The sequence below is a fragment of the Streptomyces sp. NPDC006384 genome (assembly GCF_042870695.1).
Taxonomy (GTDB): Bacteria; Actinomycetota; Actinomycetes; order Streptomycetales; family Streptomycetaceae; genus Streptomyces.
Genome location: NZ_JBIAHR010000014.1, coordinates 165,988 through 212,774, shown reverse-complemented (window position 1 = coordinate 212,774; position 46,787 = coordinate 165,988). Strand labels below are relative to the sequence as shown.

The 46,787-nt window shown below is 73.1% G+C and carries 38 protein-coding genes (1 of these 38 running past the window's edge); 13 read left to right on the top strand and 25 right to left on the bottom strand.

What is annotated here, in order from left to right; genetic code table 11:
* Positions 1-223 precede the first annotated feature (223 nt).
* The 3 genes from ACFYOJ_RS21195 to ACFYOJ_RS21185 all read right to left on the bottom strand — a co-directional run bounded on the left by ACFYOJ_RS21195 (position 224) and on the right by ACFYOJ_RS21185 (position 2,664).
* A complete protein-coding gene (locus ACFYOJ_RS21195) occupies positions 224-442 on the bottom strand; it encodes a transposase domain-containing protein (RefSeq protein ID WP_356552590.1) in 219 nt (72 codons plus the stop codon).
* Between the two features lie 213 nt (positions 443-655).
* Positions 656-1,375, bottom strand: a complete 720-nt coding sequence (locus tag ACFYOJ_RS21190; protein WP_356552592.1) for a response regulator transcription factor — start codon at positions 1,373-1,375, stop codon at positions 656-658.
* Complete coding sequence (locus tag ACFYOJ_RS21185) at positions 1,372-2,664, bottom strand: PspC domain-containing protein (RefSeq protein ID WP_356552594.1); 1,293 nt, start codon at positions 2,662-2,664, stop codon at positions 1,372-1,374. The genes ACFYOJ_RS21190 and ACFYOJ_RS21185 overlap by 4 nt, the downstream gene beginning before the upstream one ends.
* A 180-nt stretch (positions 2,665-2,844) precedes the next feature.
* On the opposite strand from ACFYOJ_RS21185, the gene ACFYOJ_RS21180 reads away from it, so the two are divergent.
* Together ACFYOJ_RS21180 and ACFYOJ_RS21175 are read left to right on the top strand one after the other, a co-directional pair.
* Complete coding sequence (locus ACFYOJ_RS21180; protein ID WP_356552596.1) at positions 2,845-4,290, top strand: PspC domain-containing protein; 1,446 nt, start codon at positions 2,845-2,847, stop codon at positions 4,288-4,290.
* On the top strand, positions 4,277-4,552 hold the full coding sequence (locus ACFYOJ_RS21175; protein WP_356552598.1) for a hypothetical protein: 276 nt from the start codon (positions 4,277-4,279) through the stop codon (positions 4,550-4,552). The genes ACFYOJ_RS21180 and ACFYOJ_RS21175 overlap by 14 nt, the downstream gene beginning before the upstream one ends.
* Before the next feature lie 153 nt (positions 4,553-4,705).
* On the opposite strand, the gene ACFYOJ_RS21170 is transcribed toward ACFYOJ_RS21175, so the two are convergent.
* The gene (locus ACFYOJ_RS21170; protein ID WP_356552599.1) at positions 4,706-6,013 is read right to left on the bottom strand and encodes a hypothetical protein; all 1,308 of its coding nucleotides are present in this window, start codon (positions 6,011-6,013) and stop codon (positions 4,706-4,708) included.
* Between the two features lie 241 nt (positions 6,014-6,254).
* Here ACFYOJ_RS21170 and ACFYOJ_RS21165 point away from each other — a divergent pair, with 241 nt between their 5' ends.
* Positions 6,255-6,746 carry a pyridoxamine 5'-phosphate oxidase family protein gene (locus tag ACFYOJ_RS21165; RefSeq protein ID WP_356552601.1) on the top strand — a complete coding sequence of 164 codons (492 nt, stop codon included), beginning with the start codon at positions 6,255-6,257 and terminating at the stop codon, positions 6,744-6,746.
* Between the two features lie 9 nt (positions 6,747-6,755).
* Here ACFYOJ_RS21165 and guaA read toward each other — a convergent pair whose 3' ends face one another.
* Positions 6,756-8,336 carry a glutamine-hydrolyzing GMP synthase gene (gene guaA / locus ACFYOJ_RS21160; RefSeq protein WP_356552603.1) on the bottom strand — a complete coding sequence of 527 codons (1,581 nt, stop codon included), beginning with the start codon at positions 8,334-8,336 and terminating at the stop codon, positions 6,756-6,758.
* A 506-nt stretch (positions 8,337-8,842) separates the two neighbouring features.
* Here guaA and ACFYOJ_RS21155 point away from each other — a divergent pair.
* A complete protein-coding gene (locus tag ACFYOJ_RS21155; RefSeq protein WP_356552605.1) occupies positions 8,843-9,130 on the top strand; it encodes a chorismate mutase in 288 nt (95 codons plus the stop codon).
* Between the two features lie 632 nt (positions 9,131-9,762).
* Entirely contained in the window at positions 9,763-10,800 is a 1,038-nt protein-coding gene (locus tag ACFYOJ_RS21150) for an LAETG motif-containing sortase-dependent surface protein (protein ID WP_356552607.1), read from the top strand.
* Positions 10,801-10,884: 84 nt separating this feature from the next.
* Here the strand turns inward: ACFYOJ_RS21150 and ACFYOJ_RS21145 are convergent, their stop codons facing one another.
* The 8 genes from ACFYOJ_RS21145 to ACFYOJ_RS21110 form a co-directional block, all read right to left on the bottom strand.
* The gene (locus tag ACFYOJ_RS21145) at positions 10,885-12,747 is read right to left on the bottom strand and encodes a GMC oxidoreductase (RefSeq protein WP_388597493.1); all 1,863 of its coding nucleotides are present in this window, start codon (positions 12,745-12,747) and stop codon (positions 10,885-10,887) included.
* A gap of 49 nt (positions 12,748-12,796) precedes the next feature.
* Positions 12,797-14,410, bottom strand: coding sequence for a succinic semialdehyde dehydrogenase (locus tag ACFYOJ_RS21140; protein ID WP_356552608.1), 1,614 nt, complete (start codon positions 14,408-14,410; stop codon positions 12,797-12,799).
* A gap of 151 nt (positions 14,411-14,561) precedes the next feature.
* Positions 14,562-16,337 (bottom strand): serine/threonine-protein kinase, encoded by a 1,776-nt coding sequence (locus ACFYOJ_RS21135; RefSeq protein WP_356552610.1) that lies wholly within the window; start codon positions 16,335-16,337, stop codon positions 14,562-14,564.
* 97 nt (positions 16,338-16,434) lie between these two features.
* Entirely contained in the window at positions 16,435-17,598 is a 1,164-nt protein-coding gene (locus tag ACFYOJ_RS21130) for a serine/threonine-protein kinase (protein WP_356552611.1), read from the bottom strand.
* 116 nt (positions 17,599-17,714) lie between these two features.
* A complete protein-coding gene (locus ACFYOJ_RS21125; protein WP_356552613.1) occupies positions 17,715-19,412 on the bottom strand; it encodes a serine/threonine-protein kinase in 1,698 nt (565 codons plus the stop codon).
* 192 nt (positions 19,413-19,604) lie between these two features.
* Positions 19,605-22,247 (bottom strand): protein kinase, encoded by a 2,643-nt coding sequence (locus ACFYOJ_RS21120; RefSeq protein ID WP_356552614.1) that lies wholly within the window; start codon positions 22,245-22,247, stop codon positions 19,605-19,607.
* Between the two features lie 165 nt (positions 22,248-22,412).
* Positions 22,413-24,380, bottom strand: a complete 1,968-nt coding sequence (locus ACFYOJ_RS21115) for a serine/threonine-protein kinase (protein WP_356552616.1) — start codon at positions 24,378-24,380, stop codon at positions 22,413-22,415.
* Between the two features lie 287 nt (positions 24,381-24,667).
* Entirely contained in the window at positions 24,668-26,374 is a 1,707-nt protein-coding gene (locus ACFYOJ_RS21110; RefSeq protein WP_356552618.1) for a glycerol-3-phosphate dehydrogenase/oxidase, read from the bottom strand.
* A gap of 285 nt (positions 26,375-26,659) precedes the next feature.
* Between ACFYOJ_RS21110 and ACFYOJ_RS21105 the strand changes: the two genes are divergently transcribed.
* Positions 26,660-27,868: a nucleotide sugar dehydrogenase gene (locus ACFYOJ_RS21105; RefSeq protein WP_356552619.1), complete on the top strand. Its 1,209-nt coding sequence runs from the start codon at positions 26,660-26,662 to the stop codon at positions 27,866-27,868.
* Positions 27,869-27,956: 88 nt separating this feature from the next.
* On the opposite strand, the gene ACFYOJ_RS21100 is transcribed toward ACFYOJ_RS21105, so the two are convergent.
* From ACFYOJ_RS21100 to ACFYOJ_RS21085, 4 genes are all read right to left on the bottom strand, one after another.
* The gene (locus ACFYOJ_RS21100) at positions 27,957-29,081 is read right to left on the bottom strand and encodes a GuaB3 family IMP dehydrogenase-related protein (protein WP_356552621.1); all 1,125 of its coding nucleotides are present in this window, start codon (positions 29,079-29,081) and stop codon (positions 27,957-27,959) included.
* Between the two features lie 115 nt (positions 29,082-29,196).
* Positions 29,197-30,699 (bottom strand): IMP dehydrogenase, encoded by a 1,503-nt coding sequence (guaB, locus tag ACFYOJ_RS21095; protein ID WP_356552622.1) that lies wholly within the window; start codon positions 30,697-30,699, stop codon positions 29,197-29,199.
* Positions 30,700-30,850: 151 nt separating this feature from the next.
* Positions 30,851-31,438, bottom strand: a complete 588-nt coding sequence (locus tag ACFYOJ_RS21090) for a sigma-70 family RNA polymerase sigma factor (protein ID WP_356552624.1) — start codon at positions 31,436-31,438, stop codon at positions 30,851-30,853.
* Positions 31,439-31,717: 279 nt separating this feature from the next.
* Positions 31,718-32,329, bottom strand: coding sequence for a response regulator transcription factor (locus ACFYOJ_RS21085; RefSeq protein WP_003948568.1), 612 nt, complete (start codon positions 32,327-32,329; stop codon positions 31,718-31,720).
* A gap of 378 nt (positions 32,330-32,707) precedes the next feature.
* Here ACFYOJ_RS21085 and ACFYOJ_RS21080 point away from each other — a divergent pair, with 378 nt between their 5' ends.
* Positions 32,708-33,055: a WhiB family transcriptional regulator gene (locus tag ACFYOJ_RS21080; protein ID WP_356552626.1), complete on the top strand. Its 348-nt coding sequence runs from the start codon at positions 32,708-32,710 to the stop codon at positions 33,053-33,055.
* Positions 33,056-33,148: 93 nt separating this feature from the next.
* On the opposite strand, the gene ACFYOJ_RS21075 is transcribed toward ACFYOJ_RS21080, so the two are convergent.
* Complete coding sequence (locus ACFYOJ_RS21075; protein ID WP_356552628.1) at positions 33,149-34,069, bottom strand: LysR family transcriptional regulator; 921 nt, start codon at positions 34,067-34,069, stop codon at positions 33,149-33,151.
* An 82-nt stretch (positions 34,070-34,151) separates the two neighbouring features.
* Between ACFYOJ_RS21075 and ACFYOJ_RS21070 the strand changes: the two genes are divergently transcribed.
* The 4 genes from ACFYOJ_RS21070 (at position 34,152) to ACFYOJ_RS21055 (ending at position 38,042) form a co-directional block, all read left to right on the top strand.
* Positions 34,152-34,820: an MOSC domain-containing protein gene (locus ACFYOJ_RS21070; protein ID WP_356552629.1), complete on the top strand. Its 669-nt coding sequence runs from the start codon at positions 34,152-34,154 to the stop codon at positions 34,818-34,820.
* A 96-nt stretch (positions 34,821-34,916) separates the two neighbouring features.
* On the top strand, positions 34,917-35,690 hold the full coding sequence (locus ACFYOJ_RS21065; RefSeq protein WP_356552631.1) for an SDR family oxidoreductase: 774 nt from the start codon (positions 34,917-34,919) through the stop codon (positions 35,688-35,690).
* A 110-nt stretch (positions 35,691-35,800) separates the two neighbouring features.
* The gene (locus ACFYOJ_RS21060) at positions 35,801-36,448 is read left to right on the top strand and encodes a GNAT family N-acetyltransferase (RefSeq protein WP_356552632.1); all 648 of its coding nucleotides are present in this window, start codon (positions 35,801-35,803) and stop codon (positions 36,446-36,448) included.
* A 226-nt stretch (positions 36,449-36,674) separates the two neighbouring features.
* A complete protein-coding gene (locus ACFYOJ_RS21055) occupies positions 36,675-38,042 on the top strand; it encodes a hypothetical protein (protein WP_356552633.1) in 1,368 nt (455 codons plus the stop codon).
* A gap of 169 nt (positions 38,043-38,211) precedes the next feature.
* Here ACFYOJ_RS21055 and groL read toward each other — a convergent pair whose 3' ends face one another.
* The 4 genes from groL to ACFYOJ_RS21035 all read right to left on the bottom strand — a co-directional run bounded on the left by groL (position 38,212) and on the right by ACFYOJ_RS21035 (position 42,308).
* The gene (gene groL, locus ACFYOJ_RS21050; RefSeq protein ID WP_356552635.1) at positions 38,212-39,840 is read right to left on the bottom strand and encodes a chaperonin GroEL; all 1,629 of its coding nucleotides are present in this window, start codon (positions 39,838-39,840) and stop codon (positions 38,212-38,214) included.
* 160 nt (positions 39,841-40,000) lie between these two features.
* Positions 40,001-40,309 (bottom strand): co-chaperone GroES, encoded by a 309-nt coding sequence (groES, locus tag ACFYOJ_RS21045; protein ID WP_356552637.1) that lies wholly within the window; start codon positions 40,307-40,309, stop codon positions 40,001-40,003.
* Between the two features lie 326 nt (positions 40,310-40,635).
* Positions 40,636-41,367: a polysaccharide deacetylase family protein gene (locus ACFYOJ_RS21040; protein WP_356552639.1), complete on the bottom strand. Its 732-nt coding sequence runs from the start codon at positions 41,365-41,367 to the stop codon at positions 40,636-40,638.
* Positions 41,364-42,308 carry a polysaccharide deacetylase family protein gene (locus ACFYOJ_RS21035; RefSeq protein WP_356552641.1) on the bottom strand — a complete coding sequence of 315 codons (945 nt, stop codon included), beginning with the start codon at positions 42,306-42,308 and terminating at the stop codon, positions 41,364-41,366. Before ACFYOJ_RS21035 ends, ACFYOJ_RS21040 begins: the two co-directional genes overlap by 4 nt.
* Here ACFYOJ_RS21035 and ACFYOJ_RS21030 point away from each other — a divergent pair.
* Entirely contained in the window at positions 42,307-43,575 is a 1,269-nt protein-coding gene (locus ACFYOJ_RS21030; protein WP_388597482.1) for a methyltransferase domain-containing protein, read from the top strand. The genes ACFYOJ_RS21035 and ACFYOJ_RS21030 overlap by 2 nt on opposite strands.
* Positions 43,576-43,748: 173 nt before the next feature.
* Here ACFYOJ_RS21030 and ACFYOJ_RS21025 read toward each other — a convergent pair whose 3' ends face one another.
* Entirely contained in the window at positions 43,749-43,985 is a 237-nt protein-coding gene (locus ACFYOJ_RS21025; RefSeq protein WP_356552644.1) for a hypothetical protein, read from the bottom strand.
* Positions 43,986-44,967: 982 nt separating this feature from the next.
* Here ACFYOJ_RS21025 and ACFYOJ_RS21020 point away from each other — a divergent pair.
* Positions 44,968-45,120: a hypothetical protein gene (locus ACFYOJ_RS21020; protein WP_356552645.1), complete on the top strand. Its 153-nt coding sequence runs from the start codon at positions 44,968-44,970 to the stop codon at positions 45,118-45,120.
* A gap of 224 nt (positions 45,121-45,344) precedes the next feature.
* On the opposite strand, the gene ACFYOJ_RS21015 is transcribed toward ACFYOJ_RS21020, so the two are convergent.
* The gene (locus ACFYOJ_RS21015; protein ID WP_356552646.1) at positions 45,345-46,391 is read right to left on the bottom strand and encodes an LCP family protein; all 1,047 of its coding nucleotides are present in this window, start codon (positions 46,389-46,391) and stop codon (positions 45,345-45,347) included.
* 123 nt (positions 46,392-46,514) lie between these two features.
* Positions 46,515-46,787 carry the 3' portion of a LacI family DNA-binding transcriptional regulator gene (locus tag ACFYOJ_RS21010; protein ID WP_356552648.1) on the bottom strand. 786 nt of this gene lie beyond the right edge of the window, so the window shows 273 of its 1,059 coding nt (coding positions 787-1,059); the start codon falls outside the window, past its right edge; it ends in the stop codon at positions 46,515-46,517.

The following is a 46,787-nucleotide window of genomic DNA, read 5'->3' as shown; positions in this document are numbered from 1 at the left end:
CCGAAGGGGACGCCGCCGGTGGTGGAGGGGCCGTCAAAGGTGTCACCATTGCTCGTCGAATCCGGGAGATCGAACTGGGTGCCATCCAGGGCGAGGAGCCGCAGACCTCGCCACCATGCGCCGGGCGTGGCCGGAGTCGCGAGCGGGCCAGCCACCTGTCGGAACACGGTCTCCAAGACGTCCTCGCCGAGACGGGCGCGAGCCCGGCACAAGGATGACCGGTTCACCCCCCCACGAGGGCTCGGCTGCCCGGGATACCGCTGGTCAGCACCCGCAGCACCCCCTCATACGAATCCCGGGCAAACAGACACAGGGCCAGGACGAAGTACACGACCAGCCGAGCTGGCAGAAGACGGCGGCGCCGCTCGGCCCGGTCGTGCTTGGCTGTCGCTGCGTCCACCAGCTCGGCGGTGAATACCTTCGTCAGGATCCCGATCCGCACCCGTTGCCCCGCACCCCACCCCGTCACACGCGGCGCAACGATCTCTGTAGCTCAAAGGCAACTGCATTGGCCGTGACCTCGCCCAGCTCGTACTGAGCCCCGTGGAAGGGCCTGTCTACTCCGGCTGGGCATGCTCACCGCGGACGTGGGCGACCACGAGCGGACGTGGGCGGGGAGAGAACCCCGGAGTCGCCGCAGGGCTCGGCGGCGTCGTCACACCAGCCGGCGTGCCGTCGCCCACCGCGTCAGTTCGTGGCGGTTGGAGAGCTGGAGTTTGCGGAGGACCGCGGAGACGTGGGACTCGACCGTCTTGACGGAGATGTACAGCTGCTTGGCGATCTCCTTGTACGCGTAACCGCGGGCGATCAGGCGCAGGACCTCGCGCTCGCGCTGGGTGAGGCGGTCCATGTCCTCGTCGACCGGCGGGGCGTCGGTGGAGGCGAAGGCGTCCAGGACGAAGCCGGCCAGGCGCGGGGAGAAGACCGCGTCCCCCTCCTGGACGCGGAAGATCGAGTCGATCAGGTCCGTGCCGGTGATCGTCTTGGTGACGTAGCCGCGCGCGCCGCCGCGGATCACGCCGATGACGTCCTCCGCCGCGTCCGAGACGGACAGGGCGAGGAAGCGGACGGGCCGTTCGGTGTCGGCCATCAAGGGGGCGCAGCGGCGCAGGACTTCGACGCCGCCGCCGCCCGGGAGGTGGACGTCGAGGAGGACCACCTCGGGCCGGGTCGCGGTGATGACGGTGACGGCCTGGTCGACGTCGGCGGCCTCGCCGACGACCTCCACGCCGGTCTGCGCGGTCTGGCCGATCTCGGCCTGGACACCGGTGCGGAACATGCGGTGGTCGTCGACGAGGACCACCCGCACCCGGCGCTCCTCCGCGCCGCCGTCAGCCGGTCCCGCCGTTGCGTTGCCCTCGGTGGGGTCACTCATGACGTCTCCTCCGCCCTCTCCATCTCCAGCTCGACCTCCGTGCCGCCGTCCGGCACCGCGCGCAGCCGCGCCGTGCCGCCGTTGCGCTCCATGCGGCCGATGATCGATTCTCTGACGCCCATGCGGTCGGCGGGTATCGAGTCGAGGTCGAAGCCGGGGCCGCGGTCCCTGACGGACACGAAGACCGTCCTGCCCTCGACCTCGGCGTAGACCTGTACCGCGCCACCCTCGCCACCGTACTTGGCGGCGTTCACCATGGCTTCGCGGGCCGCCTGCATCTGTGCGCCGATCCTCTCGTCGAGCGGGCAGTCGCCGACGACCACGACCTCGATGGGCACGCCGTGATTGTCCTCGACCTCCGCGGCGTTGCGTCTGACGGCCTCGGCGAGGGTGGTGGGCTCGTCGTCCTCGTCCTTGCCGTTGCCCTCGGGCTTGTAGAGCCAGGCGCGCAGGTCGCGTTCCTGGGCGCGGGCGAGGCGGCGCACCTCGCCCGCGTTCTCCGCGTTGCGCTGGATCAGGGTGAGGGTGTGCAGCACCGAGTCGTGGACGTGGGCGGCGACCTCGGCACGCTCCTGGGCCCGGATGCGCATCAGCCGCTCCTCGGAGAGGTCCTGTGTCATGCGCACCAGGTAGGGGCCTGCGAGGAGCGTGATGCCGACGAGGACGGCGAGCGCGGCCTGCAGCACGGATCCCAGGTGGGCGGCCGAGCCCTGCAGGACGACGATCCCGGTGACACCGGCCGTCACCAGCAGGACGCCGCCGACCGTGCGGAGCAGGGTGACGGTGCGCCGGTCGCGTCCGACCTCGGCCCAGCGGGCGCGGCGGGCGTTGTCCGCCTGACGCCAGACGAGGGCGACGCCGGCGCCGACGAGCACGAGAGGCCACAGGTAGGCCCGGGCGCCGTTGCCGAGGTCCACGTTGCCCACGAAGACCAGGGCGACGACGACCATGAGGAGCAGGGCGACGATCTGCCCCTTGTCCGGCTTGCGGGCGACGAGTCTGCGGCGGCCGTCGGGAGAGGTCTCGGCCGTGACCAGGGTCGGCGGCTTCTGCGCGTCGACCCCGCCGACCCCGAGCGGTACGAAGAACCAGAAGGCCGCGTACAGCAGCGCGCCGAGGCCGTCGGCCATGAACAGGCCGGCGAAGACGAGCCGTACCCAGACGACGGGCAGCCCGAGATGTCCGGCGAGCCCCCGCGCCACGCCACCGAGCCAGCGTCCGTCGCTGCTGCGGTAGAGCTTGCGCGGCGGCCGCGGGTCGAGGAGCGGTGGTGCTGCGGCGTCCGGCATGCCACTGATGGTCACACGGCCGGCCGAGGGGCGGCATCAGGGTCTGTCCCTAGGGCTCCCCTGATCTTCGGCCGGGGCGGGCCTCGAACGTTTCCCGGGCGTGGGCTCGGGGCCGATATCAGGGTCCGACCAGGGTCGTACCGGCTGCCGCCGTGACATCGCGCCCGTCACCATGGATCCATGACAGAGCACGAGCACGCCGCGACGGGCCCGGGACCCGGTTCCGGGCCCGGTCCGCGTCCGCCCGGGGGCGCCGGCCCGCAGGACACCGGGCCCGCCTCGGCCGCCGCCCGGGCCGCAGGGGCCCCGGGTGGTGCCGGCGCGGACGTCCAGGACGACGCCCCGGGCGTCGCGCAGCCGCCCCACGGGTTCCGGCGCGACCGGCGGCACAAGTCGCTCGCCGGGGTGTGCGCCGGGCTCGGGCGCCAGTGCGACATGGACCCGGTGATCTTCCGCATCACTCTTGCGGTGCTCGCCGCGACCGGTGGCCTCGGCCTGATCTTCTACGGCTTCGCCTGGCTCTTCGTCCCCTACGACGACGAGGAGGAGAACGAGGTGCGCAAGCTGCTGACCGGCCGGGTCGACGGTCAGGCGCTGGCGGCCGTGCTGTTCGCCCTGGTCGGCTGCGGGGTGTTCCTGAGCATGCTGCACAACGGCGGTGTGCTCAGCTTCGCCGTCATACTCTCCCTCCTCCTCGCGGGGGCGGGTTACTGGTCGCGCCACCGCGGTGCCCCGGGCCCCGACCCGCTCGCCGCCCAGGCCGTCGCCGACGCCCCGCCCGAGGCCAAGGCGCCGCCGGCCTCCGTCACCTATCCCTCCTGGTGGCGCGAGCCCATAGTCAAGGACGGCACCCACATCGGCGGGACGGGGTATCTGTGGGGTCCCCGGGACTCCCGCGACCGGGACGTGGCTGCGGCTGCCAACATCGGGCGCGGTGCCTACCGCGACCGGGACGTTCCGGCCTCCCCGTTCGTCCCGCTGCGGCGGTCGCACGGCGTCCACGGCATCGGCGGTCTGATCTTCACGCTCGCCCTGCTCGCCGGTTTCCTCGGCACCCGGCTGATGTGGGACGAGCACTCGCTCGGCACAAGCCTGCAGACCGGCCTGGCCTGCGCGCTGGCGGTCTTCGGCGTCGGCATCGCCGTCAGCGCGTTCCTGGGCCGCACCGGAGCCGGTTCGGTCTTCCTGGCGATCGTGACGGCGGGTCTGCTCGCCGGCTCGGCCGCCCTGCCCGAGAAGGCGGCCACCGACTGGGTACGGACCACCTGGAAGCCCGCCACGGTGTCCGAGGTCCGTCAGGGGTACGACATCGGTACGGGCACCGGCACCCTCGACCTGTCCCGGCTGGAGCTCGCGGAGGGGCAGACGGTGACCACCCGGGCCGATGTGGGCGTGGGCCGAATACGGGTCGTCGTGCCGCAGGACGTGACCGTGCGGCTCAGCGCGGAGGTGGGCGTCGGCGACATCCAGCTGCCCGGTGACGACGCGAAGGACGTGGACGTGGCACCCGGCAAGCGCCAGGACGTCACCCTGTCCCCCGCCACCGGCGCCGAAAGCGCCGGCACCCTCGTCCTCGATCTCCAGGTCGGCCTCGGACAGGCGGAGGTGGCCCGTGCTGCGTCATAGCTTCCAGCCCGGCCGGCTGGTCGCCGGCGTCTTCCTGACCCTGGCGGGCGTGCTCTACGCCGGTGACGGGGGTGGTCTGTGGGACATCCCGTGGTTCGTGATCTTCCCCGTCGTCACCGGCGGTCTCTGCCTGGCCGGCGTGGTCGGGACCGTGGCCGGGTCGGTGCACCGGCGCCGGAGCAGGCTTCGACGGACGGAGACGGAGACGGGCGCGAAGACGGGCGCGGAGGCGGACGACACCCGGGCGGACCTCACCGGCTGACCGCACCGGACACACCGGCACCGCGCACACCGGCACCGCGCACACCGGCACCGGACCGACCGGCACCGGACCGACCGGCACCGGACCGACCGGCACCGGCTGATGCGCACGGCCGACGGCTGACGGCGCGCAGGGCACAGGCGCGCAGGGTGCTCAGTCCGTCACGTCGATCGCGTACCGGTTCGTCTCCGCGCCCGCGCTCGTGACCACCTGGACCTCCACCCGCCCCGGCTCCACGTCCGCCGGCACCGGCACGGTCAGCAGGGCGTCCGTCGGGTTGCTGAAGCCGCCGGGCACGGGGACCAGCGGCACGTGGACGTGGACGGTGCCGATGCGGACGACCATGCGCGACAGGCGGTCCGCGCGCTGCGCGCCGGGCGGGACGAAGCCGGCGCCGCGGATCTCGATGTCGTCGCCGGTGCGGATCGGGGCGTCCAGGTCACCGGCCTCCCGCGCCCGGACCACGGAGAGGATCACGGGCCGGCCGCCCTCCGCGTACTTTCCGGCCAGGTAGGTCGCCGCCGAGACCAGCACGACCACGGCGAGCCCCCAGGGCAGGTCGGGCAGCTGCTCGGGCCGCCGGGCCAGCCGTACCGCCGCGAAGGCCAGGGCGACCGTGCTGATCACGACGTACTGGATGTCGGCGAACGTCCCGCGTCCCGCGTCGTCGGTCAGCAGGTCGGCCGCACGGGGCCGGTCGGCGCGCACCTTCTGCAGGCGCTGTCCCCGCACCCGCAGCCCGACCACCCGGCGTACCAGCACCGCGATCCCGCACACCACCGCCAGCACGGTCACCGCTCCGGCACCGCGGGCGAGGCCGAGCCCGGAGATCAGGGCGTCCCGCCGCTCGTGCCCCGAGGCCGCGGCCAGCTGCCCGGCCAGGACGAGCACCGCGTAGGCGACGAAGAGCACCCAGGCCGCGGCCACGGTCCGGGACGTGGACAGGCGGTTGTCCTCGCCGATGACGGGGGCGAGCGCTCCGCCGCGCGCCCGGTGGAACCAGGACGCGGCCGTGAGCGCGCCGGCCACGACCACGGCCGCCGCCAGTCCGGCGGTGCGGGCGGCCGACCAGCCGGCGCCGACCGCCGTGAGGGACTGCGCGAGCAGCAGCGCCACGACCGCCGCCCACGCGGCGGCCGTCGTGCGGCGCCCCAGTCCCGCGAGCCACGCCTCGCCCTCGGCCCGGCCGCGTTCGGCGACGGCCTCCGCGGACTGGGTCAGCTCCTCGGAGACCCACTGCCGGGAGGCCGAGGCCGAGTGGGCCACCGCGGCCGGCAGTCCCTGGCCGGCCGCGAACTCGTCCCGCCTGCGCAGGAACGCGGCGACCGCCCGGCGGTGCCCCTCACGGGCGCCGTGCGGGCAGTCCCCGCAGGTGCAGCCGCCCTCGTGCGGCGCCCCGTACCCGGCCCCGTGCCCACCCCGACCCGGACCGCTCCCGTGTCTCGCCTCCTGCACCGCCACGCCCGACGCCCGCCTTCCCGAAGCCTGCCCAGACACCTGCGGCGCACCTCGCGCCGGCACTCGTAAGTCCCTTGGTACGGAAGCGAATTGTGCCTTACGCCACGCCCTGCGCGCCCGGCGTCCCCGGCCTCCTCTGCCCAGCACGGGTGACGCGCGGACCGCTGCGTTGACCCGGCACTCCGCGCCGGCCCGGTGGTGTGATCCGCTGCGGAGGGCGCCGGCCCGGCCGCAGACTGGCCGTATGACACCGAATGCTGCGGACACCGCCGACTGGGCCTCCTTCAAGGCCGCCGACCCCGGACTCGCCGCTCTCGTCGAGGCGCGTTTCGGGGCGTACACGCATCACACACTGGCGACCCTGCGCCGGGACGGGTCGCCCCGCACCTCGGGGCTGGAGGTCCGTTTCCTCGGCGGCGAGCTGTGGTTCGGCATGATGCCCGGCTCGCTCAAAGCGCTCGACCTGCGCCGCGACCCGCGCTTCGCGCTCCAGGCCAACCCCGGTGAGGGCACCGGGATGGGCGGGGGCGACGTCAGGATCTGCGGACGGGCGATCGAGGTCGACGACCCGGAGACCAAGGGCGGATACGTGAAAGAGGTGGAACCGCCGCAGCCGTTCCACCTCTTCCGCACCGAGCTGACGGAGGTCGTGCGGACCTACGTCGAGGACGACAGGTATCTCGTCGTCCAGGTCTGGAAGCCCGGAGAGCCGGTGCGCACTCTCAGGCGGACGTGACCGTCGGGACTACTCCCACTCGATGGTGCCCGGCGGCTTCGAGGTGACGTCGAGGACGACACGGTTGACGTCCTCGACCTCGTTGGTGATGCGGGTGGAGATCTTGGCGAGGACCTCGTACGGCAGGCGCGACCAGTCGGCCGTCATCGCGTCCTCGGAGGAGACCGGGCGCAGCACGATCGGGTGACCGTAGGTGCGGCCGTCGCCCTGGACGCCGACGGAGCGGACGTCGGCGAGCAGCACCACGGGGCACTGCCAGATGTCGCGGTCGAGGCCGGCCGCCGTCAGCTCCTCGCGGGCGATGGCGTCGGCCTCGCGGAGCAGGTCGAGCCGCTCCTTGGTGACCTCGCCGACGATGCGGATGCCGAGGCCCGGACCGGGGAAGGGCTGGCGCTGGACGATCTCCTCGGGCAGGCCGAGCTCCTGGCCGACCATGCGGACCTCGTCCTTGAACAGCTTGCGCAGCGGCTCGATGAGCTTGAACTCGAGGTCCTCGGGCAGGCCGCCCACGTTGTGGTGGGACTTGATGTTGGCCGCGCCGGTGCCGCCGCCGGACTCGACGACGTCCGGGTAGAGGGTGCCCTGGACGAGGAACTCCACGGCCGGGCCCTCGTCGGCGATGATCTCGGCCTGGGCCTGCTCGAAGACGCGGATGAACTCGCGGCCGATGATCTTCCGCTTCTCCTCGGGGTCGGTGACCCCCTTGAGCGCGTTCAGGAAGCGCTCCTGCGCGTCGACGACCTTCAGCTGGACGCCGGTCGCGGCGACGAAGTCCTTCTCGACCTGCTCGGTCTCGCCCTTGCGCATCAGGCCGTGGTCGACGTAGACGCAGGTCAGCTGGGAGCCGATGGCCTTCTGGACGAGGGCGGCGGCGACGGCGGAGTCCACGCCGCCGGACAGGCCGCAGATGGCGCGCTTGTCGCCGACCTGCTCGCGGATGGCCGCGACCTGCTCCTCGATCACGTTGCCCGTGGTCCAGTCGGGGGTCAGGCCCGCGCCGCGGTACAGGAAGTGCTCCAGCACCTGCTGTCCGTGCGTGGAGTGCATCACCTCGGGGTGGTACTGGACGCCGTAGAGCTTCTTCTCGTCGTTCTCGAAGGCGGCGACCGGGACGACGTCCGTGGAGCCGGTGACGGTGAAGCCCTCGGGGGCGGCGGAGCAGGCGTCGCCGTGCGACATCCACACGGCCTGCTCGGCGGGGGTGCCCTCGAAGAGGGTGGAGGAGTTCTTGGAGACGTGCAGTTCCGTACGGCCGTACTCGCGGGCGCCGGAGTTGTCGACGGTGCCGCCGAGGGTCTGCGCCATCAGCTGGAAGCCGTAGCACATGCCGAAGACGGGGACGCCGGCCTCGAAGAGGGAGCGGTCGACGGTCGGGGCGCCGGGCTCGTAAACCGACGAGGGGCCACCGGAGAGGATGATGGCCGCCGGGTTCTTGGCGAGCATCTCCTCGACCGGCATGGAGCTCGGCACGATCTCGCTGTAGACCCGCGCCTCGCGGACGCGACGGGCGATGAGCTGGGCGTACTGCGCACCGAAGTCGACGACCAGGACGGTGTCGGGGGCGGCGGCAGCGGGAGTCGCTGATGACACGGGGTGCCTTCCGGCGGTCGGGCGGGGGTCTTGTACTTCCGATTCTACCGAGACGGGCGGAGAGAACGTCCCGCCCCGGCGTCCCGCCCCCGCGGGGCGCCCCGCGGGCCGCCCTCGCACCCGCTCTGCGCCCGGCCCCGTGGGCTGCCTCACGCCGTCCCGCATCCCGCTCCTCACGCCGTCCCGCATCCTGCTTCCCGCTTCCGCGGGCCTGCCCCACGTCCGTCCCGGGCCCGGACCGCGGGCCCCGCCCCAGCGTCTCGTCTCACCATCCGAACCGGCTTGGACACCGTCCGCCGCCGGGGCATACTGGGCGCATGCTCACGCACCCGACCTTCGTCTTTACCTATGGCAACCGGCCCACCGGCTGCCATGGTCGTGCTGCTTGAGCAACTGACAAGCGACTTCCCAGGCGCCCCGGGCCGACAAGGTCCGGGGCGCCTGTCGTTTCCGGTCCTGCCGGCTCCGGGGCACCGCCACCCACTCTCCGGCGAGGAGCTCCCGACATGACCGTCACCACGGCAGACAAGACCGGTGCCCGCACGACCGAGGCCGCCGACCTGATCACCGGTGCCCGTGAACGCATCGACGCGCTGGACGACCGGATCATCGGCCTGATCCAGGAACGGATGGCCGTGTCCGCCGTCATCCAGGAGGCGCGGATCACCTCCGGCGGCCGGCGCGTGAACCTCTCCCGCGAGATGGACGTCCTCGGCCACTACAGCGAGGCGCTGGGCAAGCCGGGCACGGCGCTGGCGATGACGCTGCTGGAGCTGTGCCGGGGTCGTATCTGAGTTCGGGCGCGCTCTCACCCGTACGGCGCGTGACCGCCACGCGGGACGCTTCGTTGGTCCCGGTGTCCGTGCCAGCCAGGGACGGGCCCGACACAGAACCACGCGTGGCTCGCTGGAGCGATGAGACGTACGCATCGTGCCGTACGTCGTGGGACCTCGCTCCGGGAGGTGACCGGACGGCAGGGGACAGCAGCCCGGTCGCACAAGAGAACGGCCGGCTCCGGGGACGCCCGGAGCCGGCCGACGGGAAGCCCCGGGCCCGGGCTCCCCTCCCGACTCCCTCGTCTCTCCCGACTCCCTCGTCTCCCCTGATTCCCGACCTTGTCGTACTCGCGGCGCTTCCCCGTGCCGCTCCCGAAGCGCCGGTGCCGCCCTGACGTCGGCGCCGGCCGGGAAGGGCCCCGCGGCTCCCGCCGGCCCCGCGGGGCCCTTCGCATGCCTGTGGCGCAGACCACATAAGAATTCTGTGAGTTCGGGACAACCATTCACAGGGTTCACTGATCAAACACGCGAACAGATGAACCAAGGGCCGACCCGCGCCACCACGCGCGGAGGCCTCCCTGACTCGCTCACGTACCGAGCACACGCGGTACGCCGGACTTCCCGAGGTCTTCATGAAGCTTCGTCGCTCCATGGCAGCAGCGGCTGCCACGGCAGTGATAGCCCCCTTGGCGCTGCTCGCGGCCCCCGCCGCCTACGCCGAGACCCAGTCCCCGTCCGCCTCGACCAGCACGTCCACGGACGGGAAGACGCCGGAGGAGACGCAGTCCGGGACGCCGGCCGCCTCCCCGTCCGCCTCCGAGACGAGCACCCCCGCCGCCTCCCCGAGCGCGACGGACACCGAGACCGCGGAGCCCGACGCCTCGCAGTCCAGCACCGCCACCTCCACTCCCACGTCCCCGGCGCCGAGCACCTCCGCTCCCGAGGAGGAGGAGCCGGAGGAGCCGGAGGTCCCGCTCTGCGAAGAGATCGACGAGAACTACGACGACGCCAAGGTGTCCGCGACCGTCAAGGGCCTGCCCGGCAAGATCGTGGCCGGCGACGGTTACCACCCGTTCGAGCTCGTCGTCACGAACGAGTCGAAGACCGAGGTCAAGGAGATCGCGTTCTACGCCGAGGTGGAGAACTACGAGATCGAGGAGACGAAGTTCCTCAGCCCTCACGTCGACCTCGAGTTCAAGAACCCGGAGAGCGGCAAGTGGGAGCGCATCGGCAACGACGAGTGGGCCGGTGACTACTTCTACTTCCTGGAGAAGCTGAAGGCCGAGGCGAGCGATTCCATCGATCTGCGGGTCAGCATCGACGCCAAGGCCCCGGCCGGTGACGCCTACTCCTTCGCCGCCGGCGCCTACCTGGACAACGTCGACGGCCAGGAGTGCATCGCCACGGGTTGGGGACAGTACGACTTCCAGGTCCTGAAGCCCGGCTCCGGCAACCCCGCGCCGGGAACCGCCACGCCGAGCGACAAGAACGGCACGGACGGCAAGGGCGGCAAGCCCTCGGTGAAGCGGCCGCAGGGCAACGTCTCCGAGCTGCCGACCGGCAGCCTCGCCGAGACCGGTTCCAGCTCCGCACTGCCGATGATCGGCCTCGCCGGCGGTCTCGCGGTCGTCGTCGGCGGCGGCGCGGTGTTCGTCGTCCGGCGCCGCAAGGCCGGTGCCGAGGCGTAACGGCTGACGGCACGGCCCGCCACAGAACGGGAAGGACCTGCGCTCGGAGGGGGGCGCAGGTCCTTTTCCCTTGCCCGCGTGCCGCTACCTCTTCGGCGGCACCGCCGGTATCCCGAGGAACGGCAGCCGCAGCGCGCCGAACGCCTCCGCCGGGACCGCCGGTGACTTCGGCTCGACGGGCGTCAGCCGCCGGTACGCCGTGCCCTGCGCCGGACGCGGGTCCTCGTCGCCCTTGTTGGGCCAGTACGACATCGCCCGCTCGGCCTGCGCCGTGATGGTCAGGGACGGGTTGACGCCCAGGTTGGCGGAGACCGCGGCGCCGTCGACGACGGAGATGCCGGGGTGGCCGTAGAGCCGGTGGTAGGGGTCGATGACGCCGCTCTCGCGGGAGGCGCCGATCGGGCAGCCGCCGAGGAAGTGGGCGGTGAGCGGGGTGCCCATCAGCTCGCCGACGTTGGAACCGGCGAAGCCGTTGATCTCGGCGGCCAGGGCTCTGGCGCCCTCGGTGGCCGCCTTTATCTGCTTGGGGTTGGGCGAGCCGTGGCCCTGGCGGGCGGTGAGCAGGCCCCTGCCGACGCCCCCCGGTTTCAGACAGGTCGTCAGGGAGTTGTCCAGCGACTGCATCACCAGGCCGATGATGGTGCGCTCCGACCACCTGCGGTTGGACAGGGAGCGCAGCGCCTGCAGCGGGTGCCGGGCCGCGTTTCCGAGGAAGCCCAGGACGCGGGAGGCGCCGGAGGCGTCGGGGCCGGCGTAGGGGACCTGGAGGATGGACAGGCTGCCCATCGAGTTGGAGCCCTTGCCGTAACGGACGGGCTCGATGTGGGTGTCGGCGTCCGGGTGGACGGACGACGTGATGGCGACGCCGCGCGTGAAGTCGGCCCGTGGCTGTCCGGTGGCCCTGCGGTAGCGGCGGTCACTGGTCAGGGCGCCGACCAGGGCCTCGGAGTTGGTGCGGGTCAGCTCGCCGAGCCGGTCGGACAGGCGGGGCAGTTGGCCGCCCGCCTTCATGCGGTGCAGCAGGGTCTGGGTGCCGTAGGTACCGGCGGCGAGGACGACGCGGCGGGCGGTGAAGGTGCGGCCGGCGCTCTTCCTGCGGTGGGTGGGGAGGGTGGCCACCGCGAAGCCGCCGCGCGAGTCCTCGGTGACCGAGACGACCGTCGTCATCGGGTGCACGACGGCGCCCGCCTTCTCGGCGAGGTACAGGTAGTTCTCGTTGAGGGTGTTCTTCGCGCCGTGCCGGCAGCCGGTCATGCACTCGCCGCACTCGTTGCAGGCCCTGCGGTCGGGGCCCGCGCCGCCGAAGTACGGGTCGGGCACCCGCTCCCCCGGCTTCGCCCGCACCGTGCCGTCGGCGTCCTCGCCGTCGCCGAAGAAGACGCCGACCGGCGCCATGTGGAAGGTGTCGCCGACGCCCATGCGTTCGGCGGCGGCCTTCAGGTGCACGTCGGAGGGGGTCGTCGTCGGGTTGAGGCGGACGCCGAGCATGCGGCGGGCCTGGTCGTAGTACGGCCTCAGCTCCTCCTCCCAGTCGGTGATGTCCCGCCACTGGGGGTCCTCGAAGAAGGGCTTCGGCGGTACGTAGAGGGTGTTGGCGTAGTTGAGGGAGCCGCCGCCGACGCCCGCGCCTGCCAGGACCATGACATTCCCGAGCAGATGGATGCGCTGGATGCCGAACATGCCGAGCCTCGGGGCCCAGAGGTAGTTCTTCAGGTCCCAGGAGTTCTTCGGCAGCGTCGCGCGGGTGAAGCGGCGGCCGGCCTCCAGTACGCCGACGCGGTAGCCCTTCTCGGTGAGACGCAGGGCGGACACGGAGCCGCCGAAGCCGGAACCCACCACGACGACGTCGTAGTCGTACCCGTCCTCGCGCCCGTGCCCGCCCGCCTTCTCGACCGCGTTCTCGCCCGCGTTCTCGTCCCGGGCCCGGACGGACTTCTCCTGCGACACGTGCTCTCCTCGTCGAGAACGGGTGGACTGGGGACCGCTGTTCAGGCGCTCAGCGGAAGCGGAGGGCCTTCATCAGCCGCAGGCTCCGGCTCATGAACGCCGCGTACTTCTCGTCGTCCATGCCGAGCGACGGCGCCATCGGCAGCAGCCGCTGGTGGGCGACGGTCTGCGCCTCGGTGTACTTGAGGATGCCCTCGGAGCCGTGCCGGCGGCCGAGGCCGGAGTCCTTCATGCCGCCCATCGGCGACCGGACGCTGCCGTAGGCGGGCGCGTAGCCCTCGTTGATGTTGACGGTGCCGGTGCGCAGCCGGGCGGCGATCTCGCGGCCGCGCCGGGCGTCCTTCGTCCACACCGAGGAGTTCAGGCCGTACGGCGTGGAGTTGGCGCGCTCGACCGCCTCGTCCTCGGTGGTGAAGCGGTAGACGGAGACGACCGGGCCGAAGGTCTCCTCGGTGCACACCGTCATGGGGGCGGTGACGCCCTCGAGGATGGTCGGCTCGTAGAAGTACGGGCCGACGTCGGGGCGGGCGACGCCGCCGGCGATCAGCTTCGCGCCGTGCGCGAGGGCGTCCTCGACGTGCCGCCGGACGGTCTCCAGCTGCCGCTCCCCCACCAGCGAGCCCATGTCGGCTCCGTAGGCGAGGGAGGTGCCGAGCCGCATCGCCTTCGTGCGGGCGGCGAAGCGGTCCAGGAAGGCGTCGGCGACCGACTCGTGGACGTAGAGCCGCTCGATGGAGATGCACAGTTGGCCGGCGGAGGAGAAGCAGGCGCGGACGGCGCCCGCCGCGGCCTTCTCGATGTCGGCGTCCTCCAGGACCAGCATGGCGTTCTTGCCGCCGAGTTCGAGGGAGACGCCGACCAGGCGGGCGGCGGCGCCCTGGGCGACCTCGCGGCCGGTGCGGGTGGAGCCGGTGAAGGAGACGTAGTCGGCGTGCCTGACGACCTCGGGGCCGACGACCGGGCCCTCGCCGAGGACGACCTGGAAGACCTCGGCGGGCAGGCCGGCCTCGATGAGCAGGTCGCGTGCCCACAGGGCGGTCAGGCAGGTCTCGGTGTCGGGCTTCATGACGACCGCGTTGCCCGCGACGAAGGCGGGGAGCGCGTCGCCGACGGACAGCTCCAGCGGGTAGTTCCAGGGGGCTATCTGGCCGACGACACCGCGCGGGTGGCGCAGTTCGGTGACCTTCGTCAGCGCCGGGACGGCGCCGGCGTGCCGCTTCGGCCTCAGGTAGGCGGCGGCGCGGCGGCCGTAGTGCCGGGCGGCGATGGCGACGGCCTGGACCTCCTCGTGGGCGTGCAGGCGTGCCTTGCCGGTCTCCAGCTGGATGAGGTCGAGGACCTCGGCCTGGCGTTCCAGCACCAGGTCGTGGAAGCGCAGCAGGACGGCGGCGCGCTCCCGCACCGGCGTCCTCTCCCACACGGTCTGGGCGGCGCGGGCCCGTTCGAAGGCCCCTGCCACGTCCTCGGGCGTCGACTCGGGCAGGTCGGCCAGCTTCTCGCCGGTGAACGGCGTGTGGTTGGCGGTCCGCCCGGACCCGGCGACGCCCTTGGTGAGCTGGGCGACCAGCTCCGGGGTCACCACGTCCGCCGCGGTGCGGGCGCCCGCGGGCGCGGGGGCGAGGGGATTGGTGCGGATGGTCTCCGGGGCCTGCGCGTCCGTCATGAGCCGCAGCGTATGACGCCGGACGGGCTTTGTGTACCCGTGGGTAACGAGGATTCACGGAGTACTCACACGCCGCCAGCGATCGCTGGCAACGAACGTGCTGATCAGCGCGTTGCCCGGGGCGGACGGGCCCGCCCGCCGGGGCCCGCGGTCAGAGCCGGTCGACCTCCCAGTTGTCGATGACCGTCCGGGCGATCTCGCGGCCCTCGTCGGCGAAGTAGCCGTTGTGCGGGTAGTCGATCATCAGCCGGTACATGTCGCCGTCGTCCGCCCGGTAGTACACGATGTGCAGCTCGCGTCGGCGGGGGTTCTGGAGGTCCTCCGTCGTGTAGGTGATGACGTTCTCGGCGGCCTTGCGGCCCCGGTACTCGGTCTCGCCCGGCTCGCCCCTGGGCGCGGGCTCGTCGGCGATGTCCCGGGAGTAGTCGCCGTCCTTGAGCGTGTCCCACTCCGCCCACGCCGCGGCCGCCGCGGTGGCCGGGATCCTGCCGTCCTTGTCGTCCTTCTTGATGTCCCGGTCCACCTGGACCGTCACCGCGCCGCTCGGGTCCGTGAACGTCTCGTCGGTGCCGTCCCACTCCTCGTCCGCCTCGTGCTTCTGCCGGACGAACGCGGACGGCACGGCGACGGACATGCCGGCCTTGCCGCCGAGCGTCCGCTTCTCCCAGCCCTTCGGCAGCGGGCCCGCGAACGGGTCCGCGACCAGCAGGTACGCCCCCACCGCCGCGGCGACGGCCACCGCGCCGAGCGTGATCCACACCCCGCGCCCCGGGCGCACACCCCGGCCGCCCGGGCCGGTCCGTGTGACCACCCGGGTGGGCTGCGGCGCGGGCGGGGCGGCGGCGGCCTCCAGCAGGGCACGTACCCGGGCGGCGTCCGGGCGGCGCTCCGGGTCCTTGTCCAGCAGGCCCGTGATCACCTCGGCGAGCGGTCCCCGCGCGGCGGCGGGCGGCGCCGGCGCGGCGTTGAGCACCGACTGGAGGGTGGCCGGGGTGTTGCTGCGGCGGAACGGCGAGACGCCCTCCGTCGCCGCGTACAGCACCACACCCAGCGACCACAGGTCGCTCGCCGGGCCGGGCCGCCGGCCCAGCACCCGCTCCGGGGCGATGTACTCGGGCGAGCCGACGAAACCGCCGGTGTCGGTCAGTCTGGTCTCGCCCTCGGTCTGCGCGATGCCGAAGTCGGTGAGGACGACCCGGCCGTACCGGCCGAGCAGCACGTTGTCCGGTTTCACGTCCCGGTGCAGGACGCCCGCCGCGTGCGCGGCCTCCAGCGCGCCGAGCACCTCCAGGCCGATCCGGGCGGCCTCGCGCGTCTCCAGCGTGCCTTCCTGCAACGCGTCGCCCAGCGAACGGCCCCGTACCAGCTCCATCACGATCCAGGGCCGGCCGTCCACCACCGCGACGTCGTACACGCCGACCACGGCCGGGTGGTCGAGCCGGGCCGCGGCGCGCGCCTCGCGCCGCATCCGCTCGAAGACCTTGTCCCGCTCGTGCTCGGGGAGGTGGTCGGGTACGCGGGGTTCCTTGACGGCGACCTCGCGGTCCACGGTCTCGTCCTTCGCCCGCCACACGGTGCCCATGCCGCCGTGTCCGAGCTTGGCGATCAGCCGGTACCGGCCCGCGATCAGCCGTCCGGCGCCCGGCTCCCGGACGTCCGCGCGCGCCGGCGCGGGGGCCGGCGCGGGGGCCGGCGCGGGGGCCGGCGCGGGGTGCGCGTCCTGCGCGGAGGGCGGCACGGGCTGCCCGGGGGCCGGCGCGGGGTGCGCGGCAGCCGGCGCGGGGGCCGGTGCGGCCTGGGCGGGGACCGCGTACGGGTTGCCGGGGTGCGGTACCGCGGCAGGCGGATGCGGACGCGGACGCGGCGGTTGCAGCTCGAAACTCGTCGGCTCGCCGGACATGCCCCTGCGTCCCCCGTCGTGACTCATGAACCATCCATATCGCGTCACGCCCCCCGGCATCCACCGCCCGGGGAACGTGGTCACCAACCCGTGACGCGCCGGCGCACTTCCCCTGTCCGGGCCCCTACCGGGGCGTGTCCGCCGGTCCCGGCGCCGTCGCCGGCCCGGACGCCTGCCGGGTCACGGTCACCGTCGCGGTGGGCACCCCGGTGCCCTCCCCGGGGGCGCCCGAGGAGGGCACGGGCCCGAGTCCCGGCGAGGAGGCGGGCGGGGACGCCGACGGCGGTGTGCCGGGCACGGAGGCCGTCGGCGCGCCGCCTCCGCCCCCGTCGCCGCCGTCGTCCGCGAGCAGCACCGCCGAGACGCCCGCGCCGGCCGCCGCGGCGACGAGCAGCGCCGCCAGGAGGACGCCCCGCGTGGAGTACCGCGGCCCGCCGGTGCCGTACGGCGCGGGCGTGCGGCCGGTGTCCAGGTAGGCGCGGAGCAGCCGTTCCGCCTCCGCGGCGTCCATCCGCCGTGCCGGATCGCGTTCCAGCAGGCCCCGTACGACGGGCAGGAGCGGCGCGGCCTGCTCGGGCGGCCGGATCTCCTCGGAGACCACGGCGTGCAGGATGCCGCCCAGCGAGTCGCGGTGGAAGGGCGAGACGCCGCTGACGATCGCGCACAGCAGCACGCCCAGCGACCACAGGTCGGACTCCGGCCCGGCACCGGCCCCGGACATCCGCTCGGGGGCGGTGTACTCGGGCGAGCCGACGAAGGTACCGGTCTCGGTGAGCGTGGTGGAGCCCGCGACCTGGGCGACGCCGAAGTCGGTGAGGACGACCCGGCCGTCGTCGGCGACCAGCACGTTGGAGGGTTTCACGTCCCGGTGCAGGATCCCGGCCGCGTGCGCGGTGCTCAGCGCCTCGAGCAGGGCGACGCCGATCCGGGCGGCCTCGGGGGCGTCGACGGGACCGTGGGAGAGGACCCGGTCGGCGAGCGAGCCGCCGTCGACCAGTTCCATGACCATGTACGCCCGTTCCTGGTCCTCGACGACGTCGTGGACGACGATGACGTGCGGATGCCGCAACTGGGCGACCGCGCGCGCCTCCCGCAGAGTGCGCTCGCGGCGCCGCCGTGCCTCGGCCGCGGAGAGCGTGTCGTCACGGGGCAGCGCCTTGACGGCCACCTCCCGGCCGAGGAGCTGGTCGGTCGCCCGCCACACGATGCCCATGCCACCGCGGCCGAGCCGCTCGTGGAGCCGGTAACGGCCCGCGATGACACGCCCGCCCGCCCCCTCGGTCATCATGCGCCCATCATGCCCCACACGAACGCGCCGACTCGGGGCGCCGGACGGCGCATGGCCGACAACCGACGGGCGCACGGGCGCTGCCGGCCCGCTCTCGCACATGCGTGCGGCAGGTGTCAGGGGGCCGGCTTCTCCTGCCAGCTGCGCAGCACGGCGTCGAAGCGGTCGCTCGCCTGTGGCCAGTCCTGCGCGGGCGCGGCCATGTAGATGACGTACTCGACGCCGTCCCGGGACATGTACATCTCCTCGACCGCGCGGCGCGGCCCGGCGACGTAGGGCGGGTCCTTGGCCAACGCCGTCCAGGTGTACTCCCACCGGGCGCTGGCGCGGTCGCGGTAGGTGGAGCGTTCGAGCGTCAGGCGCCGGTAGTCGACGAGCCGTTGGAGCTGCTGCTCCAGGTCGAGCTGGTGGGCGTAGGGGTCGTCGAAGTCGGGCGCGGTGTCCACGGCTATGCGTACGAAGTGGTGGCCGCCGTCGGGGGTGTAGTCGACCTGCCGCAGGGTGCCGCCGCCCTCGAGCTCCTGCCGCTCCCAGCCCGGGGGCAGGGAGAGGCTGAAACCCAGCGGGTCGTTATGGCGCTCCCAGCCGGCCGGGACGGACCCGGTGGGACTCTCCTCCCCGGAGGACGCCGAGGCAGAGGGGGACGCCGGGACGGACGCCGGGGCGGAGGGGCCGGGCGACGGGCCCGCGGCGGCACCGGGTCCCGTCCCCCCGTCCTTGTCCTGCGTCTGCAGCACCGCGGCGGTGCCGCCGCCGACCAGGGCGGCCACCGCGACCACCAGGGCGAGTGTCCGCAGGCGGCGGCGCGGGCGGGCGGGCGCGCCGGCCGCCGGGGGGTGGCCCATGGGGGGCGTGCCGCCGTTCGCGGTGGGTCCGTTCACGGGCGGGTACGGCGTCTGCGCGGCCGCCGTGCCGGAGTGCCCCGGGTCGGCCGGGCGGGCCGGGCCGTGTCCGGTGCCCGTGTACCGCGTCGGGACGTACGCCTGGGCCGCGTCCGGGCGCCGGCCCTCGGCCGCCTCGGCGAGCAGCTGCTCGGTCTCGGTCACGCCGGGCCGGTCGGCCGGATCCTTGCGCAGCAGGGCGCTGATGACGGGCGCGAGCGGGCCGGCGTACAGGGGGTCGTCGGCCTCCTCCTCGACGACCGCCTGCATGGTGGTCAGCGGCGAGGTGCGGCGGAACGGCGACCTGCCCTCCACCGCGGTGTAGAGCGTCGCGCCGAGCGCCCACAGGTCGGAGGCGGGTCCCGGATCGTGGCCGCGCACCCGCTCGGGCGCCAGGTAGTCGACGGAGCCGACGACCTCGCCGGTGCGGGTGATGGTGCTGTCGCCCTCGATCTGGGCGATGCCGAAGTCGGTGAGCAGCACCCGGCCGTCGTCGGCGAGCAGGACGTTGCCGGGCTTGACGTCGCGGTGCAGGACCCCGGCGGTGTGCGCGGCGCGCAGGGCGCGCAGCACCCACAGGCCGACCCGGGCCGCCTCCCGCGGCTCGACCCGTCCGTTCTCCTTGACGGCGTCGGCCAGGGAGCGGCCCTCGACCAGCTCCATCACGATCCACGGCCGGCCGTCGTGTTCGAGGACGTCGTGCACGGTGACGACGGCCGAGTGGTTGATCCGCGCCGCCGCGCGCGCCTCGCTCCGGGTGCGCGCCAGCAGAACGGCCTGGTCGCTCTCGGAGACGTACAGCGCGGCGGTCAACTCCTTGACGGCGACGGTGCGGTGGAGCACCTCGTCGTGGGCCCGCCACACCCGGCCCATGCCGCCGCTGCCGATGGACTCGCCGAGCCGGTAACGGCCCGCCACGAGCCGGCCCTGCATCTGATTCACGTTGCCCCGCAATGGTCTTGTCAAGGTCAGACTAGGGACCGGATCCCGTCCGGGGAACGGGTGGGGCGGCCCGGAGGCCGCTCTGTGACGGTTGTCGCTTCCCGCGCCGGGAGGCAACCACCGGGGCGGTCACCGCGTCGTCCGGCGGGCACGCGCGTGGTCCCCCGTCCGCCCCAAGTGCCGTCAGCCCGTGTACTGGTAGGTCGCCGAGGCCTGTTCGAAGAGCCGGGTCACCTCGTCGCGCTCCGTCTCGGGGCCGCGTACCTGCACCACGTGGTAGCGCCCGTCGATGAGCATCGCGAGGTTGCGCACGTACCGCTCGCCTCCTTGGGCACCGGTCCAGGTGAACTGCCCCTCGGCCATGGCGCGTCCGCCCACGTCGATGCGCTTCAGCCCGCCCGCGGTGGCCCAGCTGGAGGCGCGGTAGGGCGCCAACTCGGGTTCGCTGTCGCGCTGGTAGGCCAGCGGGTCGGTGCCGTGCTCGTCCGCGCCGTCCCGGCCGGGCACGACGACGAGCTCGAAGTCGCCCTTGGAGTAGACGACTTGTCCGCTGCCGTTGCGCGGGGTGCGGGTCCAGCCCTCGGCGACGGCGACGCGGAAGCCCTCCGGGTCCTTGCGCAGCGCGAACCCGTCGGCGACGCCGGGCACGGTGGTCTGCGTCCCGGCGGATCCGGCCGGCTCCGAGGGGCTGGCTCCGCCCGCTGACGCCTTCGGGGAGGACTGCCCGGGCCGGGGCTCGCCACCGGCCCCGGGCGACCGTTCGGCCGGCGCCCGGCTCGCCTCGGCGGCGGTCCCGGTCCTGCCGGTCGGTCCGGACCCGCCGGTGTCGCTCTTCGGCATGAGGAACACGGCGTACGCGATGGCGGCGGCCAGGGCGAGCAGGATCAGCAGGAGCAGGGTCCGGCCGAGGCTGCGCGGTGAGCGCTCCTGTTCCCGGCGGGCCCTCTTGTGCCGTCCGTGGTGTGCGGGCAGCGTGGCCCGGCGCCTGCGCACCAGCTCGCCCCGGCGGCGCACGATGGGCAGCCGGCCGGTGTCGGCGGGCGGGGCCGGGACGACGTGCAGTCCCGCGTCGGGCTCGGGCGCGGACCGTACCAGGGAGCGCAGCCAGCCGCTCAGTTCCTCGAAGTCGATGCGCTCGGTGGGGTCCTGGCGCAGCAGCGACTCCACGACCGGGCGCAGCGGCCCGCACTCCTCGGCGAACGCCGGTGGCTCCGCGCACACGATCTGCACCAGCTCGGCGGTCGACTCCTCCGGGTAGGGCGCGTGCCCCTGTACGGCGCGGAAGAGCAGCGCGCCCAACGCCCACAGGTCGGTCGCGGGGCCGATGGGCGCGGCCAGCTGCCAGTTCTCGTGCACCGGCCCGGCCTGCTCCGGTGCCCAGCGTTCGGTCACCGGGCCGACCACGGCCATCCGGGTCTGCCGCGCCCGCTCGGCGGCGAGAGCGGTGGCCGGCCCGCGCCGTACGGGGTGGCGGGCGGCCGGACCGTCCCAGCCACCCGCGGCCGGGCGGCCGCCACCCGGGGCGGCGGCACCGGGAGCCGGGGTGTCCCGGGCGTCGGCCGCCGGGCTCCCCGGGCCCGCGGGGCGGGGGGCCTGCGTGCGGTCGCCCGACGGGGACGCGGTGCCGGGCCCCGGGGCGCCGGCCGTGCGAGGGGTGGCGCCGTGCCACGGGGCCGTGCGGACTCCGTAGGGGTCGGTGATCTGTCCGGGCGGCGCGGACGACGCGCCGGGGCCGTCGGCGCGGATCCGGCCGCCGGTGGTGCCGGTGGTGTCGTCGGGGGCGGGGCGGGCGCCGGGCAGGGCCGCGTGGCCGTTCTGCGCCTCCTGGACGCGGGCCGCGGCACGGGCGCCGGCGCGGTAGGCGGCGATGGCCCCGGCGCGGGCGGCCCGGATGTCGCCGCCGGTGCCGGGCGGCGCGGGGGTGAATCCGGCGGGCAGCCCGCGGGGGCTGTGGGGACCGGTCGCGGGGAGCCCGCGTTCACCGCGCGCCTCGATGGCGGCCCGTCGCGCGGCCTCGGGGTCACCGCCGCCGGACACGCCCGTAGCGGGCCCGGGAAGCCCGACGCCCGACGCACCGGCCCCGGCACCGCCTTGCCCGGAAAGCCCCGAAAGCCCGGGATTCCCGGAAGCCCCGGTCCCGCCCCCGTCCGGCGCACCGCCGAAGGCCGCCTCGCCCCCGTCCGCCTCGCCCTCCGTGGCGGGGACCGGGTCGTACCCGCACAGCGCTTCCTCGGCCGCCCCCACCGCCAGGCCGGTCAGCATCACGCGCCCGTCGTCGCAGACGAGGACCGTGCGGGCGGTGATGTTGCGGTGCACCCAGCCGTGGCCGTGCAGCACCCGCAGCGCCATGAGGACGTCGGAGGCGACCTCGGCTGCCCGGTACGGGGTCAGCGGCTCCTCGGCGAGCAGCGCGGCCAGCGGCCTCGCGGCCACCAGTTCGCTGACGACCCACAGGGAGCCGCCCTCGGCGAAGACGTCGAAGACCTGGTCGAGACGCGGATGGTCGGGTACGGCGGCCGCCGCCTGCGCGGCCTCGACGGCACGCCGGACCACCGGGTCGGCCGGACGGCGCGGACCGCCGCGGGACGCCGACGGGCGGGTTCCGGAGCGTCCGGCACCGGCGTCACGGGCCGCGAAGCCGTCGGGCAGTCCGTCCGCGTCGAGCACCTCCGCCTCGACGACCTCGGGCAACGGCACCTGCCGGACCATGACCTCCTGACCGCTGTAGGTGTCGAAGGCCCGGCTCTCGGTCAGCTCGTACTCGTCGGACGGCGGCAGCGGCAGGCGGTAGCGGTCGGCGAGTATCCGACCCGCGTAGTCGTCCACGTTGCCTCCCCCGGCAGTCCGGTCCCCGGTACCGGTCGGTCAGTTCCGTTCCCCTCGCGGTCCGTTCCGGCTGCGTACGGTCCGCAGCCACTCACGATACGTGCCGGAGGCAACCCGCAAAGAGGGGATGCCGGATATCGGGCCGTCCGAACCGGGCGGCGGGGATCAGGACTTGGGCGTGAAGGTCTTCGTCAGGGTGCGCCAGGTGTCCCGGCGCAGGTCGCTGTCCCAGTCGTCCGCCCTGGCCGTGTACATGAGCGCGTAGCCCTGGCGGTCGTCGACGACGAATCCCCGGTCGACGGTCCGGTAGGTGGTCCCGCCGTCCACGTAGGTGAACTCCCAGTCGGCCGCGTTCCAGCCGCGGTAGCCCACCTTCTCGATACGGATCTTCTTGTACTGGGAGCGGACCATGTACCGCTCCTGGTTGTTCCAGTCCTTGACCGGGTCGGCCTTGGGCTCGGATGTCCAGTCCACCAGCAGCTTCTGCCCGCCGGGCCCGGTGAACCGGTCGCCCGCGGAACCCGTGGACGCGCGCTTCCAGCCCTCGGGCAGGCCGATGGTGTAGCCCTGGGCGCTCCGGTGGACGGTGACCGCGCCGTCGTTCTCCTTCTCGCCTCCGCCGGCGGAGGCGGAGGCGCTCGCGCCGTCCGTGGCGGTGTCCGTCGCCGGCGCCGAGGCGGATCCGTCGGTCCGGTTCCCGTCGGACTCGCCCTGCTCGGAGCTGCCGCCGCCGGCGGAGGCGGTGGCCGTGGTGGAGCCGCCCGCGCTCCTGCCGTCGTCGTCATCGCCGCCGAGGGTGAGGGCGAGCACGGTGCCGAGCACGGCGAGGGCGACGACCACCGCGATGACGACCAGCGTGCGCTTCGGCACCACGTCGGTGAGCGGCGCGCGGGGCACGGGCCGGGACGGCAGGTCCGGCGGTGTCATGACGGGCCAGCCGGAACTCCGGCCGCCCGCCTGCGCACCGGAAGCACCGGAAGCACCGGCACCCCCGGAGCCGACGGGGCCGGAGGCGACGGGCGCGGCGGCGGAGGCGGACCCCGAACCGGCCCGGCCGCCCGTGCCCGGCTCGGTCCGGGAGGCTGCCGCCGCGGCACCCGCGCCGGCGGCGGACTTGCGCACGGAACGCAGCGCTCCGCGCAGCCGCTCCCCTGCCTCCTCGGCCCGCTTGCCCGCGGTGCCGGACGAGGCGCCGCCCCGCCGGGACCGCTCGTCCGACTGGGCCGGCAGCGGTACGACCTTGGTGGCCTCCAGCGGCTCGGCCCCGGCCGCGCCTCCGGCGGGCGCGTGGATCACCTCGGTCAGCATCGCGCGGGCGCCCGCGTCATCGAGCCGCCGGTCCGGGTCCTTGGTGAGCAGCCCGTGGATGACGTCCCGCAGCGGGCCGGCGTTCTTCGGCTCCTCCAGCTCCTCCGTCATCACCGCGGTGAGCGTGGCGATCGCGGAACCCTTGTCGTAGGGCGGGGTGCCCTCGACCGCCGCGTACAGCAGGCCGCCGAGCGACCAGAGGTCGGCGGCCGGGCCGGGCTTGTGGCCGCGGGCGCGCTCGGGGGAGATGTAGGAGGGGGCGCCGACGAGCATGCCGGTGGAGGTGATGGACGGGTCGCCCTCGACCTGGGCGATGCCGAAGTCGGTGAGCACGACCCGGCCGTCCTCGGCGATCAGGACGTTCGACGGCTTCACGTCACGGTGCAGGATGCCCTCGCGGTGCGCGGAGCGCAGCACGTCGAGGACGGCGAGGCCGACCTCGGCGGCGCGCTTCGGGTCCAGCAGGCCGTCCTCCCGGATGACCTCGGCGAGCGACTTGCCCTCGACGAGTTCCATCACGATCCACGGCCGGTCGTCCTCCTCGACCACGTCGTAGACCGTCACGGCGCTGTTGTTGCGGATCCGCGCGATCGCCTTGGCCTCGCGCAGCGTGCGCGTGATCAGGCGCCGCTTCTCCTCCTCGTCGATGTTCGACGGGAACCGCAGCTCCTTGACGGCGACCGTACGTCCCAGGGTCTCGTCCTCGGCGCGCCACACCGTCCCCATGCCGCCGCGGCCGAGCACGTCTCCCAGCCGGTACCGCCCGGCGAGGAGACGTGCGCTCTTGTCCGTACGGGATGACCCCGCCCGCTCCGCCTCCGACATGCGTCCCCTCATGCAACCCGCCCTGACAGAGCCTTCATTGTCTCTCACCCGGCGAGCGCCCGACGCCCAGGGTGCCCCTCGGGCCGTCTCCCGGCCGGCAGGGCACCCGCCCGGGGAAGCGTCCCTTCCGGTGAGCACCCGCCGGGCCACGGACGCGCGCTCGCGGACTCCCTGACCGCGCGTCACCACAGCTCACCGCGCCGCGCCCGAGCCTCACCGTGCCACGCCCACATCCGCACACCACCGCGCCACGGCCGCGCCTCGCGGTGCCACACCCGCGCGGCCGTCTACCGCGGCACGATGTCGGGCGCCCCCAGCCGGGCCGCGTCCGCCGTCAGGTCGTCCGGCTGGCGCTGCGACTCCCGCTCGGCCTCGACCCGCTTCTCGTAGTGCTGGACCTCCCGTTCGATCCGGTCCTCGTCCCAGCCCAGCACCGGCGCCATCAGCTCGGCGGCCTCGCGCGCGCTGCGCGTGCCCCGGTCGAACGTCTCGATGGAGATACGGGTGCGACGGGTCAGTACGTCGTCCAGGTGGCGGGCGCCCTCGTGGGAGGCGGCGTAGACGACCTCGGCGCGCAGGTAGTCGTCGGCGGCGTGCAGCGGCTCGCCGAGCGAGGGGTCGGCGGCGACGAGTTCCAGCACCTCCTCCGCCAGCGAGCCGTACCGGTTGAGCAGGTGCTCCACGCGCACCACGTGCAGGCCGGTGCGCGCGGCGATCCGCGCCCGCGCGTTCCACATCGCGTGGTAGCCCTCGGCACCGAGCAGCGGGGTCTCCTCGGTGACGCAGTCCGCGACCCGCAGGTCCAGTCCGTGCACCGCCTCGTCCACCGCGTCCTTGGCCATCACCCGGTACGTCGTGTACTTGCCGCCCGCGACGACGACCAGGCCGGGCACCGGGTGGGCGACGGTGTGCTCGCGCGACAGCTTGCTGGTGGCGTCGGACTCGCCGGCCAGCAGCGGGCGCAGTCCGGCGTACACGCCTTCGACGTCGTCGCGGGTGAGGGGCACCGCCAGCACCGAGTTGACGTGTTCCAGCAGGTAGTCGATGTCCGCGCTGGAGGCGGCCGGATGGGCCTTGTCCAGGTCCCAGTCGGTGTCGGTGGTGCCGATGATCCAGTGCCGGCCCCAGGGGATGACGAACAGCACGGACTTCTCGGTGCGCAGGATCAGGCCGGTGGTGGAGTGGATGCGGTCCTTGGGGACGACCAGGTGGATGCCCTTGGAGGCCCGGACGTGGAACTGTCCGCGCTCGCCCACCATCGACTGGGTGTCGTCGGTCCACACGCCGGTCGCGTTCACCACCTGCTTGGCGCGGATCTCGTACTCGCCGCCGCCCTCGACGTCCTGGACGCGCGCGCCGACCACGCGTTCGCCCTCGCGCAGGAAACCGGTCACCCGTGCCCGGTTGGCGACCGGGGCGCCGTACGCCGCCGCGGTGCGCACCAGGGTGGTCACGAAACGGGCGTCGTCCATCTGGGCGTCGTAGTACTGGAGCGCGCCGACCAGCGCCTCCTTCTTCAACGCGGGCGCGACCCGCAGGGCGTGACGCCGGCTCAGGTGGCGGTGCAGGGGCAGGCCGCGGCCGTGCCCGCGGGCCATCGACATGGCGTCGTACAGCGCCACGCCCGACCCCGCGTACAGCCGCTCCCAGCCCTTGTGCCGCAGCGGGTACAGGAAGGGCACCGGCTTCACCAGATGCGGCGCGAGCCTCTCCAGCAGCAGCCCGCGCTCCTTCAGCGCCTCCCGTACGAGTGCGAAGTCGAGCATCTCCAGATAGCGCAGGCCGCCGTGGATCAGCTTGCTGGACCTGCTGGAGGTGCCCGATGCCCAGTCGCGCGCCTCGACCAGACCAGTGGACAGGCCACGTGTCACGGCGTCCAGGGCGGTGCCCGCGCCGACCACGCCCGCGCCGACCACCAGCACGTCCAGTTCCCGCTCGGCCATGGCCGCCAGGGCCTCGGCGCGCTGTGCCGGCCCGAGTGTCGCTGTCCTCACCGCTGCCTCCCGCTGTCAGTCGCGTCGGCCGCACCCGTCGGGCGAAGCCCGGTCCCGTGTACCCCCCATGCCCAGATTCTGACCGGGTTGCCCGACTTCAGCCACCACGCGCCCCGGCCTGTGGACAACCTCCCGCCGGGCACCGCCGACACTCACCGGAATACGGGCCGACCAATCCCACATAACGGTCATATTTACTCCTAGTCTGACGTTGTGCTCGCCCGTCCTGTCCACCGGGCTTGCGCACCTGTCCCGCTTCGGTTACTGGGAAGGACGGCCCACGCCATGCCCGCAGATCTCGCCGTCATCGGACTCGGCCCGTACGGCCTGCCCCTGGCCCAGGCCGCCGTCACCGCCGGCGTCCCCACGCTCGGCTACAAGACGGGCCCCGAACCCGGCCCCCTCTCCCCCGCCGAGGTGCGCCGGATGCTCTCGGGGGGCTTCCGGACCGCGGCGGGCCCGGCCGAGCTGGGCCGGGTACGCACCGCGGTGATCTGCGCGCCCACCCCGCCGGCCCCGGACGGGGGCCTGGACCTCACCCAGGTGGAGACCGCGGCCCGCACCCTGGCCGCCCACATGCGCCCGCACACCACGGTGATCCTGGAGTCGCCCGTGCGGCCGGGGACGACGGAGGAGTTCCTGCGCCCCCTCCTGGAGGAGGGCTCCGGACTGCGCGCCGGACGCGACTTCCACCTCGCCTACTCCCCCAGCCGCGTCGACCCGGGCAACCGCGACCACACCCCGGCCAACACCCCGAAGGTCATCGGCGGCCTCACCCCGGCCTGCACCGAGTCGGCCGCCACCTTCTACGGCCGCCTCACCGACAAGGTGGTCCGCGCCCGCGGCCCCCGCGAGGCGGAGACGGTCCAGCTCCTGGAGACCAATTTCCGGCACGTCAACATCGCCCTGGTCAACGAGATGGCCGTGCTCTGCAACGACCTCGGCGTCGACCTGTGGGACGTCATCCGCTGCGCGGAGACCAAGCCGTTCGGTTTCCAGGCGTTCCGCCCCGGCCCCGGCGTCGGCGGCCACTCCGTCCCCCAGGACCTGACCGGCCTGGCCCCGCACAGCCTGCGCATGGTGGAGCTGGCCCAGCAGGTCAACCACCAGATGCCCCGCTACGTCGTCCAGCGCGCCGCCGCCCTGCTCAACGAGCACGGCAAGTCCGCGCGCGGCGCCCGCGTCCTGCTCCTCGGCGTCACCTACAAGGCCGACCTCGCCGACCAGCAGGCCGCTCCGGCCGACGAGATCGCGACCCGCCTGGTGTCGATGGGCGCCGCCGTCAGCTACCACGACCCGCACGTCCCGTCCTGGAACGTCGCCGGCCGCCCCGTCCCCCGCGCCGACTCCCTCTACGAGGCCGCCGCCGAAGCCGACCTGACGATCCTCCTCCAGCAGCACCGCACCTACGACCTCCAGGGCCTGTCGGTCAAGGCCCAGCTGCTGCTGGACACCCGGGGCGCCACGCCCACGGGGGCGGCGCACCGGCTGTGAAGCAGCCCTCCGGACACCCGAAGGGGCCCGGAGCGATCGCTCCGGGCCCCTTCGGGACGCCTGTACGCCGGGTACGCCGTCCGGGTGACTACCGCCGGTGCTGCGAGTCCGCGACGGTGACCTCCACGCGCTGGAACTCCTTCAGCTCGCTGTAGCCCGTCGTGGCCATCGCGCGGCGCAGGGCGCCGAAGAAGTTCATCGAGCCGTCGGGGGTGTGGGACGGGCCGGTGAGGATCTCCTCGAGGGTGCCGACCGTGCCGAGGTCGACCTTCTTGCCGCGCGGCAGCTCCTCGTTGACGGCCTCCATGCCCCAGTGGTTGCCCTTGCCCGGCGCGTCGGTCGCGCGGGCCAGCGGGGAGCCCATCATCACCGCGTCGGCGCCGCAGGCGACGGCCTTGGGCAGGTCACCGGACCAGCCGACGCTGCCGTCGGCGATCACGTGCACGTACCGGCCGCCGGACTCGTCCATGTAGTCGCGGCGGGCCGCCGCCACGTCCGCCACCGCCGTCGCCATGGGCACCTGGATGCCCAGCACGTTGCGCGTGGTGTGCGCGGCGCCGCCGCCGAAGCCGACGAGGACGCCCGCCGCGCCGGTGCGCATCAGGTGCAGGGCGGCCGTGTAGGTGGCGCAGCCGCCGACGATGACGGGCACGTCGAGCTCGTAGATGAACTGCTTCAGGTTCAGCGGCTCGTGCGCGCCGGAGACGTGCTCCGCCGAGACGGTGGTGCCGCGGATGACGAAGATGTCGACGCCGGCGTCCACGACCGCCTTGGAGAACTGGGCGGTGCGCTGCGGGGAGAGCGCGGCGGCGGTGACCACGCCGGAGTCGCGGACCTCCTTGATGCGCTGCCCGATCAGCTCCTCCTTGATGGGGGCGGCGTAGATCTCCTGGAGGCGGCGGGTCGCGGTGTCCGCGTCCAGGCCGGCGATCTCGTCGAGCAGCGGCTGCGGGTCCTCGTACCGCGTCCACAGGCCCTCGAGGTTCAGGACGCCGAGGCCGCCCAGCTCGCCGATGCGGATGGCGGTGGCCGGGGAGACGACCGAGTCCATGGGAGCGGCCAGGAAGGGCAGCTCGAAGCGGTAGGCGTCGATCTGCCAGGCGATCGAGACCTCCTTCGGGTCCCGCGTACGGCGGCTGGGGACGACGGCGATGTCGTCGAAGGCGTACGCCCGGCGGCCGCGCTTGCCGCGCCCGATCTCGATCTCAGTCACGTCTGTGGCCTTTCCCTGATGCGTTGCAGCGCCTTCCAGTATCCCCGATGCGCCCTGCGGGCACGGCGAGGGCGGTCCCGGAACGCGTCCGGGACCGCCCTGGAAGGCTCTGTGACTACTTGCGGCTGTAGTTCGGCGCCTCGACCGTCATCTGGATGTCGTGCGGGTGGCTCTCCTTGAGACCGGCGGAGGTGATCCGCACGAACCGGCCCTTCGACTCCATCTCCGCGATCGTCGCGGCCCCCACGTACCCCATGGTCTGGCGCAGGCCGCCGACGAGCTGGTGCAGCACGTTGGCCAGCGGGCCGCGGTAGGGCACCTGGCCCTCGATGCCCTCGGGCACCAGCTTGTCGTCGGAGGCCACCTCGGCCTGGAAGTAGCGGTCCTTCGAGTACGACCTGCCCTGACCGCGGGACTGCATGGCGCCGAGCGAGCCCATGCCGCGGTACGACTTGAACTGCTTGCCGTTGATGAACTGCAGCTCGCCCGGGGACTCCTCGCAGCCCGCGAGCAGGCTGCCGAGCATCACCGTGTCGGCACCGGCGGCCAGCGCCTTGCCGATGTCGCCCGAGTACTGCAGGCCGCCGTCGCCGATCAGCGGGACACCGGCCGCGCGGGCCGCGAGGGACGCCTCGTAGATGGCGGTGACCTGCGGGACGCCGATGCCGGCGACGACGCGGGTCGTGCAGATCGAGCCGGGGCCGACGCCGACCTTGATGCCGTCGACGCCGGCGTCGATCAGGGCCTGGGCGCCGTCACGGGTGGCGACGTTGCCGCCGATCACGTCCACGCCGACACTGGACTTGATCTTCGACATCCAGCTCAGGGCGTTGCTGTTGTGGCCGTGCGAGGTGTCGACGACCAGGAAGTCCACGCCCGCCGCGGCCAGGGCCTGGGCGCGCTCCAGCGCCTCGGGGCTGGCACCGACGGCGGCGCCGACCAGCAGACGGCCCTCGGAGTCCTTGGCGGCGTGGGGGTACTGCTCGGCCTTGACGAAGTCCTTGACCGTGATGAGGCCCTTGAGGACGCCCTCGTCGTCGACCAGGGGAAGCTTCTCGATCTTGTGGCGGCGCAGCAGCTCCATGGCGTCCACACCGGAGATACCGACCTTGCCGGTGACCAGCGGCATCGGCGTCATGACCTCGCGCACCTGGCGCGCGCGGTCGGTCTCGAAGGCCATGTCCCGGTTGGTGACGATGCCGAGCAGCTTGCCGGCCGGGTCGGTGACCGGGACGCCGCTGATGCGGAACTTGGCGCACAGGGCGTCCGCCTCGGCCAGCGTGGCTTCCGGGTGCACCGTGATCGGGTCGGTGACCATGCCGGACTCGGACCTCTTGACGAGGTCGACCTGGTTGACCTGGTCCTCGATGGAGAGGTTGCGGTGCAGCACACCGACGCCGCCCTGGCGGGCCATGGCGATCGCCATGCGGGACTCGGTCACCTTGTCCATCGCCGCCGAGAGCAGCGGAATGTTGACCCGGACGTTGCGGGAGATGCGGGACGAGGTGTCGACCGCGTTGGGGAGCACCTCTGATGCGCCCGGCAGCAGCAGCACGTCGTCGTAGGTCAGCCCGAGTGTCGCGAATTTCTCGGGCACTCCGTCGACGTTGGCAGTCATGACACCTTCCCCAAATGGCCTTGATCGGTGCGGATGTCCATGCTAACGGGAAGCGGAGGTGGCTCATTCCACGATCATGAGAGCCCGCACCGTTCGTCATTTTGTACGAGGGGTTGTACGAGGGGGCCGGTCCGCCCGTCCCTCCGGTGGACTACTGCTCCGCCAGGGCCCGCAGGCGGCTCAGCGCCCGGTGCTGGGCGACGCGGACGGCCCCGGGTGACATTCCCAACATCTGCCCGGTCTCCTCGGCCGTGAGCCCGACGGCGATGCGCAGCAGGAGCAGCTCGCGCTGGTTCTCGGGCAGGTTGGCCAGCAGTTTCTTGGCCCAGGCGGCATCGCTGTTCAGCAGCGCCCGCTCCTCCGGGCCGAGCGAGTCGTCCGGCCGCTCGGGCATCTCGTCGGACGGGACAGCCGTCGAGCCGGGGTGCCGCATCGCCGCGCGCTGGAGGTCGGCGACCTTGTGGGCGGCGATGGCGAAGACGAACGCCTCGAAGGGGCGTCCGGTGTCCTTGTAGCGCGGCAGCGCGAGCAGCACCGCGACGCAGACCTCCTGGGCGAGGTCCTCGACGAAGTGCCGGGCGTCGCCGGGCAGCCGGGACAGACGTGTCCGGCAGTAGCGCAGCGCCAGGGGATGGACATGGGCGAGCAGGTCGTGAGTGGCCTGCTCGTCCCCGTCGACGGCGCGGTGCACGAGCCCGCCGACCGTCCCTTGGCCGGGGGCCGCCTCGTCGTCACGCATCGGTCCATGGTGCCTTGCGGCCGTCCGATCCGTGGCTCCGTGCCCGTTGTTGTGCACCGAAGCGTTATGAGCAGGTGCGCCGGAACTCATCCCCTGCGCCCTCCCCTTCCGCTCGACCGACTCGTCCCCGAGGAACTCCACACCTCAAGGATGCGTCATCCGCGGCGAAACGAGCAGCGGGCTCCCGGCGGGTCGGCTTGTCACCCCCGCCCACCTCGCGGTAAGCGGGGAATCGCGCACCTCCGCCGGGCCCTGTGGGGCTCCACCGCACAGGGTTTCCTACCGGACGAGGCCCCACCGGAAGCCGAGCGCCACCGCGTGCGCCCGGTCCGAGGCGCCGAGCTTCTTGAAGAGCCGCCGGGCGTGCGTTTTGACGGTGTCCTCGGAGAGGAACAGCTCGCGGCCGATCTCCGCGTTGGAGCGGCCGTGGCTCATGCCCTCCAGGACCTGGATCTCCCGTGCGGTGAGCGTGGGCGCGGCGCCCATCTCGGCGGAGCGCAGCCGGCGCGGGGCGAGCCGCCAGGTCGGGTCGGCGAGGGCCTGCGTCACCGTGGCGCGCAGCTCGGCGCGCGAGGCGTCCTTGTGCAGGTAGCCGCGGGCGCCGGCGGCGACCGCGAGGGCCACGCCGTCCAGGTCCTCGGCGACGGTGAGCATGATGATGCGCGCGCCGGGGTCGGCGGACAGCAGGCGGCGCACGGTCTCGACGCCGCCCAGACCGGGCATGCGCACGTCCATCAGAATCAGGTCCGAGCGGTCGGCACCCCAGCGGCGGAGTACTTCCTCGCCGTTGGCAGCCGTCGTCACACGCTCGACGCCGGGCACGGTCGCGACCGCGCGGCGGAGCGCCTCTCGGGCAAGCGGGGAGTCGTCGCAGACGAGGACGGAAGTCATGGCCGTCCTCCGCAGCTGATGCGCGTCACGTTGAGCCTCCAGGCTGTTACGAAATCTCACCTGTGCGGTCGACCGTCCCGGACGCCCGCCCGAGCACCTTTCCTTCAACCGCCTCCGCACTCTCAACGACGGTCACTCGAAAGAGTTACGGGGCTGTGTGTCGTCTTCGGCACTCTATGTGAGGGGACGCTCACGATGCCGACATGCGCGGCGGACCCACGCCCTTTCCCCACAAGCGATGCCCCATTTAGCCGCTTTTCTTCCATCTCACTGGTGTCTGAGGCTAAATTCGCAATGAGTCATATTTTCATCTCCTTAGACCGTAGTTGTACGGTCGTGGACACCGGATCCACCCAGATCGGCCACAAGGGGCACACGATGGCAGATTTCTCCCGCCTTCCCGGACCGAACGCGGACCTGTGGGACTGGCAGCTCCTGGCTGCCTGCCGCGGGGTGGACAGCTCCCTCTTCTTCCATCCGGAGGGCGAACGCGGTGCGGCCCGGAGCGCTCGTGAGAACTCGGCCAAAGAGGTCTGCATGAGATGCCCGGTCCGCGCCGAGTGCGCGGCACACGCGCTGGCCGTGCGCGAGCCGTACGGCGTGTGGGGCGGCCTGACCGAGGACGAGCGCGAGGAGCTCATGGGACGGGCGCGCAACCGCCTGGTGACGGCGTCGGCCTCACCCTCGGCACCGGTCGGCGGGGGCGCTGCACCTGCGGCTCACTGACGTTGCCGCGTTACTGAAGGAACGTTTTTGCGATAGATCACCGACAGCGACACCGGGGGGTGTTCCGAGCCGGGCTTCCCGGCGTCCCGCCGCTCAGCGCACCGCCGGCTGCCCGGCGGCGGCCCTCGCCAGCTCGTCCAGCGTCGCCGCCACCGCCGGCACCTGGGCCAGGTCGGGCAGGGTCAGCGCGACGATCTCCCGCCGCACCTCCGGTTCCAGCGTCACCGTGCGCACCCCCCTGGGCCGTACGGACTCGACGGCGAGCTGGGGCAGGACGGCCACGCCGAGACCCGCCCCGACCAGACCGACGACCGCCGGGTAGTCGTCGGTCGCGAAGTCGATACGGGGAGTGAAGCCGGCGCCCTCACAGACCTCGACCAGCTGGCCGCGGCAGCGCGGGCAGCCCGCGATCCACGGCTCCGCGGCCAGCTCGCCGATGGCGACGGCCCCTCCGGCCCCGGGACTCGCGAGCCGGTGCCGCTCGGGCACCAGCGCCACCAGGCGGTCGGTCAGCAGCGGCCGGACGACCAGGTCGTCCCACTCCTCCGCACCCGCCGCCCCTTCGTAGCGGAAGGCGAGCGCCACGTCGCAGTCGCCCTCGCGCAGCAGCTCCACGGACTTCGGCGGCTCGGCCTCCTCCAGGAAGACCCGGGTGCCGGGGTGGGCGGCGCGCAGCGCGGCCAGCGCCGTGGGGACGAGGGTGGAGCTGCCGCTGGGGAAGGAGACCAGGCGGACCCGCCCGGCCCGCAGGCCCGCGATGGCGGCGACCTCCTCCTCGGCCGCGGTCAGCCCGGCGAGGATCCCGGACGCGTGTCGCACCAGCGCCTCACCGGCCTGGGTCAGCCGCATCTCACGGCCGGTGCGCACCAGCAGGGGGGTGCCGACGGATGCCTCCAGGGCCTTCATCTGCTGGCTGACGGCGGGCTGGGTGCAGCCCAGCTCGCGCCCCGCGGCGGAGAAGGAACCGGTGGATGCCACGGCGCGCAGCACGCGGAGATGACGGGCCTCGATCACACCGTCGAGGATAAGCGATCCTTTGGCCGGACGCCGGATAATGCGTCGCCGCTTTGACGAGGCCTGCCCTACCGTTTCGTCCATGAAGCTTCTGTCAGTCAATCTGGGCCGTCCGAAGGCCGTGCCGTACACCGACCAGCCCGACGGCGTCACCGGTATCGACAAGAGGCCGGCCGAGGGACCCGTCCGGGTGACGGCGCCCGGGCCGAAGGGGACCGGCGCGAGCGGGCTGGCCGGGGACGCGGTGTGCGACACCCGCCATCACGGCGGCACCGACCAGGCCGTGTACGCCATGGCGCGCGAGGACATGGACGACTGGGAACGCGAGCTGGGCCGCCCGCTGCCGCACGGGTCGTTCGGCGAGAACCTCACCACGTCGGGCGTGGACGTCACCGGCGCGCTGATCGGCGAGCGCTGGCGGGTCGGTCCCGAGCTGGTCCTGGAGGTCACCAGCGGCCGGATCCCCTGCCGGACCTTCCAGGGCCATCTGGGTGAACAGCGGTGGGTGAGGCGCTTCACGGCCAAGGGCGCGCCGGGCGCGTACCTGCGGGTGATCGAGCCCGGGGAGATACGGACGGGCGACCCGGTGGAGATCGTGCACCGGCCCGCCCACGGGGTGACGGTGGCGCTCCAGTTCCGGGCGGTGACGACGGAGCGGGAGCTGCTGCCCCGGCTGCTCGCGGCGGGCGGGGCCCTGCACCCGAAGGCTCTGGCCACGGCCCGGAAGTATGTGGCGGAACAGGGGAACTGACCCTGCCTCACCAGCGGTTTCTGCACGGTTCCTTCACGAGAGGCAGTCCTGGTGAGCGAAACGGGCGTGCCCGCCCCGGGCCCATAACCTTGCGTCATGACAACGGCATTGATTACGGGATCGACGGCTGGCATCGGCGCCGCGTTCGCGCGGCGGCTGGCGGCCGACGGGCACGACCTGGTGCTGGTGGCCCGCGACACCGAGCGGCTGCGCGAGCAGGCGACCGAACTGCACGACCGGCACGGCGTCGAGGCCGAGGTGCTGACGGCCGACCTGGCGACGGACACGGGCATCGAGGCGGTGGCCGCCCGGCTGGACGACCGCAGGAACCCCGTCGACCTGCTGGTCAACAACGCCGGCTTCGGCAACAAGGGCCGTTTCCTCGAGGTCTCCGTGGCCGACGAGCTGACGATGCTCAAGGTGCACTGCGAGGCGGTGCTGCGGCTGACCTCGGCGGCGGCCGGGGCGATGCGGGCGCGGGGCCGCGGCGGCGTGGTCAACGTGGCCTCGGTCGCGGCCTTCGTCCCGCGCGGCACCTACGGGGCCTCCAAGGCGTGGGTCGTGCAGTTCACGCAGGGCGTGGCGAAGGACCTGGCGGGCAGCGGCGTACGGCTGATGGCGCTGTGCCCCGGTTTCGTGCGCACGGAGTTCCACGAGCGGGCCGGGATGGGCACGGACAACATCCCGAACTGGATGTGGCTGGACGCCGACAAGGTCGTGGCGGCGGCCCTCGCCGACCTCTCCCGCGGCAAGTCCCTGTCGATCCCCGACCCGCGCTACAAGACCCTGATGGGCGCGGCGAAGCTGGTGCCGCGGGGGATGCTGGGCGGACTCACCTCACGGACGGGGCGGAAGTACGGGCCGCGGTAGGCCGCGGTGAGGGGGCGAGGGGGACGGGCCGCGGGCAACCCGCTCCGGGCCGGGGAAGCTCGACGAAAACCGGTGGCCGTGGTGGCTCGGGGTGAGAAGAATCCCTGGTCATGACCCTGCTGACCCACTGGCCGCTTGCGGGCCTGCGGTTGACCACGCCGCGCCTGGAGCTGCGGTTGCCGGACCTGGACGACCTCGCCGCGTTGGCTTCGCTGGCCGCCGGTGGTGTGCACGACCCGGCGGTGCAGCCGTTCGCCGTGGCGTGGACCGATGCCGGGCCCGAGCAGCGTGCCCGGAGTGCCCTGCAGTACCACTGGCGCTGCTGGGGTGAGTGGCAGCCGGAGAAGTGGGAGCTGAACCTGGTGGCCGTGCGAGACGGAGGTGTCGTCGGCACGCAGAGCATCGGTGCCCGGGACTTCGCGGTCCGCCGGGAGGTAGGCACCGGTTCCTGGCCGGGCAGGGACTTTCAGCATCAGGGCCTGGGGACCGAGATGCGCGCGGCCGTCCTCCACCTGGCCTTCGCCGGACTCGGCGCACAGCACGCCGTTTCCGGGGCGTACGCGGACAACGAGGCCTCGCTGAAGGTCTCGCGCAAGCTCGGCTACCGCGAGGACGGCATCGAACGCCACTCCGTACGCGGCGAGCCCGCCGTGCTGCGCAGGCTCCGTCTCACCGCGGAACAGTGGCGGCGGCACCGGTCGGTTCCCGTGGGGACGGAGGGGCTGACGGAGTGCCTGCCGTGGTTCGGCCTCGCGTGACCGCACAGCGGCGTGGGGGCCGCCCCGGGTGGTCTGCGGCCGTGCCGGAGGTGGGGTGGAAGACGGCGTCCGGCAGGCCGCTGCGGCCGTCGTGGCGGAGTCGTCACCCGAACGTGTGATCCAGCTTCGTTCGGTGCTGGTCGGGGGCCTGCGCGGCATAACGTCAGGTGGCTGTGCCCGCAGGGTGCGGGTGGTCGCAGGCCGGCGAGGGAGAGGGCGGCATCGGGTGAGCGCGGACACGGGTGACCGGGGCGGACTGTTCGCCGACGGGACCGACAGGGAGCGTAGGGACAGGGCGGCGCGGGGCGGTGCGCGGCAGGCGGCCGTCGCCGGGGCGGGGCGGGGGGTGGTGGGCGCCGGTGTGCCGGTGCTGTTCTCCGACCTCGCACCCTCGGCCACGGGTCACCCTCCGGCCGGCGTCCCCTCCGTCACGGGCGCCTCCCCCGCCGGTGCCACCCCGGCCGCCACGGGCTCCCCCTCGACCGGCGCCCCCTCCGCAGGGGCAGGCGCCTCCGGTGTCCCGGGCGGCGCCCCTTCCCCGGGTGCCCGGCCCGCGCCGGTGCCCCGGGCCCGTACCACCGCGCCGCGTGGGGCGTCGCCCCGGCGGGAGAAGAGGCAGTCGCGGAAGATCGCGCAGCGGATCGTGCCGGACGACCTCCAGCCCGACGTGCTGCGGCAGGAGCTCGTCGAACTCGGGGACGCGTTCCGCGCGTACCAGCGGCGGCCCGAACCCGATCTCGCCCTCCTCGCCGAGCTCCACGACCGCAAGGCACGCGCCTTCACCGCGTGGGCCGCCGTCACCGACGACGCGTCCCTGCTCGAGGAGGCGAAACGGGCGGAGGCGGCCGCCCGGACCACCCGTGAGATGAACGCGAACCGCCTCGGCGTCACGGCGGACGGGGACGGTCCGGCGATCGAGCGGCTGCTGACCCGGGGTCAGGGGGCCCACGCGCGCAGGGTGCTGGAGCACATCCGGACCCACGCCCCGCTCCCCGGGTCCGAGGCGCGGCTCGCGGTGCTGATGCTGACCCTGCGGTCCGCGCGCGCCGGCACCGGGAACGTCACCGGGCAGGACCTCAACGGCTGGCTGCAGAGCGACGCCGAGCGGGTGCTCCAGCAGCTCGTCGACGCCGGCTGGCTGCGTCTGCCGGAGGAGGACACCGTCGCCGACGCGCTGGACTCCCGGCCCGAGGACCCCACTCAGGTCACCGTCCCCTCGCTGCTGCCCGGTGAGCCGCGCCCGTTCTTCTTCGGCAAGGTCACCCGGGCGCGGCTGTCGGGGTGGGCGCAGAAAGTGGTGGGCGACCGGAAGATCCGCAAGAAGAAGCCGACCGCCGCCACCCGGCTCCTCGCCGTGTACACCGCCGCCCACAGCCGGCCCGACGGCCGTATCGACGGCTGTGCCGAAGACGCCGGGGGCGAAGGTCTCGGTCTGGACGCGGTCGCCGTGTTCTGCGGGCTGCGGTCCGAGGACGTCGCCGCACATGTCGACCGGCTGGTCGCCGCCGACTGGCTCGCGGAGGCCGACGTCACCGGGGGGAGGCTGCGGGGGCGGCTCGCCGAGCGGGTGCTGCCGCTGAGCGGGCTGGTGTGACGGCTCCCCGGTAATGGCTCCCCGGTGACGGGTCGACGCGACGCCGTCACCGCACCCCCGGGCACCGGGCTCCGGTGCGTGGCCGGGGCGGCACGGCGAGGGCCCGGCACTCCTGCGGGATCGTGCAGGAGTGCCGGGCCCTCACTCAGCGGCTGTCAGCCTGGCGTCGTCAGTGCGAGTGACCGTGGCTGTGGCCGTGGCCGGCGGCCGGCTCCTCCTCTTCCTTCTTCTCGACGACCAGGGTCTCGGTCGTCAGGAGGAGGGAGGCGATGGAGGCGGCGTTCTCCAGGGCGGAGCGGGTGACCTTGACCGGGTCGATGACGCCGGCCTTGACCAGGTCGCCGTACTCGCCGGTGGCGGCGTTGTAGCCGCTGCCCTTCTCGAGCTCCGCGACCTTGGAGACGATCACGTAGCCCTCGAGGCCGGCGTTCTCGGCGATCCAGCGCAGCGGCTCGACGGCGGCCTTGCGGACGACCGACACACCGGTGGCCTCGTCGCCGGTCTTGCCGAGGTTGCCCTCGAGGACCTTGACGGCGTGGACCAGGGCGGAGCCACCACCGGAGACGATGCCCTCCTCGACCGCGGCGCGGGTCGCGGAGATGGCGTCCTCCAGACGGTGCTTGCGCTCCTTCAGCTCCACCTCGGTGGCGGCGCCGACCTTGATCACGCACACGCCGCCGGCCAGCTTCGCGAGGCGCTCCTGGAGCTTCTCGCGGTCCCAGTCGGAGTCCGTGTTCTCGATCTCGGCCTTGATCTGGGCGACGCGGCCCTGCAGCTCCTCGGCGTTGCCGGCACCGTCGACGATCGTGGTGTCGTCCTTGGTGACGGTGACGCGGCGGGCGGAGCCGAGCACGTCCAGGCCGACCTGGTCGAGCTTGAGGCCGACCTCCTCGGAGATGACGGTGGCGCCGGTGAGGACGGCCATGTCCTGCAGCATCGCCTTGCGGCGGTCGCCGAAGCCGGGAGCCTTCACCGCGACGGCGTTGAAGGTGCCGCGGATCTTGTTGACGACCAGGGTCGACAGGGCCTCGCCCTCGACGTCCTCGGCGATGATCAGCAGCGGCTTGGAGGCGTTGGCCTGGATGACCTTCTCCAGCAGCGGCAGCAGGTCCGCGATGGAGGAGATCTTGCCCTGGTTGATGAGGATGTACGGGTCCTCGAGGACGGCCTCCATGCGCTCCTGGTCCGTCACGAAGTACGGCGACAGGTAGCCCTTGTCGAAGGCCATGCCCTCGGTGAAGTCCAGCTCCAGACCGAAGGTGTTGGACTCCTCGACGGTGATGACACCGTCCTTGCCGACCTTGTCCATGGCCTCGGCGATGAGCTCGCCGACCTGCTGGTCCTGGGCGGACAGCGCGGCCACGGCGGCGATGTCGGACTTCTCGTCGATCGGGCGGGCGGTCGCGAGGAGGTCCTCGGAGACGGCCTTGACGGCCGCGTCGATGCCCTTCTTCAGCAGCGCCGGGGAGGCGCCGGCGGCGACGTTCTTCAGGCCCTCACGGACCAGCGCCTGGGCCAGGACGGTGGCGGTGGTGGTGCCGTCACCCGCGATGTCGTTGGTCTTGGTCGCCACCTCCTTCACCAGCTGGGCGCCGAGGTTCTCGTACGGGTCCTCGATCTCGACCTCGCGGGCGATCGTGACACCGTCGTTGGTGATGGTGGGGGCGCCGAACTTCTTGTCGATGACGACGTTGCGGCCCTTGGGGCCGATCGTCACCTTGACCGTGTCGGCAAGCTTGTTGACGCCGCGCTCGAGGGCGCGACGGGCGTCCTCGTCGAACTTCAGGATCTTCGCCATGGGAGCGGGAGCCCTCTCGGAAAGCTGATCTAACGGAAAACAGACTGCGCCCCTCGCGCCCGGCTTCTTATCGGTCGCGGGGGGCCAGGGGCGCAGCTGTCGAGCAGAGTCGAGGCGGGTCGACCTACGTCTTGTCTCGGTCGTCCTGCTTCTCGACGTCCTACTTCTCGACGATCGCGAGCACGTCGCGGGCCGAGAGGACGAGGTACTCCTCGCCGTTGTACTTCACCTCGGTGCCGCCGTACTTGCTGTAGAGCACGACGTCACCGACCTTGACGTCGAGCGGAAGACGGTTGCCGTCCTCGAAGCGGCCCGGGCCCACGGCCAGGACGACGCCCTCCTGGGGCTTCTCCTTGGCGGTGTCCGGAATGACCAGGCCCGACGCCGTGGTCTGCTCGGCGTCGAGCGGCTGGACCACGATGCGGTCCTCGAGCGGCTTGATGGCAACCTTGGAGCTGGTGGTCGTCACGATCCGACCTCCCCCTTCGGAGATCTCACGGGGTTAACTGTCTGAGGTGGCGACCAGGTGGATCCGTCGTCGCGGGTGCCGGACCTGCCCGTCGCGTAGTTGGCACTCTCCAGGGGTGAGTGCCAGACCAGAGACTATGACCGCGGTTAGCACTCGGTCAAGCGGAGTGCCAATGCCCGCGGCGCGTCGGCCGGTTTTTCACGTGAACGCCGGTTCGGGGAGCGCGCCGTTGCCCGGTGTGGGCGCTGCTGGGGGCCGAAGAGCCTCGTCCTCGTTCTCCCCCGGAGGGGGCACCCCCCAGGACGGGCTGAAACACCCCGCCGGTGTCAGAGGTAGTCCTCCAGGCGTCCCACCCGTAGGCCTTGACGCTCGATCTCGTGCAGGAGTTCCTCCGTGCGGGACGGGGCGGTGACCGCGATGATGTCGCCGGGGCGCAGGGCGTGTTCGCCTCGGGTGAAGGTGAGGCCGCCCTCGTCGCCCAGGGCGGCGCGCCACAGGACGACGGCCGTGATGCCGCAGTCGGCGGCGGCGCGCAGGGTGGTCGGGTCGTAGCTGCCGTGGGGCGGGCGGAAGAGGTGGGGGCGGACGCCGAAGCGGGCGTGGAGCTTGGTCTGCTGGCCGCAGATCTCGGCGCGCTGGCCGGCGTAGGGCAGGCCGCGCAGGGAGCGGTGGTCGAGGGTGTGGTTCTGCAGGCCGGCGCCGACGGAGCGCAGCCGCGCGAACTCGCCGTACGCCGGTCCGGTGACGGTGTCGGTGAGGAACAGGGTGACCGGGAGCCGCCGCCGGCGGATCAGGGCGGTCAGGCCCGGGTCCCGGTCGGCGCCGTCCTCGTAGGTGAGGAAGACGACCTCGTCGGTGGTGCGGACGTGGTCCAGGACGGGCGGCGGCTCCTGGCCCTGTCCGCCCGCCCCGGCCGGTTTGCCCGCCGAGGGCTGGTGGGCGGGGACGGTGGACCGGACGCAGCCGGTGAGCAGTACGGCGGCCAGTACGGCGGCCAGTACGGCGGCCAGGGCGCCGGTCAGGGCGGCCCCGGCCGGCCGGAACCGCCCGCGCCTCACAGGTAGTCCTCCAGCCGGGCCACCGCGTATCCCTCGGCGGTGATCCGGTCCAGGAAACGGCGGGCCATGTCCGTCATCGTGCCGTCCCAGTCGTCGCGGCCCCGGAAGTGGGTGAGGACGATGTCCCCGGGGTGCAGGTCCCGGTCCCACTCGCGGTACTCCCAGTGGTCGACGAAGACCTCCTCGTTCCAGATCGGCACGTGCGTGACGCCGCAGGACTTCGCGGCGCGCAGGGTGTCGCGGTTGTAGTTGCCGAAGGGCGGGCGGAAGAGGGCGGGGCGCTTGCCGTAGCGCTTCTCGATCACCTTCTGCATGCCGCAGATCTCCCGCTTCTGTGCCTCGTAGGAGAGCGCCGGGAGGTAGGGGTGGGTCAGGGTGTGGCCGTTGAGGGTGACTCCGAGGTCCTGCATCCTCTCGAAGTAGCCGTAGTCGTCCTTGATCTCCTCGTCGGTGAGGAAGACCGTGTAGGGGATCTTCAGCTCGCTCATCATGCGCAGGAAGGCCGGGTCCTTCTCGGCGCCGTCGTCGATGGTGAGGAAGACGATCCGCTCCTCGGTGGGGACGGTGGTGAAGACCGGCGGGAGGTTCTCCTGTCCCTCGACCTCGAAGCCCTCGCGTGCGGTGATCCGCGGCTTGCGGGCGGGCGGCGGGGGCGCGGTGAGGGGGACCTTCTTCAGGTTCCAGCGCCTGGCGGCGGCGGCCCGGGCGGTGTGCGCCGCGCGCAGTCCGTCCGCGTAGGCGTCGAGGGCGCGGCCCGGCGGGGCCTGATGGGGCTGCTGGCCGGGGGCGCCCCGCACCCCGGGGGTGTCGCCCTGCGCGCAGCCGGGGGCGAGGGCGGCGAGGAGGAGCACGGCGAGGACGCCGCGCGTCCGGAGTCCCGGGGAGGCGGACCGGACCGCCCCGAATGGCCGTCTTTTGTCATTTTGTACGACTACTCGCATGGTGCCGGATCCTCGCAGCCACCGGCCTCGCGCCCCCGCCCCGACACCGCACCGGACGCCCACCGTCCACCGACTGGCCCACAATGGGGCGGTGAACGACCTCGACGCCCTCCTCGCCCTGCTCACCCCCGAAGGCCGCGCCCTGCTCGACGAGGTCCGGGACACCGACCCCGCGCGGGAGCTGGCCGTCGCCACCCGGCTGCGCCGCGAGCACCCGGCCGCCCTGGTGTCGGCGGCGCTCGGCCAGGCGCGGCTGCGGCAGCGGGCGGCGGCGAAGTTCGGGGCCGGGGACGCCGGGCGGATGTTCTTCACGCCGAACGGGGTGGAGCAGTCGACCCGGGCGAGCGTGGCCGCGTACCGGGCCTCGCGGCTGGCGGACCTGGGCGTGACCTCCGTAGCCGACCTGTGCTGCGGCATCGGCGGCGACGCGGTCGCGCTGGCCCGCGCCGGCATCCGGGTCCTGGCCGTCGACCGCGACCCGGCGACGGCCGCGGCGGCCCGCGCCAACGCCGAGGCGCTGGGGCTGGACGAGCTCATCGAGGTCCGCGAGGCCGATGTGACCGAGGTGGACACGAACGGGTACGACGCCGTGTTCGTCGATCCGGCGCGGCGCGGCGGGCGGGGCCGCATCTTCGACCCGGAGGCCTACTCGCCGCCGCTGTCCTGGGCCGTCCAGGCCGCCCGTACGGCGCCGCGGGCCGCCGCGCTGAAGGTGGCGCCCGGCATTCCGCACGAGGCGGTGCCCGCGGACGCCGAGGCGGAGTGGATCTCGGACGGCGGGGACGTGAAGGAGGCGGTGCTGTGGTTCGGCACCGCGCCCGGGGCGGTGCGGGCGACGCTGCTGCCGGGGCCGCGCACCCTGCTCGGCACCGGCCTGCCCGACCCGGAGGTCCGCACGCCCGGCCGGTACCTGTACGAGCCGGACGGCGCCGTCGTCCGGTCCCATCTGGTCGCCGAGGTCGCCGCACGGGTCGGCGGCGGGCTGCTCGACGCGACCATCGCCTACGTCACCGCGGACGAACTGCTGCCGACGCCGTACGCGACGGCGTACGAGATCACCGACCGGATGCCCTTCAACGTCAAGAGGCTGAAGGCGCTGCTGCGGGAGCGGGGAGTGGGCACGCTGACCGTGAAGAAGCGGGGCTCGGCGGTCGAGCCGGAGGAGCTGCGGAAGAAGGTCAGGCCGCAGGGGCCGAACGCGGCGACGGTCTTCCTGACCCGGGTCGCCGGGGCACCGACGATGCTGATCGGGCACCCGGCGCGCTGACGGGCCGCCCGCTGCCCCCTGAAAGCGGTCGACGGTGGCCGCGGGCGAGGCCGGGCCCACTCGGGGCGTACCTCTCCCAGGGCATGTGCCGGCCTTCGGGCGAGCCCCCCGGGCTGCCGTGACCGTCCCCTGCGCCCCGCTCGCACTGGGCGGAGCGTCGGGACCGGGCGGAACTAGAGAAGGTGGTCGGCCTTGCCTGCCTTGATGTCCAGAATGAGCCGCGCGAGGGCTTCGCGGGTGTCGGTGAGGGGGTGGTCCTCCTGACCGGCGACGGCGATGTAGGCGTTGCCAAGAGTGTCGGTGCCGAGGCGGAAGCAGTTGGCGCCTTCGCCTACAGCCTCACCCTGCCCGCCGCCCCGGCCAGCGCGGCGATGGTCCGTGCGGCGGCTCGTACCGCCCTCGACCTGCACGGACTCGGAGACGTGACCGAGGCCGTGGTGCAGACGGTGAGCGAACTGACCGCCTGCGCCTTCCGCTTCAGCGCCGCCGACGACATCTACGTGTCGCTACGGCACCGCGACGGAACGGTCCGGGTGATCGTCTACGACGGTCACCCCCGGCACACCCACCCCCGCCTCTCCGCGGCCTGCGACGCCCGGCGCAAGGCGGCTCTCCGGGTCCTCACGGCAGTCGTCCGGGCCTGCGGAGGAACGTGGGGGGGGTGGATGCGGCGCGGGGGTTACGCAAGGGCGCAACCGAGGGCCCTGGTGAGGCAATCCCTCGCACCCGCCCCGTATACGGCCGTTCGGGACAGTTCTGCGAACGGTGGGCGAGCCGGTCGGCCGTCCGCATGTGGGCCGTACCGACGAATCGGTGCCGGCCTGCACCTCGCCGTCCCCGTCCCCGTCTTCTGCTTCGGTTTCTTCGGTTCCTTCGGTCACGGGGTGCCCGGGGATCGTGACCGTGTCCGGCAAGGCTGCCGCCGTTCCGTCGGTGATCCGGCGGACGGCCCGCAGCGCGTGCGGTCCTGCGAGGGCAGCCGGAACAGCGGCAGGTGACACCACTCCTGGGGAGGACCGGCGCGGCCGCGGCCGACGGTTCGAGGGGCTGTGCGAGCGACTCTGTGCCCCCCCCTGGCCGGTGGGCCACTGGAGACACCTCATCAGAAAAACGTGAGCATTTCTCCTCCGACTGTCATCACGGCGCTCACCTGAGCGCCAAGATGACACTTGGCCGCCATCTGCTCACGTTTTTCAAGAAGGCCCCCACACTCCCAGCCCACCGGAACGGGCCGCTTGGTCGTGTCCCCGGTTGTGGTGCAGCCGATCACGGTCCATCGCTTCCGCCTTGGAGCCGTCCGGTACGGGCCGCGACCTGGGGATTCCGTCAGTTTGCTCGGCTACGCCACTCGGCGGGACGCCATCAGAGGCCGAGGCCGCGGAACTGGCCATCATGCTCGCTGAACTTGTGACGCTGGAACTGGAGTACAGCGAAACAGGCTGGGGCGTGGACTACTACGGGGCACACCTGGAAGTGGAACCTCATCTCGTCCCGCAGTTCACGCAGGAAAACCTCGACCGGATCGAGGGGCTATGCGGGCTGTGACCCGCAAGGATGCGTTTGAGATCAAGTACCTCACCGTGCGCCCGATCCTTCCGGGTGTGGGAGCGGACTGGAGGCAGCAACTCAAGGCGGCCAACAGGCCGCGACCCACGAACCAGGCGCGACGTGGGCGTGTAGAGCCACAGCATCCCGGCGGTCCTGTCTTCCTGAGGGTCCTCGGGCCTCAGACATAAGCGCCAGGGAGCACGCCGTCGGCGTTGCGTCGCTCAGCGCAGCGACGCCCACAGTTCGCCGGCCTCCGGTTCGTCGGGCACCACCCGGTTGATGTCCCAGGGGGCCGGCAGCACCGGCATCGTCACGGTGCGTACGTCGTCGGCCGACAGGCCGGCCAGGCTGCGGCCGAGGCCGGTCAGCTCGCCGAGTGAGTCCAGGCCGGTGTCGGTGGTGAGGCTGCCGGTGACGGCGTCGGCGACCCGGTAGAGCCTGGCCGGGTCGGTGAGCAGACCGGCGTCGGAGATCTGCTCCAGCAGCGCCCTGACCAGTTTGTGCTGGAGTTCTATGCGGTCGAGGTCGCTGCCGCCGGCCAGCCCGTACCGGGTGCGGGCCAGGCCGAGGGCCTGGGTGCCGTCGAGGTGGTGGGTGCCGGCCTCCAGGCGCAGGTGGCTCTTGTCGTCGTCGATGTCCACGTCGGTGGTGACGGTGACGCCGCCGAGCGCGTCGACCAGCCGGGCGAAGCCGGAGAAGTCGATCTCGACGTAGTGGTCCATGCGGACGTCCGTGAGTGCCTCGACGGTCTTGACCGCGCAGACCGGGCCGCCCAGGGCGTAGGCGGTGTTGAACATCGCGTTCCGGGCCTGACGGGTCGTGCCGCCGGACGGCAGCGGGCAGGACGGGCGGGTGACGAGGGTGTCACGGGGGATGCTGACGACGGTGGCGGAGGTCCGGCCGGCGTCGAGGTGGACGATCATCGCGGTGTCGGAGCGGGCGCCCTCGCTGTCGCCGCCGCCGAGTTCCCGGTTCTCCTCGCCGCCGCGCGAGTCCGAGCCGAGGACGAGGATGTTCAGGGCGCCGGTGGCCGCCGGGGCCTCTCCGGCCGAGGTGCCCGACACGTCAGGGGCGAAGGGGGCGGTGACCGGCCGTGCGGGGCGGTCGTCGCCGAGCGCCCCGTCGATGTCGACGCTCCTGATGTTGCCGTTCAGGTGCCAGTACGCCCAGCTTGCCGCCGCGGCGCCCAGCAGCAGGGCCCCGGCCAGGACGAGGCCCGCGGCCCGCAGCCCCCTCGCGCGTCCGTTCCGCCCCGCCGCCGCAGTCATCCGTGCCCGCCCCCGTCCGTCCCCATCCGCGTCCCCACCCGGATGCCCGGCAGGAGGAACATAAGTCCGAATTATTGGGTGTGGGTAGGGGCGGGCGGCATTCTGCGGAAATTCTCAGACTTCTCAGGCGGACGACGGCGGCGGGGGCGCCGTGGAGCTGCGCACCTCGAGGCTGGTGGCCAGCTCCACCCGGGTCGCCGCCGCCGAACCCTCGGCGCGCCCGAGGTCCAGCACCAGCCGGGCCGCGGCCTCGGCCATCTCCGTGAGCGGCTGCCGTACGGTCGTCAGCGGCGGCCCCACCCAGCGCGCCACGGGCAGGTCGTCGAACCCGACCACGCTCAGGTCCTGCGGGACGCGCAGCCCCAGTTCGCGCGCGGCCTCGTACAGTCCGAGCGC

Coding starts and splice junctions, on each gene's coding strand:
- ACFYOJ_RS21190 (WP_356552592.1), bottom strand. CDS start 1,375: ATGAGTGACCCCACCGAGGGCAACGCAACGGCGGGACCGGCTGACGGC.
- ACFYOJ_RS21185 (WP_356552594.1), bottom strand. CDS start 2,664: ATGCCGGACGCCGCAGCACCACCGCTCCTCGACCCGCGGCCGCCGCGC.
- ACFYOJ_RS21180 (WP_356552596.1), top strand. CDS start 2,845: ATGACAGAGCACGAGCACGCCGCGACGGGCCCGGGACCCGGTTCCGGG.
- ACFYOJ_RS21165 (WP_356552601.1), top strand. CDS start 6,255: ATGACACCGAATGCTGCGGACACCGCCGACTGGGCCTCCTTCAAGGCC.
- ACFYOJ_RS21155 (WP_356552605.1), top strand. CDS start 8,843: ATGACCGTCACCACGGCAGACAAGACCGGTGCCCGCACGACCGAGGCC.
- ACFYOJ_RS21150 (WP_356552607.1), top strand. CDS start 9,763: ATGGCAGCAGCGGCTGCCACGGCAGTGATAGCCCCCTTGGCGCTGCTC.
- ACFYOJ_RS21140 (WP_356552608.1), bottom strand. CDS start 14,410: ATGACGGACGCGCAGGCCCCGGAGACCATCCGCACCAATCCCCTCGCC.
- ACFYOJ_RS21135 (WP_356552610.1), bottom strand. CDS start 16,337: ATGAGTCACGACGGGGGACGCAGGGGCATGTCCGGCGAGCCGACGAGT.
- ACFYOJ_RS21130 (WP_356552611.1), bottom strand. CDS start 17,598: ATGATGACCGAGGGGGCGGGCGGGCGTGTCATCGCGGGCCGTTACCGG.
- ACFYOJ_RS21125 (WP_356552613.1), bottom strand. CDS start 19,412: ATGCAGGGCCGGCTCGTGGCGGGCCGTTACCGGCTCGGCGAGTCCATC.
- ACFYOJ_RS21115 (WP_356552616.1), bottom strand. CDS start 24,380: ATGTCGGAGGCGGAGCGGGCGGGGTCATCCCGTACGGACAAGAGCGCA.
- ACFYOJ_RS21105 (WP_356552619.1), top strand. CDS start 26,660: ATGCCCGCAGATCTCGCCGTCATCGGACTCGGCCCGTACGGCCTGCCC.
- guaB (WP_356552622.1), bottom strand. CDS start 30,699: ATGACTGCCAACGTCGACGGAGTGCCCGAGAAATTCGCGACACTCGGG.
- ACFYOJ_RS21090 (WP_356552624.1), bottom strand. CDS start 31,438: ATGCGTGACGACGAGGCGGCCCCCGGCCAAGGGACGGTCGGCGGGCTC.
- ACFYOJ_RS21085 (WP_003948568.1), bottom strand. CDS start 32,329: ATGACTTCCGTCCTCGTCTGCGACGACTCCCCGCTTGCCCGAGAGGCG.
- ACFYOJ_RS21080 (WP_356552626.1), top strand. CDS start 32,708: ATGGCAGATTTCTCCCGCCTTCCCGGACCGAACGCGGACCTGTGGGAC.
- ACFYOJ_RS21070 (WP_356552629.1), top strand. CDS start 34,152: ATGAAGCTTCTGTCAGTCAATCTGGGCCGTCCGAAGGCCGTGCCGTAC.
- ACFYOJ_RS21065 (WP_356552631.1), top strand. CDS start 34,917: ATGACAACGGCATTGATTACGGGATCGACGGCTGGCATCGGCGCCGCG.
- ACFYOJ_RS21060 (WP_356552632.1), top strand. CDS start 35,801: ATGACCCTGCTGACCCACTGGCCGCTTGCGGGCCTGCGGTTGACCACG.
- groL (WP_356552635.1), bottom strand. CDS start 39,840: ATGGCGAAGATCCTGAAGTTCGACGAGGACGCCCGTCGCGCCCTCGAG.
- ACFYOJ_RS21030 (WP_388597482.1), top strand. CDS start 42,307: ATGGTGCCGGATCCTCGCAGCCACCGGCCTCGCGCCCCCGCCCCGACA.
- ACFYOJ_RS21035 (WP_356552641.1), bottom strand. CDS start 42,308: ATGCGAGTAGTCGTACAAAATGACAAAAGACGGCCATTCGGGGCGGTC.
- ACFYOJ_RS21020 (WP_356552645.1), top strand. CDS start 44,968: ATGCTCGCTGAACTTGTGACGCTGGAACTGGAGTACAGCGAAACAGGC.
- ACFYOJ_RS21015 (WP_356552646.1), bottom strand. CDS start 46,391: ATGACTGCGGCGGCGGGGCGGAACGGACGCGCGAGGGGGCTGCGGGCC.